52 protein-coding genes and 1 tRNA gene are annotated in these 57,671 nt (G+C 43.1%); 23 read left to right on the plus strand and 30 right to left on the minus strand.

The genetic code is table 11. The features are described 5' to 3' along the window. Positions 1-255: 255 nt before the first annotated feature. Both F6K53_RS20015 and F6K53_RS20020 read right to left on the minus strand, forming a co-directional pair. Positions 256-945, minus strand: a complete 690-nt coding sequence (locus F6K53_RS20015; protein WP_293026250.1) for a Crp/Fnr family transcriptional regulator — start codon at positions 943-945, stop codon at positions 256-258. 1,052 nt (positions 946-1,997) lie between these two features. Further along, entirely contained in the window at positions 1,998-2,309 is a 312-nt protein-coding gene (locus F6K53_RS20020) for a hypothetical protein (protein WP_075902243.1), read from the minus strand. A gap of 278 nt (positions 2,310-2,587) precedes the next feature. Between F6K53_RS20020 and surE the strand changes: the two genes are divergently transcribed. Together surE and F6K53_RS20030 are read left to right on the plus strand one after the other, a co-directional pair. Continuing rightward, the gene (surE, locus tag F6K53_RS20025; RefSeq protein ID WP_075902245.1) at positions 2,588-3,271 is read left to right on the plus strand and encodes a 5'/3'-nucleotidase SurE; all 684 of its coding nucleotides are present in this window, start codon (positions 2,588-2,590) and stop codon (positions 3,269-3,271) included. Positions 3,272-3,456: 185 nt separating this feature from the next. After that, positions 3,457-4,395 carry an NAD-dependent epimerase/dehydratase family protein gene (locus tag F6K53_RS20030; RefSeq protein WP_293067795.1) on the plus strand — a complete coding sequence of 313 codons (939 nt, stop codon included), beginning with the start codon at positions 3,457-3,459 and terminating at the stop codon, positions 4,393-4,395. Here the strand turns inward: F6K53_RS20030 and pgsA are convergent. Together pgsA and F6K53_RS20040 are read right to left on the minus strand one after the other, a co-directional pair. Beyond that, positions 4,341-4,892, minus strand: coding sequence for a CDP-diacylglycerol--glycerol-3-phosphate 3-phosphatidyltransferase (pgsA, locus tag F6K53_RS20035; protein ID WP_075906374.1), 552 nt, complete (start codon positions 4,890-4,892; stop codon positions 4,341-4,343). The two genes, F6K53_RS20030 and pgsA, sit on opposite strands and share 55 nt — an antisense overlap. A gap of 223 nt (positions 4,893-5,115) precedes the next feature. Beyond that, positions 5,116-6,093, minus strand: coding sequence for a hypothetical protein (locus tag F6K53_RS20040; RefSeq protein ID WP_293067793.1), 978 nt, complete (start codon positions 6,091-6,093; stop codon positions 5,116-5,118). Positions 6,094-7,288: 1,195 nt separating this feature from the next. Between F6K53_RS20040 and F6K53_RS20045 the strand changes: the two genes are divergently transcribed. Further along, on the plus strand, positions 7,289-8,458 hold the full coding sequence (locus F6K53_RS20045) for a glycoside hydrolase family 68 protein (RefSeq protein ID WP_293081804.1): 1,170 nt from the start codon (positions 7,289-7,291) through the stop codon (positions 8,456-8,458). 248 nt (positions 8,459-8,706) lie between these two features. Here F6K53_RS20045 and F6K53_RS20050 read toward each other — a convergent pair whose 3' ends face one another. Next, positions 8,707-9,984 carry a serpin family protein gene (locus tag F6K53_RS20050; protein WP_293067789.1) on the minus strand — a complete coding sequence of 426 codons (1,278 nt, stop codon included), beginning with the start codon at positions 9,982-9,984 and terminating at the stop codon, positions 8,707-8,709. 1,078 nt (positions 9,985-11,062) lie between these two features. Beyond that, positions 11,063-11,662, minus strand: coding sequence for a rhomboid family intramembrane serine protease (locus F6K53_RS20055; protein WP_293021159.1), 600 nt, complete (start codon positions 11,660-11,662; stop codon positions 11,063-11,065). Here F6K53_RS20055 and F6K53_RS20060 point away from each other — a divergent pair. Together F6K53_RS20060 and F6K53_RS20065 are read left to right on the plus strand one after the other, a co-directional pair. Next, complete coding sequence (locus F6K53_RS20060; RefSeq protein ID WP_293021157.1) at positions 11,633-11,824, plus strand: hypothetical protein; 192 nt, start codon at positions 11,633-11,635, stop codon at positions 11,822-11,824. The two genes, F6K53_RS20055 and F6K53_RS20060, sit on opposite strands and share 30 nt — an antisense overlap. 56 nt (positions 11,825-11,880) lie before the next feature. After that, entirely contained in the window at positions 11,881-12,537 is a 657-nt protein-coding gene (locus tag F6K53_RS20065; protein ID WP_293081807.1) for a class I SAM-dependent methyltransferase, read from the plus strand. Between the two features lie 252 nt (positions 12,538-12,789). Here F6K53_RS20065 and F6K53_RS20070 read toward each other — a convergent pair whose 3' ends face one another. Beyond that, positions 12,790-13,653, minus strand: a complete 864-nt coding sequence (locus tag F6K53_RS20070; RefSeq protein WP_293021154.1) for an SWIM zinc finger family protein — start codon at positions 13,651-13,653, stop codon at positions 12,790-12,792. A gap of 187 nt (positions 13,654-13,840) precedes the next feature. Here F6K53_RS20070 and F6K53_RS20075 point away from each other — a divergent pair, with 187 nt between their 5' ends. Next, on the plus strand, positions 13,841-14,344 hold the full coding sequence (locus F6K53_RS20075; protein WP_293067778.1) for a type II toxin-antitoxin system Phd/YefM family antitoxin: 504 nt from the start codon (positions 13,841-13,843) through the stop codon (positions 14,342-14,344). Between the two features lie 52 nt (positions 14,345-14,396). Here the strand turns inward: F6K53_RS20075 and F6K53_RS20080 are convergent, their stop codons facing one another. From F6K53_RS20080 to F6K53_RS20095, 4 genes are all read right to left on the minus strand, one after another. Next, positions 14,397-14,768: a DUF5615 family PIN-like protein gene (locus tag F6K53_RS20080; protein ID WP_075902114.1), complete on the minus strand. Its 372-nt coding sequence runs from the start codon at positions 14,766-14,768 to the stop codon at positions 14,397-14,399. Next, the gene (locus F6K53_RS20085) at positions 14,743-15,096 is read right to left on the minus strand and encodes a DUF433 domain-containing protein (protein ID WP_293044716.1); all 354 of its coding nucleotides are present in this window, start codon (positions 15,094-15,096) and stop codon (positions 14,743-14,745) included. Before F6K53_RS20085 ends, F6K53_RS20080 begins: the two co-directional genes overlap by 26 nt. A gap of 365 nt (positions 15,097-15,461) precedes the next feature. Next, entirely contained in the window at positions 15,462-15,659 is a 198-nt protein-coding gene (locus F6K53_RS20090; RefSeq protein WP_070394349.1) for a hypothetical protein, read from the minus strand. A gap of 355 nt (positions 15,660-16,014) precedes the next feature. Continuing rightward, positions 16,015-16,221, minus strand: coding sequence for a hypothetical protein (locus F6K53_RS20095; protein WP_293047973.1), 207 nt, complete (start codon positions 16,219-16,221; stop codon positions 16,015-16,017). 513 nt (positions 16,222-16,734) lie between these two features. On the opposite strand from F6K53_RS20095, the gene F6K53_RS20100 reads away from it, so the two are divergent. Next, positions 16,735-16,959 (plus strand): hypothetical protein, encoded by a 225-nt coding sequence (locus tag F6K53_RS20100; RefSeq protein ID WP_293081810.1) that lies wholly within the window; start codon positions 16,735-16,737, stop codon positions 16,957-16,959. A gap of 54 nt (positions 16,960-17,013) precedes the next feature. Continuing rightward, the gene (locus F6K53_RS20105; protein WP_293067773.1) at positions 17,014-18,549 is read left to right on the plus strand and encodes a P-loop NTPase fold protein; all 1,536 of its coding nucleotides are present in this window, start codon (positions 17,014-17,016) and stop codon (positions 18,547-18,549) included. A gap of 39 nt (positions 18,550-18,588) precedes the next feature. Here the strand turns inward: F6K53_RS20105 and F6K53_RS20110 are convergent, their stop codons facing one another. Then, positions 18,589-18,753, minus strand: a complete 165-nt coding sequence (locus F6K53_RS20110) for a hypothetical protein (protein WP_293067770.1) — start codon at positions 18,751-18,753, stop codon at positions 18,589-18,591. A 37-nt stretch (positions 18,754-18,790) separates the two neighbouring features. On the opposite strand from F6K53_RS20110, the gene F6K53_RS20115 reads away from it, so the two are divergent. The 3 genes from F6K53_RS20115 (at position 18,791) to F6K53_RS20125 (ending at position 21,959) form a co-directional block, all read left to right on the plus strand. Beyond that, complete coding sequence (locus F6K53_RS20115) at positions 18,791-20,848, plus strand: tetratricopeptide repeat protein (RefSeq protein ID WP_293067768.1); 2,058 nt, start codon at positions 18,791-18,793, stop codon at positions 20,846-20,848. A 316-nt stretch (positions 20,849-21,164) separates the two neighbouring features. Then, the gene (locus tag F6K53_RS20120; protein WP_293067765.1) at positions 21,165-21,485 is read left to right on the plus strand and encodes a HigA family addiction module antitoxin; all 321 of its coding nucleotides are present in this window, start codon (positions 21,165-21,167) and stop codon (positions 21,483-21,485) included. Positions 21,486-21,737: 252 nt separating this feature from the next. Next, the gene (locus tag F6K53_RS20125) at positions 21,738-21,959 is read left to right on the plus strand and encodes a hypothetical protein (protein WP_293067762.1); all 222 of its coding nucleotides are present in this window, start codon (positions 21,738-21,740) and stop codon (positions 21,957-21,959) included. Here the strand turns inward: F6K53_RS20125 and F6K53_RS20130 are convergent. Beyond that, complete coding sequence (locus F6K53_RS20130; RefSeq protein WP_293067759.1) at positions 21,852-25,121, minus strand: DEAD/DEAH box helicase; 3,270 nt, start codon at positions 25,119-25,121, stop codon at positions 21,852-21,854. The genes F6K53_RS20125 and F6K53_RS20130 overlap by 108 nt on opposite strands. An 84-nt stretch (positions 25,122-25,205) precedes the next feature. Beyond that, positions 25,206-25,337 carry a hypothetical protein gene (locus tag F6K53_RS20135; RefSeq protein ID WP_293067756.1) on the minus strand — a complete coding sequence of 44 codons (132 nt, stop codon included), beginning with the start codon at positions 25,335-25,337 and terminating at the stop codon, positions 25,206-25,208. Between the two features lie 402 nt (positions 25,338-25,739). On the opposite strand from F6K53_RS20135, the gene F6K53_RS20140 reads away from it, so the two are divergent. From F6K53_RS20140 to folP, 4 genes are all read left to right on the plus strand, one after another. Then, positions 25,740-26,033: a hypothetical protein gene (locus F6K53_RS20140; RefSeq protein WP_293067753.1), complete on the plus strand. Its 294-nt coding sequence runs from the start codon at positions 25,740-25,742 to the stop codon at positions 26,031-26,033. Beyond that, positions 26,002-28,152: a polyribonucleotide nucleotidyltransferase gene (locus F6K53_RS20145; RefSeq protein WP_293067750.1), complete on the plus strand. Its 2,151-nt coding sequence runs from the start codon at positions 26,002-26,004 to the stop codon at positions 28,150-28,152. The genes F6K53_RS20140 and F6K53_RS20145 overlap by 32 nt, the downstream gene beginning before the upstream one ends. Before the next feature lie 259 nt (positions 28,153-28,411). Beyond that, positions 28,412-29,137, plus strand: a complete 726-nt coding sequence (gene tpiA / locus F6K53_RS20150; RefSeq protein WP_293067747.1) for a triose-phosphate isomerase — start codon at positions 28,412-28,414, stop codon at positions 29,135-29,137. Positions 29,138-29,235: 98 nt separating this feature from the next. Next, positions 29,236-30,096 (plus strand): dihydropteroate synthase, encoded by an 861-nt coding sequence (gene folP, locus F6K53_RS20155; RefSeq protein ID WP_293067744.1) that lies wholly within the window; start codon positions 29,236-29,238, stop codon positions 30,094-30,096. A gap of 98 nt (positions 30,097-30,194) precedes the next feature. On the opposite strand, the gene F6K53_RS20160 is transcribed toward folP, so the two are convergent. The 3 genes from F6K53_RS20160 to F6K53_RS20170 form a co-directional block, all read right to left on the minus strand. After that, positions 30,195-30,992: a stomatin-like protein gene (locus F6K53_RS20160; protein WP_293039721.1), complete on the minus strand. Its 798-nt coding sequence runs from the start codon at positions 30,990-30,992 to the stop codon at positions 30,195-30,197. Positions 30,993-31,373: 381 nt separating this feature from the next. Continuing rightward, positions 31,374-32,006, minus strand: coding sequence for a DUF4340 domain-containing protein (locus tag F6K53_RS20165; protein WP_293039727.1), 633 nt, complete (start codon positions 32,004-32,006; stop codon positions 31,374-31,376). 3 nt (positions 32,007-32,009) lie between these two features. Then, positions 32,010-32,180 (minus strand): hypothetical protein, encoded by a 171-nt coding sequence (locus F6K53_RS20170; RefSeq protein ID WP_293067741.1) that lies wholly within the window; start codon positions 32,178-32,180, stop codon positions 32,010-32,012. Positions 32,181-32,524: 344 nt separating this feature from the next. Between F6K53_RS20170 and F6K53_RS20175 the strand changes: the two genes are divergently transcribed. After that, the gene (locus F6K53_RS20175; RefSeq protein ID WP_293067738.1) at positions 32,525-34,204 is read left to right on the plus strand and encodes a S8 family serine peptidase; all 1,680 of its coding nucleotides are present in this window, start codon (positions 32,525-32,527) and stop codon (positions 34,202-34,204) included. A 124-nt stretch (positions 34,205-34,328) separates the two neighbouring features. Continuing rightward, on the plus strand, positions 34,329-35,621 hold the full coding sequence (locus F6K53_RS20180; protein ID WP_293021121.1) for a tetratricopeptide repeat protein: 1,293 nt from the start codon (positions 34,329-34,331) through the stop codon (positions 35,619-35,621). Positions 35,622-35,697: 76 nt separating this feature from the next. Here F6K53_RS20180 and F6K53_RS20185 read toward each other — a convergent pair whose 3' ends face one another. Then, positions 35,698-36,933, minus strand: a complete 1,236-nt coding sequence (locus F6K53_RS20185; protein WP_293081813.1) for a methionine gamma-lyase family protein — start codon at positions 36,931-36,933, stop codon at positions 35,698-35,700. Positions 36,934-37,009: 76 nt separating this feature from the next. On the opposite strand from F6K53_RS20185, the gene F6K53_RS20190 reads away from it, so the two are divergent. Both F6K53_RS20190 and F6K53_RS20195 read left to right on the plus strand, forming a co-directional pair. Continuing rightward, on the plus strand, positions 37,010-37,831 hold the full coding sequence (locus F6K53_RS20190) for a fatty acid desaturase (RefSeq protein ID WP_293021119.1): 822 nt from the start codon (positions 37,010-37,012) through the stop codon (positions 37,829-37,831). 328 nt (positions 37,832-38,159) lie between these two features. Further along, on the plus strand, positions 38,160-38,897 hold the full coding sequence (locus F6K53_RS20195) for a response regulator transcription factor (protein WP_070394338.1): 738 nt from the start codon (positions 38,160-38,162) through the stop codon (positions 38,895-38,897). A gap of 135 nt (positions 38,898-39,032) precedes the next feature. On the opposite strand, the gene chlP is transcribed toward F6K53_RS20195, so the two are convergent. Then, complete coding sequence (chlP, locus tag F6K53_RS20200; RefSeq protein ID WP_075906354.1) at positions 39,033-40,256, minus strand: geranylgeranyl reductase; 1,224 nt, start codon at positions 40,254-40,256, stop codon at positions 39,033-39,035. 391 nt (positions 40,257-40,647) lie between these two features. Next, positions 40,648-42,456: a serine/threonine-protein kinase gene (locus F6K53_RS20205; RefSeq protein WP_075902086.1), complete on the minus strand. Its 1,809-nt coding sequence runs from the start codon at positions 42,454-42,456 to the stop codon at positions 40,648-40,650. 1,015 nt (positions 42,457-43,471) lie between these two features. On the opposite strand from F6K53_RS20205, the gene F6K53_RS20210 reads away from it, so the two are divergent. Then, on the plus strand, positions 43,472-43,636 hold the full coding sequence (locus F6K53_RS20210) for a hypothetical protein (protein WP_158069714.1): 165 nt from the start codon (positions 43,472-43,474) through the stop codon (positions 43,634-43,636). Further along, positions 43,633-44,640, plus strand: a complete 1,008-nt coding sequence (locus tag F6K53_RS20215; protein ID WP_293067726.1) for a glycosyltransferase — start codon at positions 43,633-43,635, stop codon at positions 44,638-44,640. Before F6K53_RS20210 ends, F6K53_RS20215 begins: the two co-directional genes overlap by 4 nt. A gap of 76 nt (positions 44,641-44,716) precedes the next feature. Here F6K53_RS20215 and F6K53_RS20220 read toward each other — a convergent pair whose 3' ends face one another. Further along, positions 44,717-45,955, minus strand: coding sequence for a DUF445 family protein (locus F6K53_RS20220; protein ID WP_293021112.1), 1,239 nt, complete (start codon positions 45,953-45,955; stop codon positions 44,717-44,719). A gap of 488 nt (positions 45,956-46,443) precedes the next feature. Here F6K53_RS20220 and F6K53_RS20225 point away from each other — a divergent pair, with 488 nt between their 5' ends. After that, entirely contained in the window at positions 46,444-47,538 is a 1,095-nt protein-coding gene (locus tag F6K53_RS20225; RefSeq protein WP_293021110.1) for a RuBisCO accumulation factor 1, read from the plus strand. An 85-nt stretch (positions 47,539-47,623) separates the two neighbouring features. On the opposite strand, the gene F6K53_RS20230 is transcribed toward F6K53_RS20225, so the two are convergent. The 9 genes from F6K53_RS20230 to tig form a co-directional block, all read right to left on the minus strand. After that, complete coding sequence (locus F6K53_RS20230; protein ID WP_293021108.1) at positions 47,624-48,271, minus strand: class I SAM-dependent methyltransferase; 648 nt, start codon at positions 48,269-48,271, stop codon at positions 47,624-47,626. Positions 48,272-48,798: 527 nt separating this feature from the next. After that, a tRNA-Leu gene (locus F6K53_RS20235) sits at positions 48,799-48,882 on the minus strand. After that, positions 48,861-49,730, minus strand: a complete 870-nt coding sequence (locus tag F6K53_RS20240; RefSeq protein WP_293067721.1) for a M48 family metallopeptidase — start codon at positions 49,728-49,730, stop codon at positions 48,861-48,863. The genes F6K53_RS20235 and F6K53_RS20240 overlap by 22 nt, the downstream gene beginning before the upstream one ends. A gap of 212 nt (positions 49,731-49,942) precedes the next feature. Next, positions 49,943-50,299 carry an iron-sulfur cluster assembly accessory protein gene (locus F6K53_RS20245; RefSeq protein WP_070394331.1) on the minus strand — a complete coding sequence of 119 codons (357 nt, stop codon included), beginning with the start codon at positions 50,297-50,299 and terminating at the stop codon, positions 49,943-49,945. Between the two features lie 252 nt (positions 50,300-50,551). Continuing rightward, positions 50,552-51,730: a tetratricopeptide repeat protein gene (locus F6K53_RS20250; RefSeq protein WP_293021104.1), complete on the minus strand. Its 1,179-nt coding sequence runs from the start codon at positions 51,728-51,730 to the stop codon at positions 50,552-50,554. A gap of 456 nt (positions 51,731-52,186) precedes the next feature. Then, a complete protein-coding gene (locus F6K53_RS20255) occupies positions 52,187-53,026 on the minus strand; it encodes an alpha/beta hydrolase (protein WP_293021103.1) in 840 nt (279 codons plus the stop codon). A 109-nt stretch (positions 53,027-53,135) separates the two neighbouring features. Further along, positions 53,136-54,482, minus strand: coding sequence for an ATP-dependent protease ATP-binding subunit ClpX (gene clpX / locus F6K53_RS20260; RefSeq protein WP_293021101.1), 1,347 nt, complete (start codon positions 54,480-54,482; stop codon positions 53,136-53,138). A 13-nt stretch (positions 54,483-54,495) separates the two neighbouring features. Beyond that, on the minus strand, positions 54,496-55,188 hold the full coding sequence (gene clpP, locus F6K53_RS20265) for an ATP-dependent Clp endopeptidase proteolytic subunit ClpP (RefSeq protein WP_293021169.1): 693 nt from the start codon (positions 55,186-55,188) through the stop codon (positions 54,496-54,498). A 315-nt stretch (positions 55,189-55,503) separates the two neighbouring features. Then, on the minus strand, positions 55,504-56,937 hold the full coding sequence (gene tig, locus F6K53_RS20270; RefSeq protein ID WP_293071030.1) for a trigger factor: 1,434 nt from the start codon (positions 56,935-56,937) through the stop codon (positions 55,504-55,506). 299 nt (positions 56,938-57,236) lie between these two features. Between tig and F6K53_RS20275 the strand changes: the two genes are divergently transcribed. After that, positions 57,237-57,392 (plus strand): hypothetical protein, encoded by a 156-nt coding sequence (locus tag F6K53_RS20275; RefSeq protein WP_293081817.1) that lies wholly within the window; start codon positions 57,237-57,239, stop codon positions 57,390-57,392. Positions 57,393-57,671: the final 279 nt, after the last annotated feature.

Consider the following 57,671-nt stretch of genomic DNA (forward strand, 5'->3'; position numbering starts at 1 on the left):
GATTCTGCTATCTTACAGAAAGTTTTTAGCTTTTGGGAAGAAGCTAGACGTAATCTATCTACATGCTCCGAGAGTAAGTCTCTACCATACAGGTGTAGATAGGTTAATTAATTTAAGTTTTATTTAACTTTATGAAGAAATATTAGCTTATATTAAGTAATCTATCAAGCTCGATATTGGTAAATTCAGCCAAATCTCCTAACCAAGGCCCACGCCTCCCTGATGGCGCAGGTAGCACCTAGAGCTAATCTTGCCTCATGAGCTACTTCGTCTGACAAGCTGAGTTAGCGGCTTGATATTCATCAAGCGCATAGTCTGCTGCTCCGGGTCAGTCTTAATCCAGCCCTTACTCTCCAGCTTTTCCATAATTTTGGTAGTATCCTCCACACTGATATCTGTGATATCAGCTAAGTCTTGATAGGAAATGTTATATATTTCTGTGCCTTTTTCAGTGATTTCACCGTAATTGTCTGCCAGACCAACTAGAGTATTGACTAAATTAACCGCTGGAGGCTGATAGCGATTTTGCAACCGAACATTGCTCTGACGTAACCGCCGCACCATCAGTTGTAACATGCGATGGTGCAACTGGGGATCTTTAAAGAGAGTTTGAATAAAGCGTTGCGCAGAAATGGTCAGTAGTCGCACGTTCGACATGGCAACGATATCGGTGGAGCGGGGAGATTCATCAAGAATTGCCATTTCACCAAAAAAGTCACCCCGACCCAAAATTGCCAGTGTGACATCGTTTTCACCGCGTAAGTGTCGCACTTTAACCCAGCCGGAGACAATAAAGTAAACAGCATTACCCCAAGCATCCTCCATGATGATAGCTCGGTCGGTCGGGTACTCATGCTCCACCGCAATGGATTCAAACCATTCTAAGGTTTCTGGGCTAGCTGTATTAAATAGTGGGAAAAGCTCACTATAAGCTGTAGTCTGCATTAGGGTTCTTTAAGCTGAGATTGAAGGTAATGATACGCAGTAGTGACGATCTGGGACTGCTTGGACACTTCCTAGCCTAGCAGTGAAGTGATAGTGGTTAACCACATTCTAATGAACCAACTCTAATGAACCAACAAGTAAATAAAGGTGAAGACTGATAATACTGTCAGCTGTGGACTGTTGAGTGTTATCGTTCACCAGTTACGTAGATAATTTAATTCCACCCTCCCCTACTAACCTGTCGCCCATTTAAATTTAATAGTTTAGTGCCTGAACCCCTTTGTTGGTACTGATGCGTGAAAATTAGATGGGAACTTAAATCTTTTAGATGGGAACTTAAATCTTTGATTGTAGCTTTGATTGTACTAGGAGAGTCTTTTTTTCCTAGAGTATGAACCTATTCACTACCAGAAGGTAGTTAGAGCATCCCGAATCTAAAACCCTCTATCAGTTAATTCTGCGACCCAAAAAAATTGACTACATTTAACACTAGCTATTCCCGTTGTTTTAACCCCAGGTTCAATTGGGAATTGCATCTCTATTAGCACCAGCCCATCTCAGACCATAATGAAATAGCCCTGGTATAACGGTTACTTTTTTTTTTCTATCCAGGTTTTAACGTACTTTTTGCCGTTTAATCCTTTTTTTCAAGGATGTTAACCCGTTAATTCAAATTTAAAATAAAGGGTAGTTTTAATTTAAAATTAACTAAAATGGCCAAAGTTTTGAGGAACTTACTGTATTTTTAAATCCTGACTAACCGGATTTTTTGAACTTGTAGATCATAATCTAAATTACAAACACCAGTTCTCAGGGATTTAATAGTCGTCAATTATTTCTTAGTTTTTGTTTTTATAATGGTATCGACCTTACCATTACTCTTTCAATATATCCTTATATCTTCTCTTAGAGAAGATATAAGGATAAAAAATTGTGTCTTGGCTTACTCTTACTAACTATGGATAGAGTAGCATGGTAATGCCCTCCACCACTTCTTGTTAAAGAAGCTGACGGCGAATAAAGTCAGCGCCTTGAGTTTAATAACTGCGGCTCTATTGACAAACAGTTTCCCTGGTTCGAATCTGCCTATTGTGAGCTTGGGCAATTCTCTGTTTCCGATTTTGGGCAATGGCTTTGACTAGTCTAAAAGGATTAATACCGTGTTCGTTAGCATAGCGTAAGATATCTTGCAGCTCTTCTTCGGTAAAATTAACAGTTGGCTGAGAGTGGGTAGATGGCTGATTTTTGCTATTTTGAGTCATAATCCTGGTTTGCCAATAGGTTGAAAGTTGTAGATGTATCCCTGACTTGCCATAACAGTTGCTTGAAAGATTTTGAGCTGAGGTTGTCAGATGGCTGATCATGGGCAGCTATACCCATTGAGCGGTCAGCTTACGGGCTACTTTCCTGGGTAAACAGCTATTAGCTCGCTCTTCTGTACGGAGATCAGAGCTTAAGTTCAATAGCTAAACCAAAAGCTAAGTTTATACCCAAAGGAAGTATAAGGGTGCAAATGCTCAAGCAATTTGAGATGATTGGTTTTAAGTTTCTAATACGGTTTCGATATTCCTTGATAGTTTGGCTTGGATTAGATCGTTTCCCATACTCAGCTGTTAATGATTAACCACTAACGACTAAACTAATGACTATAATCCTAACGAACGACGATGGGATAGATGCTCCCGGAATTAAAGCACTAGAGCAAGCGGTCAACGGTAACGGTAATTTTGTAATTATCGCTCCGAAGGAGCATCATTCAGGCTGTGGCCATCAGGTGACTACATATAAACCGATTCACGTCCAACGTCGGTCAGACTATGAGTATGCAGTCTCTAGTACCCCAGCGGATTGTACTCGCCTTGCAATATCACATATTATACCAGAGGTAAAGTGGGTTCTGTCAGGTATTAATGCTGGCGGTAACTTGGGGGTTGATGTCTACATTTCTGGTACAGTGGCGGCGGTTAGAGAAGCGGCGATACAGGGAATACCAGGTATTGCGATTTCCCACTGGATTAAAAAACCTTGGGTGATTAATTGGGAGGTGGCGAGTCGTTGGACAGCTAGGGTGTTGGCGGATTTGTTGAATCGTCCGATTGCTGCTGGTACTTACTGGAATGTGAATTTACCTCACTTGGAACCGGGGTCACCTGAGCCAGAGGTGGTATTTTGTGAACCGAGTACTCAACCGTTACCGACAAAGTATCGTGTGGAGGGGGATCACTACTATTATGAGGGGGAGTATGACAAACGCGATCGCGCTCCTGGTACTGATGTAGATGTGTGTTTTTCGGGTAATATTGCTGTGACTCAGTTGCGACTTTAAGGTATCAGGACTTACCCAAAACTGGGCACCAAACCCCCTTAGGTAGTAGGGTGCCCCTACTAGTAGAGTAAGTGCCCAAGTCCTGACCATGCTATGGGTGGTTTGGTTTAGAACCACGAAGGCACAAAGTCCGCCCAGAGGTAATTAATAAATCAGTGAATCAAAGTTTTTAGTAATTAGTGACCATGCGAATTTTAATCATGGGTGGTACCCGGTTTGTTGGGGTTTATTTAACCAAGGTTTTGGTGGAGATGGGTCATGAAGTGGTGCTGTTCAATCGGGGTAATAAGCCAGCGCCACTGCCAGGAGTCCAACAGATTCATGGCGATCGCAAGGATCCCAATCAGCTCAAGGAAATGTTATCGTCTCAAGAGTTTGATGGAATTTTCGATAATAATGGTCGGGAGTTGAGTGATACTCAACCGTTAGTGGAAATTTTTAAAGACCAGGTGCAGCATTTTGTGTATATGAGTTCGGCTGGAGTGTACTTGAAGTCAGATCAGTTACCCCATCTCGAAGGAGATCCAGTTGATCCCAATTCTCGCCACAAGGGTAAACATCATACTGAGGCTTACCTACAAGAACTTGGGGTGCCGTTTACAGGGATTCGTCCAACTTATATCTATGGTCCCCAAAATTATAATGATGTGGAGGCTTGGTTTTTTGACCGGATTGTTCGCGATCGCACTATTCCCATCCCTGGTAATGGCATGCACATTACTCAGTTAGGTCATTGTCAGGACTTGGCGAGGGCAATGGCAGCAGTATTGGGGAATAAGGAAGCGATTGGTAAAATTTACAATGTGTCCGGGGAACGCTATGTCACCTTTGATGGTTTAGCACGAACCTGTGCTATGGCCTGTGGTAAGTCGGCTTCAGAGGTCAAGCTCGTGCATTATGACCCGAAGCAGTTTGATTTTGGTAAGCGCAAGGCTTTCCCATTTCGATTACAGCACTTTTTTGCTGATATCCATAAGGCTAAGACGGAACTTAACTGGCAACCGGAGTATGATTTGCTTTCCGGACTGAAGGATTCCTTCGAGAATGATTATCTCGCTTCAGGTCGGGATCAAGCTGACGTGGATTTTGCCGTTGATGACCAGATATTAGCAGGTAACAGGTAAACTAAACCAGAGATTAAGGTTAGGACCACCGATAGCCAGAAAAGGACTAGGGATGGGATGATCCAGGTGTCGGGAGTTGGAGCAATTAAAAGTGCGATCGCACTAATTTGACTGACGGTTTTGAGTTTACCCCAGATATTGGCTCCCTGTATGCTAGTGCTACCGGATAACTTGGGGTTAACTCGCCAACCTGCGATCGTTAACTCCCGTGCCAAAATCAAACAGACTCCCCAAGCGGGGACCTGACCTAGCTCAATTAATGCTAGTAGGGGCGCGAGTACCAAAAATTTATCGACTAATGGGTCAAGGAATTTGCCTAAATCAGTAATTTGGTTCAGTTTACGAGCTAGATAACCATCTAACCAATCCGTTCCAGCAGCAAGGAGAAAGATCCCGAAACCGATCCAGCGGCTTTGGTCAGTTGGGTGATTCAGGAAGTATAGGATAAAGGGCAACCCCAGTAAGCGAGAAAAGGTAATCCAGTTAGGCAAAGTCATTCTGGTAATCGGTAATGGGTAATGGGTAATCGGTAATTGGTAATTGGTTACTGACCATATTAATTTTAGGGGCACAGGCCGTGCCCCCTTAAGCATTTCGTCTATGGAAGTGAGAACCGACAGAGGAGAGGGAATAAATTTAGTATGTACCTCATCAAACTGAGAACCCCTATCATTCCTCTTCCTCGTTTCCGATTGCCTATTGCTGAATTCCCGAAGACGTCTAATGAACCATTGCTGGTTCAAGCACTATCAAATTGCCCTCCTCATCAACTGTGATCGGCAGAGGTTCGCTGATATCGCCGAGAAAGCTCCCGTCTAGAGCGAAATTACGCCATGACATAAAGTACCAGATCTGATCAGGACCTTGTACCAGTTTCCCGGAATAGAGCCGCTTCACTGAATCAGCCCAGAGCGCCCTTGGAGCAGAAAATGGTCCTAAAGGATTATCAGCAACCATGTAGAACGTTCCCGTGAGGTTACTATCAACAAACTCTCCTGGGGGGATCGAGAAGAGCAGATAGTAGCGCCCCTTGATAAGAACCACTTGCGGACATTCCATAGTCCCGAACGTCATAGGCTCAGTTAATGGTGGTAATACTTGCCAATCAATCAGGTTTTGTGAAGTGGCATGAGCAATCACGCCCCGACTTTCAGCAGGACCATAGTTAACCCGACCAGTAATTAAAGCATGAAATTCCCCTGTTTCTGGATCCTGAAACACCCAAGGATCGCGCCAGGCTTCATCGAACCAAAGGTTTTTCTCAGGGTGCTCGAGATCATACTTCTCGTAGTAGCGACTATCAGCCTCGATCACCGGGTTTTTCGGATGTTTTTCCCAGTGGATTAAATCTTTGGAGGTCGCAAGGCTGATGCGTTGGATTTTTCCTTGCTCTTTGCGATCAGTGCTGGTGTATGGGAGATACCACAGGCCATCATGACGAATTACGCAGCCAGTCCAATTAGTGTACTCATCCACGTCACCATAAGCTTCAGGCTTCATAGCATCTGGTAGAATCTCCCAGTGCCGTAAATCCTGAGAAACAGCGTGACCAAATGAAACATGCCAATGTCGGTCTTCTGGATCCGGTAAATCCTTAGAAGCTTGCAAGTAAAATAAGTGATAGTCGGAAATATCTTGAGCTAGCCAGAAGTCCCAGATCCATTTATCTGGGATTTGTAAACTGTGATTAGGAAGCATGAGTTACCTGCTTTTGTGTAAGAGTATTAGTTAGTGAATAACTGTGACTAACTCCCTAGAACAGTTAGCCTCTTTACTAAGGCGTCAACTAGAGAGTATAAAGTAATAATTCGGTAGTAGGGTAAGGTAAGTAAAATTCCTTACCGCTTAATTAAATCCTATCTAACTAATTATTGTGTAATTTATAGAAGCAACGCCTAATGATTAAACAATAGTCTATGTATCCAAGCCAATTTTTTTTCCTGAATACATTAAACTAGTGAGGAATTACGTACTGATAGGAGTGAAAACTATATCTATACTTTGGACGGGCATAAAGTTTGAGTTTGATTTAGCTATCAGCAAATACCATCACTGTTGACCGCTCAAAGCATAGTAAAGCATAGTGTTTTAATTGCTAAATTACCCTCTAATCAGATAATCAGAGAGTTACTACGTAATTCCTAATATTGATTCAGAATAGGTTAAGGCTATACCATTTAAGCGAGGTCTGTACTCGCTTTTTTACCTATCACTACCAAACTTATTCCAAGATAACAAATAGTGTTGGGAAAATGTCACTAGCCAAATTGCTGATTGATTGCGATCAAAATCAAATCTTTAACTTGTGAAGACATAGACGAAGATTTAACTAAGGTGAGATTACTAGGATGTAAGCATTTAGCTATCAGCTCTCAGCTCTCAGCTCTCAGTTCTCAGCTCTCAGCTTTTTAATAAAACAGGTAAGCATTGCTTTAATTTCTGTTAAGTTAGCTGACCGCTGACCGCTGACCACTGACCACTGACCACTGACCGCTGAATGCTTACACTAGGACTTACGCAGCTGAAAGGAAAACCCGAAGCCAAACTCGAAGCCAAACTCGAAGCCAAACTCGAAGCCAAACTCGAAGCCAAACCCTAATTTTAGGGTTCTAAGGCTTGCAGCCTCTAGATAAGATCTCAGCCTATACCTTGATGCTTACCATTAGCAAGCCTACCGATAAGAGCCTAGATCGCGTAATCTTAATGTAGCATTAAGTATTATATGTGGAGCAGATTTGGCGATCCCAAATCCTTGGGAAATTCTCAGTATTTATACTGAGATTGTGCCCCATATCCCTGCAATTTGATGGATCCCCTTGTCAAAAAAATAATAGATTGATTTAATAAAGTAATATTTCCTTAACAAAACTAAAAATATCTTAAGCAGAAGCTGATGATACAACAACTCGATCACGGCAGGAGCGACGCTGCGACCTTAGAGCAACTGTTCAACCATGATATCAGCATCCAGACAACGCCTCATCAACCTGCTCCAAGTAAAACAGCTCTCTCAAAATATCTCCTGCTTTACCTTCAAGGAGGAAAGGATTTAGAGGGAGTGCCTTGGCAGAGAGGGGAAATGGGTGGGGCTATTCTTAGTGAAGATTTGTCTGTAATTAAGCACTTAGGTCCTGTGTTTCAGCCAGACCGGGATGACTACTGGCGAAGCTCTCGCCTTCTAGCAGGAAGCTTACGGTTGGTAAACGAAAATTCCCTGTATTTCTTTTACGGTGGATCTCCAGACCGTCCTAATTTGCTTCATGAGTATATTGGCTTCTGTAAGGGAATCATTAGGGATAATCACGAGATTGATTGGCAAGCTCCCCAACTGATCGAATTTCTTGATTGGGAGAAATACTACGATTACTCCGACCATCCATTGATGCCAGACCAACGTCACCGCCAGTTGCGGGATCCTTTCCCCATCTTTCACGAAGGCAAGTATTGGATGTTTCTATCTGCTGCTGCCAAGACAAATTCCCAACCCAAGAAAGGCTGTATTGGTCTAGCAGTAGCAGATCAACTCGAAGGACCCTATACACTCTTGCCACCAGCCCTGTTTCCTCATTTCATGACCGATGAAGGTGAGCAAGGTCTCTTTTACGAGTGTGAACGAAGCCACGTTTACTATAAAGGAGGAATGTGGCACATGTTCTTCTCTGTGATGAAGCAACATGTGGATCCCCGTTGGCTTGAGCAACTTGGTGATGACGCTGCCTCGATTACTGACTCCAGCCTGTACCATTTTGTCTCGCCACAGATCAACGGTCCCTATCAGCCAGCAGGGGTGGTACCGGTGGTGAAAGGATCCTCCGAGTCTAACTTGTATGCGATCAACTTCGAGCACAATAACCAACAAGAACTGATCGCTTATGGATTAAATTTAGGAATGGAAGAACTCGATGTTTCTGGTCAGTGGAAAGTGTTGTGGGACAACGATTATCCAGAAATGAAGAAAGTAAGTCCTTCTGGTCAGCAGAGTGTTGCTGATCCCTCGTCACTATTATATGGACGTGAGGGATACTTTATTTGGGATGCAATTCTATTCAAGCTACCTGCCTAAGGTTAACTAGGTTACCAGGTTAAAGGTTATCTTTTGAAGCTTTAACGTAAGCATATGCGCTACCTCACAGGCTAGAAGCCTGTGCCACGCAAGCTACTTGAGGTGCAGTCAGCGGTCAGCGGTCAGCGGTCAGCTTATTTTATTCAAAAGCACCGATGACGCTACGCTGTTCGCTGATAGCTGCATGCTTACCCTTTAACTTTCAACCTTTAACTTTCAACCTTCACACTAATTCAATAGCTAATAGCTTACGGTTCCACAATCGAACCCATGAACAAAATTGCTCCAGTTTTATTGTCCCGAACAGTACAGAAAAAAGGACGGTTAACCACTAGATTGAATGGTTGATCTATACTAATGGAAGTAGTAACAATACCGATAGAAGTAGCAGCCGCTGCTTCTGTGCCTTCTTCATTAACTTCTACAAAGGTTTTGTGCTTGACTTGACTAATCGCTGCTGATTCAGAGGTCAGATTAGAAAAATCCGCCTTATCGGTAAACGCTACATCCATCCCCAAAGCTTTTAGGGAATCGTTGAGTTTAATATCGTATTCAAATTTAAAGCGGGGTAGCCGAATTGACCCATCCCGAGACCTAAACTCTTTCATCCATTGTAGCCAGTTTTCCGCTGTGAGTTGTTGTTGAAATTCTGCCAAGCTGCTCCCTTCACGGGGTAAGAAAACATACAAACTCAGCCGTTCTTTACCGTAGGGAATACTTACAGCTTGAAAGGCATCATTTTCATAGTACTTATACTTCCCATACTGATACATCATTGGGTGTTGCTTTTGGTTTGAATCAGAGATATAAAAAGCTTGATCAGACGTTTGACTTTTATCGAATTCTCTGGTCCAGCTGCCTTTGAAATAGATGGCATTGATTAAGAAGAGTAAATCATCCGCTTGAGTGCGTTCGACAATCGTTTTAATTTTGCCGTTTGTGTTATTTTTGACCCAACGGTTAATTTTTTTGGCAGCCTTGGCACTACTAAAATCAAGTTCTGTGACCTCTGCTTCGTAGAATTTCTGGTTGTTTTTAATAAATTTGGGGTTGATGTCAATGCCTTGGTTAGCCCACAGGGAGTTGGCAATGGACAGCTGAACATCAGGGTCAGCATTTTCCAAGCTAGCCTTTAAGGCGTTATTTCCCTGGTTGAGTTGATCTAGACTTAATCCCTCTAATTCTAGGACTTTTGCCATCGCCTCTTGAGTCTCGCCGCTGGCACCGTTGTAAGCCATGTCTAGGGCAATGGCGATGCTGGTGGGAGAGACAAAAATATTCTTGTTAGTGTCCTGCTTGAGAATTTCTGAGAATAGCTTGAAGCCAAATTTAGTATTAGCGTCTACAAGATTGGTATCTACGTCTAGAGTTGGTTGCTGGTCAGCTGAAATTGATTCTTTCCTTGGTTCGGAGTTAGGCATAGGGTCAAGGGCATTGGTTTTTTCCGACACACACCCCAATATACCTGTAAGCAGGATGCTGACTGCCATAACAGTGGCTATACGACTAAGCATTTGATGGTTCATTTGATCGTCTCCGTTGCTAATACCCTGTTCTAATATGACCATTACAGGATAATTCGGTTCCTTTAGTTACGGTTTTTGCTACCGGGAATGGGTAATCGGTAATGGGGAATGACGATCTATAGCAGAAGTCAGAAGTCAGAAGTCAGAAGTCAGAAGTCAGAAGTCAAACTCTTGCGCTTACTTAGGTTTGAGACTTTTGTAATGTCCGCGCCTGCCCTGGCGACTGCTATAATCCTGGTGTTCACCAGTCTAAATAACCTAATTTACACATAACCAACGTTATCCAAGAGTCATGATTTCATAAATTGTGAAGGTTTTAAGCGCTACACTTCTGGACTTTTCGGTATTTTTTTTGTCCCTTACATATCTGTAGTCTTTTAAGTTGGCTTTTCTGTTATCCATAGCCAGAAAGCGCTGCACAAAAGGCTAGTTGTATCATAGGTAATTATAGTCAAGTTTAGGCAAATATTACCATAAATTACTGATCGTCCAGATTTTTTGCCCTTGACAGCCACAATTTTTATGCTATTATATTAAAATTTGATTAAAAACTATACTCCAGATTCTGCTGAGCAACAACCTAAATCAAATACAAAACCATACATTCAGCAAACCAGATCACAAACATCGCATATCTACAATGAAGTTGACGAATAACACACCCTGCCTCCACTAGTATCAGGCTAGTGGAGTTTTTTGCGCTTAGATCACTTGATGCTCAGATTGACTAGATCGACCAAAACAAGCAAGTTTATAAAAATTTATATGAAATCACACCAAAAATTGACATTAGGCCAACACCAAATCATACATGATTAGCCAATAATAATAATTGAGAACACAAAGAGAAAAGCACACCCCGTTAGTCTGGCCGCTAGCGGGGATTTTTTTTACCGGACCTACGGCCAGGAGCCAGACCATTTGACCAGTAAGGCTCAAAACTGGGTAAATTGATGATGGGCAGAATTTAAAAATTCTCTCTTCAAACACCGCCGGGCAGACGGTGTAAACTTTCCGAGGGTAAGTTCGTTGGAACCCCTATGAAGAAAGAATCCCCGTCCTTCAAGGACGGGGAGTGTCAAAGAAACATATTCCGAAACGTGTCCAGATAGCTGGCTGCAAGCATACCTGCCAGGAAGCCAAATAAATGTCCTTGCCAGGAGATCCCTGTTTCACCAGGAAATAAACCTCTGAGTGTAAAACCATAGAGACCACCGATAGCGCTAGAACCTATGACTAACAGGGGCTTACCTTCTAAATACCCCTGTGCGATCAGAAAAGCTACATACCCAAAAACTACACCGCTTGCGCCATAAGAGACAGTGTTAGGTGAACCAACTAGCCATTCAGCCAAACCACCAATCAAGACTATCGCCAAGGTCACGACCCAGAAATCATCGGTTCCTCGTAACAATACCCAACAGCCAAGGATCGCAAACGGAATAGTGTTTCCGATTAAGTGTTTCCAGTCTTTGTGCAAGAAGGGTGAAAACAAAATACCAACTAGCCCGAGCCAGGTGCGGGGTTGGATACCAAATTTTTCGTTGAGTGCTCCCCCGCATAAGACTAAATTGACAAAACTTATCATCCAGGCGTAAAGAACCAAATCACCCACTGCCTGGAAGTTGTCACCCCAAGCATTTCGGAATTGATTAATCCAATCAAATATAGTTGTCATACTTCACCCGGTAGCCTGCACGCTCATATTTATGTTTACTACTATAATTTATATAGGGTTTCTCATAGTAATAAGGTACACATAATTTTTTCATTATTCCCTATTCCCTATTCCCTACTCCCTACTCCCTACTCCCTACTCCCTACTCCCTACTCCCATTAACCCAGGATTTTGTCCCTCACCTAATTAAGAATTGCTCTCTATATATATAATTGATCATGAGTGCCAATTCAAGGTTATCCCAAGGTAATTGGAGCATGAGTTTATATTCAGAGTTAATTTTTCCCCGATTTCTGGACTGGGTTATGTCTGACCCGGTCTTAACCAAGTATCGTCAAGAGGTTTTATCTCAGGTGTCTGGGCAAGTATTTGAAATTGGCTTTGGCACAGGATTAAATTTAAGTTATTACCCCAAGCACCTGCAAAAACTTACAACTATTGATGTTAATCCTGGGATGGATTCCGTAGCAAAAAAACGTATTGATGAATCGGAAATTAATGTTGATTTTCGGGTACTGAATGGGGAAAATTTACCGATGGCTGACCATAGCTTTGATAGTGTAGTTAGCACCTGGACATTGTGCAGTATTACTAAGGTTAATCAGGCTATACAGGAAATTTATCGGGTGCTAAAACCAGGGGGAAAGTTCTTTTTTATTGAGCATGGCATGAGTGATGAGTCTAAGGTTCAGGTTTGGCAAAATCGCTTGACTCCTGTACAAAAGATTATTGCGGATGGCTGTCATCTAAATCGTAATATCAAGCAGCTGGTTGAAAACCATTTCCAGATTCTGACATTAGAAGAGTTTTATGAACCAAAATTTCCTAAGATTATGGGCTATATGTATAAGGGGGTGGCTCAGAAGTCTTGTTAGCATTAAGCGGTCAGCGGTCAGTGGTCAGTGGTCAGTGGTCAGTGGTCAGTGGTCAGTGGTCAGCCGAATGCTTCAAATAAACTTCATTTGGGATAATTTAATAGTTCGAGATTTTACAGAATTAAAAGTCTGGGGAAAAGCGCATCATAAGCATATGCTGAACGCTGATAGCTGATAGCTGATAGCTGATAGCTGATAGCTGATAGCTTAAATAGGCACATTAGTTCCAACAGGAACTAAATTATTACCCTATTAACTATCTCGATTTAATGCTGAAATTACCGCCTGCTGGCTGACTATCTGATAAATTCCTTTGAGATACTGCATCACACGAGGGTCAGCTGCTCCTAGAGGAATTGTTCCTAAGACATCGAGGACGGTTCCACTATCTGTTGGTGGTGCAATTACCACGAGGGAAGAATCGAGGGGCTGATCGTATTGCCAAAATTGCTGAATATTGACTGAGGTTTCAGGATCGCCGATTGCTGATTCCCCCTCTTCCCTGTTTGGATCAGGGTTTTGATCACCGGAAGTGAGATTTGGAATTGACGATGGCTGCTCTGTGGTGGAAGTTTCCCCTGCTTGACCACTGCGTAATTTACGCAAGGCATCAAGGATTTGTTCTTTGGTGCTTCCCCGCAACTGGAACAAAACAAAGGGGTCTTCGCTGAAGCGATCGCCTAATTCATAGTATACTGCTGCGATATGCTTACAAGGATTTTTGGGATCGGGGCAATTGCACTGGGAACGAACGTCGGAGAGGGTGAAGGGAAATAAACTTAAACCATTGGCAGTAAAGACTTCTTCGATATTATGGGGCATTTCTCCTGCTAATAACTGAGCTGAGTAAATTGCTTTACTTGCTAGGGTTTGCACCACATAATTCCAGTCTTCCTCGGTAAAGGGTTCGATGGAAATGGTTAATTCATAGGGCTCCGGAGCAGTTCCTTGAACTTTGGCGACTACTTGTGGTCCTAGAAAGTCAATACTGAGAATATTGCCTTCTTTGGCATAGATACGTCCCCGTTCCAAACGCTTTTTGAAGCGATAGGAATTGAGTAAGTCATTCCAACGTTCTACCCACCATTCTTGGGTTTCGATTTCGTAGTTTGTCATTTATATAGCAAAGAAAACAGGGAGTAGGGAGTAGGGAGTAGGGAGTAGGGAGTAGGCAACAAATGCTTATATTAGCACTATAGCTGTTTCTAGTCTAATCAGGTAAGCACTATTTTTTCGCTCTTCCCTGTTCCGAAGTCCCTGCTCCGAACGCGCCCCGCGTTCGGAGCAGGGAGCAGACCGATTTTTGGCAACTTTACACAAGTTAATACAGCGATGCAGCTTCGGAACAGGGGGTTTCCCCCACTCGCGCTTTGCATCAAGAAGTGAGGTTTATTTTTGTCCAGGTACATATTTATGGTTTTTTAGGGAACAGGGAACAGGGAATAGGGAACAGGGAAGAGGTAAAAAATCCTGTGTAGCTGATAGCTATGAAAAACCATGTAAATGTGATATAATTTTAGTGTTACCTAACTCCGTTACTAGTTTCATAATGAAAACAATTTCAAAAAGTATACTGAAAAGCAAACTGCTGGAGTTATTGCAGCTTGTAGAGTCAGAAGGGGAAGAAATTGTAGTCACTGATCGGGGCAAACCAGTGGTGATAATTTCTAAATACGGTAATTTATCCTCAACAGAACAGTTATTTGGAAAAATGCGCGGTAAAGTCAAGTATTTTGAGGATTTAACAACTCCTACAATAGAAGAATGGGGAGAAGTGTTAAAATTGTTCTCGATACTTGCGCTTTGATTTGGTGGAGTCTATATCCAGATAAGCTTTCTCAATCGGCGAAAGACCTTTGCTAAACGCTATAACTGTGTGGAAGATAAATAATTTGGTCTTGATATTCGTTTTCAAAAGATGCCTCAGCTAGAAAAACCAGCTCATCAATATTTTCTCCCATACTTAACTTGGTGTTGAGAATAAAGATTCCTGGTATGTGATTCCCTTCTGCAATATAATCAGCTAAATGGGTAGGCATAGATTTACGATTATTTGTTACCAGCACAAAACCATACTCGTCACACCATTTCAGAATTTGGGGGTCTAACGTTCCTCTTGCAGGAGTATTCGGTTCACCAACAATCCACATCACCAAATCAGGAGAATTCCGGGTCAATTGGATTTTGTAAGCAGGATTGACATTTTCATCCAATAGATAGTTGAGAGTCATCAGCTTTTTTGATTACTTTTCGTTCTGCTCTCAACTTCCGCAATCGCAGGGCAGAGGTCGAGGGGTTTATTTGCTGTGCTTTCAGTTGCTGGTGACTCCACTCTAACCAGTCAGCAACATATTGGCTGACCATTTCTTTATTGTGTAGATAATAAAGAATAGTAGCATAAACCTGTTCTAGATTTAGGGATGGATAGGTTTCGGCAATTTCTTCAGGAGTGCGGGCACGATGGATATAATCATAGAGAATAGTTTCTATTCCTATTCTTGTGCCTTTTATACGAATATCGTCCACACTGAGGAAGTCAAAATAGTCTTCTAGTTGCATTTTTTTATAGCAAAGGGAACAGGGAGTAGGGAGTAGGGAGTAGGGAGCAGGCAAGAGGTAAAAAATCCTGTATACCTGATAGCTATGAAACACCATTTATTAATTTTATCATACTTTGATGATGTTGGAGTACAGGCTTACTGAACCACCAGTATTGGATTCCCGATTCCCAATTCTCTATTCTAAATTCTCTATTCTAAATTCTCTATTCTAAATTCTCTATATATTCCAAAACAAAAAAAAATAGCCGCAGAAATACTATCCACGGCTATTTCAATCACCTATGTCAGAAGTTTCCAAACCAATCCGGATGTGATCCGATGGGATTGGCCAAGGGGGGGAAACCCCCCCAGAAATTTAAGGTGTTATGGCAACAACAAGTACTTGGTCATGATAGTAATGAATTCCCCTGGAACCTCAGTGGGCTGCAGAGGACTCCACTCGGAAATTTCCGCATAGCGCAGACCATAAAGGGCGTACATCGTGTTGAGTACTGCTTTACGAGAACCCTTCAAGATGTGCTTAACGGGTTGTTTGTTGGAGTTTGGAGTAAATTCTGACATAGGTCAAAGATTCAATTTGTTGACAAGTATTATTGTAATGATTATACAAATATTTGTCAAGGGTTTTTAAAGGTTTTTTTTTGAGTATTTTAAAGTTAATAAAAAAAGCAATACTATAACGTTATCGTTAGCTTTTAAATAAACAAATGCCCTAAAATAGACTTACATTGCTATCAATATTTATCCATACTTAAATCCATCAATACCTACAAATTGTCTTTGTAAATAAATGTAAAAAACTAAATTAATACTTGCATTTTTTACAGGATTTATCTATACTATAGATATTGAGACTGAGACTAATAACCGCGCTGGTTCAAACCATTAACCGACGCCAGCGCGGTTTTCCTCCCACCTAAATAGGAGTTACTTCCATGATGGCAAAAATATCACAATTATCAATACAGCGGTTTGCAATTGCTGTTAGGTACAACGTCTGGGCTTTTAGGGAGCAGGGAGTAAGCAATAGGCAATAGGCAATAGGCAATAGGCAATAGGCAATAGGCAATAGGCTTAACAATAGACCAGACCAGGTAATCACTTTTAACACACCAGTACCCATTTATTCCTAACGAGTACTATTTTCTCACACACCAATACTATTTTCTTGTAAACGAGTACTGCTGTGTAACAAATGGGTACCCGTTTCTTCCTAACGAGTACTAGTTTCTCATTAACTAGTACTTGTTGCTAATAAACTAGCCAGTCAGCAAAGCTTGTAGGGTGGGCAAAAACCCTTTGGTTCTTTGAACAATTCTAGATACTATCATTTTGCCCACCCTACGCAACTAATAAACTAGCCAGTCAGCAAAGCTTGTAGGGTGGGCAAAAAGCCGTTGATTCTTTGTAAGTAGGGTGGGCAAAAACCCTTTGGTTCTTTGAACAATTCTAGATACTATCATTTTGCCCACCCTACGCAACTTCTTTTAGGGTGGGCAAAAAGCCGTTGATTATTTGTAAGTAGGGTGGGCAAAAAGCCTTTGGTTCTTTGAACAATTCTAGATACTATCATTTTGCCCACCCTACGCAACTTCTTTTAGGGTGGGCAAAAAGCCGTTGATTATTTGTAAGTAGGGTGGGCAAAAACTCTTTGGTTCTTTTAAAAATTCTAGATAATATCATTTTGCCCACCCTACGAACTGTTCCCTGTTCCCGTCTTGATGCAGTCGCTCATGGGGGAAACCCCCAAGACCGCTTAGGTGCGCTTTCCGTTGGCGAATTAAATTCGCCACGGGTCGCACCTCTGCATCGCTATTCCCTGTTTCCTAAAATCCCTAAATTGTATACCTCACCTAATTAAAAACCGCAATATATTATTTTATAATAGGATCATTACCAGGCAGCCATAGGGCAATTGCCATTTAATTGTTTCCATCTTCCCTACTCCCTACTCCCTACTCCCTACTCCCTACTCCCTACTCCCTACTCCCTGCTCCCTACTCCCTACTCCCTACTCCCTGCTCCCTGCTCCCTGCTCCCTAAAAAAATTATCAGCCCTTTATACACATCACCCCCCATGAGCTTAATCAAAAAAATCTACAATAAATTTCAACCATTTTATCCCTTACCAGCCAACGATCCAGCTTATGTAAACTGTAGTGAAGTCAGGGGAGATGACAATATTTTTCGGGAAATTGGTAAAACTATCCTCTTTTCAGACCAAGCGACTTGTCAACTTTATACTGGACATCGGGGTGTGGGGAAATCAACGGAGTTATTGCGTCTGGAAGATTATTTGCAGAAGAATGGCTGCTTTGTGGTTTATTTTCCAGCAACGGAAGGAGATATTGATGAAATCGATGCTCAATATACAGATATCCTGTTAGCTTGTACTCGTAATATTTTAGATAAACTTAAAGAGTATGCTGCTCCAAATCCGTTATTAAATTGGTTAGAGTCTCGGTGGACTGAATTAAAGGATTTGGCGTTATCCGAGGTGGAATTTGACAAATTAACGGTTGAAGCTCAAATTCAGATTTTTAGTAAATTGACCACAACCTTAAGACGAAATCCTAGTAGCCGTGAAACCATTAGAAAACAGGTTGATAATTATAGTGTATCGTTGATTACAGCGTTAAATGAATTTATTAAAGATGCTCAACATAGATTACCTGAGGAAAAATCCAACATAGTTGTGATCGCGGATAACTTAGATAGAATCATCCCCCTGGAAAAAGGCAATGACAGAACAAGTCACGAGGAAATATTTCTTGATTATAGCAGTCAGTTAACAGCGTTGAATTGTCACGTAGTTTATACAGTACCAATTTCCTTAGCCTATTCCAGTCAAGCTACTGAATTAAGAAATATTTATGATACTCCTCAAGTGTTACCAATGATTATGGTAAAAAACCGTCAGAATGAATCCTATTCACAAGGATTAGATAAATTAAAAGAAGTTATTGAAAAAAGGATTCACTTAGTTGACTCTACGATTGATATTGATACACAAATCTTTGATAGTCAAGATACTCGCATTGAGCTTTGTGCTATGACTGGTGGTCATGTGCGAGAGTTGATGCTATTAATGCAGTCAGTAATGCGTTATATTGATGATTTTCCGATTACTACAAAAATAGTGAGACGGGCGGTTAGTGATGCCAGAGATAGCACCTATCGTAATGCGGTTAGTTCTGAAGAATGGCAAAAATTAGCTGAAGTTTCTGTTTCTAAGTCTATCCCTAATGATGAAGACTATCGTAGTTTGCTATTCCGTCGTTGTGTGTTGGAATATCGAGAGTTTGATGCAGACGGTAATCCTGTGCGTTGGTATGATGTTCACCCTTTAATTGAAGGGACATCTGAATTTAAATCTGCTCTTCGTGATTTAACTAATAGTGAGCATTCAGCAGTCAGCGGTCAGCAGTCAGCTTTCCATAACTCCGATTAAACGAATGCTTACTTGTTTTATTCATAATAAGCACATAAATTAGCGTTGCCATAGCCAACCGATAGCTGTTCGCGTAGCGTGTGCGTAGCACATAAACTGATAACTGTTCGCGTAGCGTGTGCGTAGCACATAAACTGATAACTGATAGCTGATAGCTGATAGCTGATAGCTGATAGCTGATAGCTGATAGCTGATAGCTGACAACTGATAGCTGATAGCTGATAGCTAATAAATGAGTACAATGTCGAGATCAAAGTCACAAAAATTTAAATCAGATGAACAAGAATCCTATCTGAGGTTAAAACGCGATTTATCTTGGCGTGAAGGCTTTGGAATTTTATTTGTGCGGTGTACTCCTGTACAAGAAAAAAGAATTATTGAAGAAATTAAACAAGATATTATTGATAAAACAGTTGAGGTTTTAAAGCTAGACCATTCTATTTATAATTTATATGATTTGATTGAGGAAAAGGTTAACGACAATCCCATTGATATTTTATTTGTTAGTGGCCTTGAAAAGTCTTTAGCCTTAGACGATTATATTAAACGTACCCTTGAAAACCCTAAAAAAGCGTATCAAAGAGAGGCTTTAGCCAGCTTATTAGGTCATCTAAATTGGCAACGGGAAAGATTTAGAGATGATTTTAATTGCTGCTTAGTGTTTACCGTCAGAAAATATACCTTAAAGTATTTAGTCCGTCGTGCTCCTGATTTTTTTGATTGGCGTTCTGGAGTAATCGAGTTTCCTGTAGATAAAGATATTGATTTGCTTCAATATTATACTCCCTTTCAAGCTAATATTGAGCAGCAAAAACCACAGGAGGTATCTCAAGATATAGTTCATAGTACTGACGAGTATTATGATTTGTTGAAAAAGCTACTCTTACTAGAGTATGAAAATGATGGTGATTTACAAGCTATTCATGATGTTGTTGAATCTAATTATGATAAATTAAATAACTCTTTTGCAAAAATTTTAGAACAGTGGCTCCTTAAGACTTGTGCGGAACTAAATCCTGAAGAAAAAGAAGCAATTGCCGGAATCGTAGAAAGCCTTTGTATTGATATTGTTCAATATAATTTAGGAAAAAGTGCCAATAATTTAGAAATAGCTATTACTGGATTAGAAACTGTTTTACAATTACGTCCCCGGGAAACTCTATCCCAAGAATGGGCGCAAACTATATATTATATTGGTGCTGTTTATAGTAATCGTATTGTTGGGGACAAAGCTGAAAATTTAGAAAAAGCGATCGCTTGTTATCAACAGGCTCTTACGGTCAGAAAGTTTGACGCTTTTCCCGAAGATTGGGCAATCACACAAAATAATCTCGGTTTTGCTTACTATTACAGAATCAAAGGTGAGAAATCACAGAATATAGAAGAAGCGATCGCTTGTTACCAACAGGCTCTTACCGTTTATACCTTTGAGGCATTTCCTGAAGATTGGGCAAGGACAGAATATAATCTGGGTATTGCTTACTCTGACCGAATCAAAGGTCCCAAAGCACAGAATATAGAAGAAGCGATCACTTGTTACCAACAGGCTCTTACCGTCATAACCTTTGAGGCATTTCCCGAAGATTGGGCAAGAACCCAAAATAATATCGCTATTGCTTACCTTTTGCGAATCAAAGGTGAGAAAGCACAGAATATAGAAGAAGCTATCACTTGTTATCAAGAAGCTCTTACCGTTTATACCTTTGAGGCTTTTACCGAAGATTGGGCAATGATGCAAACTACTCTCGGTAATGCTTACTATTACCGAATCAAAGGTGAGAAAGCACAGAATATAGAAGAAGCGATCGCTTGTTACCAACAGGCTCTTACCGTTTATACCTTTAACGCATTTCCCGAAAAATGGGCAATGACACAAAATAATCTCGGTAATGCTTACTATTACCGAATCAAAGGTGAGAAAGCACAGAATATAGAAAAAGCGATCGCTTGTTACCAAGAAGCTCTTACCGTTTATACCTTTAACGCATTTCCCGAATATTGGGCAGATACACAAAATAATCTCAGTATTGCTTACCGTAACCGAATCAAAGGTCAGAAATCACAGAATATAGAAAAAGCGATCGCTTATTACCAAGAAGCTCTTACCGTTTATACCTTTAACGCATTTCCCGAATATTGGACAGATACACAAAATAATCTCAGTATTGCTTACCGTAACCGAATCAAAGGTCAGAAAGCACAGAATATAGAAAAAGTTATCACTTGTTACCAAGAAGCTCTTACCGTTTATACCTTTAAGGCTTTTATACCAAATCCGTTTGTCAAAACCCCTTTATAAAAATAGACCAAATCTTTGTATGCCAGTAATCTATGACTATGGGGATAAGGGGGGTATGGGAACAGGATTTGGTATTAATTGCTTACTATCACCGAATCAAAGGTCAGAAATTACAGAATAGTAAACTTGTATTTTTTTATGTACAAGAAGCTCTTACCGTTTATACTTTTTACGAATTCAATTAAGATTACTTCAGGGTAAAACAATTAAAAAATAAATTAAAACTTAGATATATAATATCAATATTGTTATCAAAACGATTATTTTAAGAATTATAGATAATAGTAATTTACCCACTCTAGGCAACTAAACACTAATGACTACCAAATTTCCCCCTATTACTCCCGGTGACATTCTTCTAGAAGAATTTATCAAACCATTCGGCATCAGCCAGAATCAACTGGCTAAGGATATCCATGTACCCATAACACAGATCAATGCCATCGTAAACGGCAAAAAAACCATTACTACCGATACAGCCCTGAGGCTAGCCAGATACTTCGGTACTACTCCCCACTTTTGGTTGAACCTCCAACAACATTATGAGCTTGAACTAGCCGAAGCAACCCTGGGTGATCAGATTTTGAAAACGATCAAGCCCCTTGCTTCTATTGCGGCAAATGACCATGAAGGGTAAGCAAATTATAGGGCTGCGCCAAGGGAACAGGGAACAGGGAACAGGGAACAGGGAGTAGGGAGTAGAAAGGGAGTATGTCAGTTTTCTTCATTCCTGATTCTGATTCCCTGTTGGTTCCCCTTAATAAGGATTCAGATCCCCCTAAATCCCCCTTAATAAGGATTCAGATCCCCCTAAATCCCCCTTAATAAGGGGGACTTTTGAAGACTTATACTGATACTTTGACCAGTACAAAAAAACTTTGTAACGGCAGTGATAACAATCAATTTAAGCACTAAAATAGTCAAATATTATCACTGTTCCCTGTTCCCTGTTCCCTGTTCCCTATTCCCTACTCCCTACTCCCTACTCCCTACTCCCTACTTCCTAATCATCAATAACCGCACTCCGGTCAAGCAAAACCAAATCCCGCAATTGTTCCGTATTCATTTCCGTCAACCAATCTTCTCCAGCATCAACAGTTTGTTCCGCTAACTGTTTCTTACTTTCAATAATGTCATTAATCTTTTCTTCTACAGTGCCAGTACAGATAAACTTATGGACTTGAACATTGCGTTTTTGACCAATCCGAAAGACGCGGTCAGTGGCTTGATTTTCCACGGCTGGATTCCACCAGCGGTCCACATGAAACACATGATTAGCTCTCGTTAAATTCAATCCAGTGCCACCCGCTTTCAGAGACAGAATAAATATGGATGGACCATCGGGGTCATTCTGGAAGCGATCAATCATTTCCTCCCGTTGTTTCTTACGAGTTGCGCCATAGAGGAATAACACTTCCTTGCCAAATTTTTCCTCTAAATAGGGTTTCAGCAATTTCCCCCATTCCGAAAATTGGGTAAAAATTAAGCCACGGTCTCCCTCAGAAATCGCCTCTTCTAACATTTCTTCCAACCGTCGTAACTTACCCGACTGCTGGCTAGACATCAACGAATTATCTCCCGTTTTCCCTTTCGTCTTTTTCCCTTTACTCTCCAACAGAGCAGGATGATTACACAGTTGCTTGAGTCTCAACAACAAGGTCAAAATCATGCCCTTGCGCTTAATCCCCTCAGCCTCTTCAATTTGTGCTAAAGAATCATCCACCAACTGTTGATAAACCGTAGCTTGGGCTGCGGAAAGACCACAAAAAACATTCATTTCCTGCTTTTCGGGCAAATCTTGAATAATAGACTTATCGGTTTTGAGGCGACGGAGGATAAAGGGTTGCACTAGCGATCGCATGGTCTGCAAGGAATCCCGGTCGCCAAACTTCTCAATGGGTACAGCAAATCGACGTTGGAAAAATTGGCGATCGCCTAAATACCCAGGATTGAGAAAATCGATAATTGACCACAATTCCGACAACCGATTTTCCACGGGAGTACCGGTTAAGGCAATCCGAAAGCTAGTGGAAAGTTGCTTCACCGCTTGGGATTGCTTAGCGCTAGGATTCTTAATATTCTGAGCTTCATCCAGCACCACCCCCTGCCATTCCACCCCATCCAGGGTAGTGGCATCCCGATGTACTAAGGAATAACTAGTAATGATCACCTGCTTAGTCTTAACTGCCTTAGCAAAGGTTTTCCCTTTCGAGCGTTTATCCCCGTGATGGACAATAGTTTTCAGGGATGGCGCAAATTTCTTTACTTCCCGTTCCCAGTTTCCTAGCACAGAGGTCGGACATACCACTAAGCAGGGTCCATTGAGGGTACCTTCTTCCTGAAGATGCAACAGAAACGCAATCAGTTGTGCCGTCTTACCAAGGCCCATATCATCCGCCAGACAAGCACCCAAACCCCAACGTTCCAGAAACGCCAGCCAGCCCATACCTCTAGCTTGATAGGGTCGCAATTGCCCCTGAAAACTAGCAGGTTGAGGAATCGGCTCCAGGGATTGATTCCCCTGTAAGTTAGTAATTAACTCTTGCAACGCTCCCGATGCTTCAAACTTTACTACCGGTAGTTTTGCCAAGGTATTATTATCACCAGTAGTGATCCGCAAAGCATCCTCTACCGACAGAGTCATGTTATCTGTCGAACCCTTAAACATCTCTTGAGCTGCACGGACATCAGACGGTTGTAACGCCATCCATTCCCCATCCACCTCCACTAGCGGTGATTTCAGTGCCATCAAGCGATTAAACTCCCGCTTCGAGATGGTTTTATCTCCAATCGCCAGTTGCCACTTAAACTTCAGTAAGCTTTGGAGTCCTAACCGTTGATTCTTCTTTTGTGGTGGCACTTCCGCCACAAGACTAATCCCCAAGCGTTTGGCTCCCGTGCCTGGTTTCAATCCTGGGGGTAGCACAATACCCAAGCCATTGTTTTGCAACCGCCATGCACTAGCCCTAATGAACTCATACACATCTACTATGGTTAGCTCACAAAACTCAGGACGGGGTTGGTGTAGGCTAGGTTCAATGGGAGGATAGAGTCGAGTCGCTAATCCTAACCCTTTCAGGAACGTTTCCTGAGGTTGTTCAATGCTTCGCTGGTTAATCTCCAATCGCTCTCCGGAGTAATTCCAGATCGTCTCAGCATCCACCACCAGGTCTGGGTCATCAACCGCTTGTAAGCCATAGGCCAAGCTCCAATTCTCTTGATCAGAGGTAGGAGGTTTCAGGATAAAACAAGTACGAAACAGATTTTGCCTCAACCTCTTGGACGTCGGTGTCACTAAATTCTGTTGCACCGGAGTGTTCCAAGTAGACAGTGCTGCCGCTAATCGACCTAGGGTTGTTGACTCTAGGGCTAGGGTTTCTGAATTATCTGAATTAGAAGACAAATTAGAAGAAAGCGATCGCAACCATTCCACCATCGGAGAATCTACTACTGGCACCGACTCACCCTTGACAAAATTCCGCACCTGTGTATTAACCACACTACTCAAGAATCCCAGTAGCAATTCCTGAGCCTTAACCAAATCGGTTGCAGGTTGAAGGGTCAACTGTGGAGAACTAACCTCTTGTGAATAAGCACAGCAAGCCGAGGGCATGAGCTTGATATAGGTTTCTAGACGGACTTGATCGGTAGTACTATCAAGCAGAGGTTGCCAGCAAGCCCTTACCTTACCATCAGGCAATCGGTACACTCCTGGTAAAAACTTACCCCGACTCAGCAGATCCAAGCTCCAGCGCATCACCTGAGACCAAAAACGCAACTCCCCTCCCAGGTAGCCGTCTGAGACTTCAAAGGAGCCCAGGGGTAAAGCTTGGAGAAATCTTACCGCTGCCATCGGTTCCAGACTTACCCCTTGCACTTGCCATGGTTGCAATTCCCACTGGGCAGCCTCTGCACTATCGTCTGCACTATCTAAAAACACTTTGCTAGACAGCACTGGATAACCTGGCTCACCTTTGGATGATGCTTCAGTAGGTAACAGAACAATTTGAGACTGCCAGGGATGGTGATCCTGTTTAGCGCCACGCTTACGACTACCTGAACGAGCCTGCTCAGACACCTCTAAAAATTGACCGATGGACAGACGATGAGACTCTAAAAAAGACGTCAATTCTTCCTCAGTCATGGCAAACGGGTGACATGACATCTCATTGGCAGTAGTTAATATCTGCGCCTTCGTGCGCCAGGTTTCTCCCCAAATAAATAGATGACCATTAGTTTCCCTAGATATCCAACTGCCATGTAACGTTGCCATAATAATTTTTGTGTCTTTTTCTGTTATCTAGTCCAGGTTTTGTCGATCAAATTTGCTGAATTTATCCCTTAGGATTAACAGCTATCATATCTGATTAATAGATTTTATAACAAAGGGAGTAGGGAGTAGGGAGTAGGGAGTAGGGAGCAGGGAGTAGGGAGTAGGGAGTAGGGAGTAGGGAGTAGGGAGTAGGGAGTAGGGAACAGAAATTCTCACAATTCATTTAGGCTATCTATAGGTAATTGAGGTTATTATAATGAAGTAAGCCAAATTATTAGTTTAGCTTATTAGGCAAAATTAGCTCTAGATAATTCACCGATCAATTAAGATTTCTTCGCTTATCAAAAAAAACTGGATATATCCGATTTTTAGTTACTATTTTTTAGGACATTAAACGATAAATAATTTGGAGATATAACTAAAAAAAAGGGTTATTTATGAATTAAACTCTATGGCTATTAGTGATAGTCTTCAGTAATATTTAAAGTCTCAAAAAAACCTTGAGGTAAATCCACAATAAAACTGGCCACTTTCAAAAAGAAAGCAACCGTAGGCGTAAAGGAGTTGATCCATTAGCCAAACACCATCAAAAAGTATAGCGTTTCCTAGTCTAATCAGGTGCATCATATAAATTTTTTCATTGCTCCCTGTTCCCGACTCCCGACTCCCGACTCCCGACTCCCGACTCCCGACTCCCGACTCCCGACTCCCGACTCCCGACTCCCGACTCCCGACTCCCGACTCCCTACTCCCTACTCCCCACTCCCTACTCCCCACTCCCTACTCCCTACTCCCTACTTAACACCCCCCCCGAGTGATAAATGCTACGATTGCGACAGAACGAGAACAGTGATCAAACAAAGAAGGAAAAAGTACCGAAATGGTAGAGATAGACAAGTCAATATCCTTTGATGGACGGGATATTAGACTCAAAGTAGGTCTACTTGCCCCTCAGTCTGGTGGTTCAGTAATGATACAGTCGGGGGATACAGCAGTTTTAGTGACAGCAACTCGTGCCCCTGGTCGAGAAGGGGTCGATTTTCTGCCCTTGGTAGTTGACTACGAAGAAAGACTCTACGCAGCAGGTCGGATTCCAGGTGGTTTCCTCAGGCGGGAAGGCCGTCCTCCAGAAAAAGTTATCCTAACTAGCCGTCTCATTGACCGTCCCTTGCGTCCGTTATTTCCCAGTTGGCTACGAGATGATATACAGATTGTAGCAACTACCCTGTCTATGGATGAACAAGTACCGCCAGATGTTTTGGCAGTTACTGGTGCGTCGATTGCTGTGTTGCAGGGCAGCATTCCCTTCTATGGACCAATGGCAGCTGTACGGGTAGGGTTACTCGGGGATGATTTTATGATTAATCCCACCTACAAAGAAATCGAAAACGGCGACTTGGACTTAGTCGTAGCTGGTTCCCCACAAGGGGTAATTATGGTAGAAGCCGGTGCCAATCAATTACCGGAACAAGATATAATCGAAGCCATCGACTTCGGCTACGAAGCGGTACAAGACTTGATCAAAGCCCAGCAAGACCTGCTTGAGGAGTTGGGAATTGACATAGTGATTGGCGAACCCCCAGCCGTAGACTCGAATCTAGAAGAATTTATCCGCGATCGCGCCACTGACAAAATTAAAGCTGTCCTCTCCCAATTTGACCTGGACAAAAACGGTCGGGATGTTGCCTTAGATGAGGTTAAGGACAGTGCTGTCAAAGCAGAAATTGCCCAACTCACAGAAGATGACCCAATCCGTGTAGCGGTTACGGAAAATAGCGCATTAGTCGATAAGCTGTTCAAAAGCCTCACCAAAAAACTGATGCGTACTCAGATTGTGGAAGAGGGAGTGCGCGTAGATGGTCGCAAGCTAGACCAAGTGCGTCCTGTCTCTTGTCAAATCAGTCTATTACCTCAGCGAGTTCATGGTAGCGCTTTGTTCAACCGAGGACTAACCCAAGTCCTATCCACAGTTACCTTGGGAACACCTGGAGATGCCCAAACTCTAGATGACCTTAACCCAGAAGATGAGAAGCGCTATCTGCACCACTACAATTTCCCACCCTTTTCTGTAGGGGAAGTCAAGCCATTGCGATCGCCCGGACGGCGTGAAATTGGTCACGGAGCCTTAGCTGAACGAGCATTAGTGCCAGTGTTGCCCCCTCAACACGAGTTTCCCTATGTGATCCGAGTGGTATCGGAAGTGCTCTCCTCCAATGGTTCCACCTCCATGGGCTCAGTTTGTGGTTCAACTCTGGCCTTGATGGATTCAGGTGTACCCATTACCAAACCCGTTAGTGGTGCAGCCATGGGTTTGATCAAAGAAGGAGAGGAAGTCCGCATTCTCACCGATATTCAAGGTATTGAAGACTTTTTGGGTGACATGGACTTCAAAGTCGCTGGTACCGATACTGGCATCACGGCTTTGCAAATGGACATGAAAATAACTGGTCTGTCCATGGATACGGTAGCCCAGGCCATTGAGCAAGCCAAACCTGCCAGACTGCATATCCTAGAAAAGATGCTGGCGGTGATTGACACACCCTCCACAGACATGTCACCCTTTGCTCCTCGCCTCTTAACCATGAGGATTGATCCAGAGTTCATTGGTACCGTGATTGGTCCAGGGGGTAAGACAATTAAAGGAATTACCGAGCAAACTGGGGCAAAAATCGATATTGAAGATGACGGTACAGTTACCGTATCTGCTATGGATGGGGACAGAGCCACAAAAGCGATCAATATCATCCAAGGCTTAACCCGCAAGCTGCATGAAGGGGATGTCTATGTTGGTCGTGTCACCCGGATTATTCCCATTGGTGCCTTTGTGGAAATACTTCCTGGCAAAGAAGGTATGATTCACATTTCCCAACTAGCTGACTATCGAGTTGGCAAAGTGGAAGATGAGTTAGCGGTAGGAGATGAGGTAGTTGTCAAAATACGGGAAATTGACAACAAGGGTCGTCTTAATTTAACCCGTTTGAACATTCATCCCGACGAAGCTGCGGCAGCACGGGAAGCAGCAGCGTTATAACCTAGCTAGGCTAGCTAGATGATGGTGAAGCGTCAGGAGCAGGGAAGCTTCTCAAGACTGTAGAGAACAGATGTAAGAAGCGTCTGGGGAGTTGGGGGAATAAATTGACCTTACTCTTATGATGCTTCCCTGAACTTACCCTAGGAGTATCGTCTGATCAGCTCAGTGAACAGCAAAAGTTAAACATTTCTGATATTGGCGTAAGTAAAAGCTTTACACTAAATAATGCATTATGGTTTAGAGATGATTTAGTTAAGCTGTGCGCAAAATTGTTATAGCTGGTAATTGGAAAATGAACAAAACTCAAGCGGAAACCGCTGAGTTTTTAAAGGGATTTTTGCCTGAGCTGGAGCAAACTCCCATAGAACGGGAGGTTGTTCTGTGTGCTCCCTTCACCGACTTGGGTGTGATGTCTGAGCATGTACAAAATACTCCTGTACAGATCGGGGCTCAGAATATCCACTGGGAAAATGCTGGAGCCTACACTGGTGAAATTGCTGGTGCAATGCTCAAGGAAATTCGTGTGCGCTATGTCATTGTTGGTCATAGTGAACGGCGTCAATACTTCGGCGAAACTGACGAAACCGTTAATAAACGCCTTCACGCTGCTCAGCGTCACAGTTTGATTCCGATTCTGTGTGTTGGGGAAACTAAAGCACAACGGGATGCTGGTGAAACAGAAGAAATTATTACCAAGCAGTTGGAAAAAGACCTAGTCAACGTTGACCAGCAAAATTTAGTGATTGCTTACGAACCGATCTGGGCAATTGGTACTGGAGACACTTGTGATGCATCAGAAGCGAATCGAATCATTGGATTGATTCGCTCTAAGCTAAAGGAAGCTAATGTCCCAATTCAATATGGTGGCTCCGTCAAACCCAAGAATATTGATGAAATTATGGCTCAATCAGAAATTGATGGAGTACTGGTGGGCGGAGGAAGCTTGGAACCTGCGAGCTTTGCCAGGATTGTCAATTATCAGTAGTTGTAATTAGTCATTGGCTAATTGTTAATTGTTAATTGTTAATTGTTAGTTAGTTAATTGGTTAATTGCAATGGGCAATTTTCAATTCGCAATTAGCCATGATCTATATAGTGATGGATAAAGAAAAATTAACCATCCAGAACTATTCTTTTGAGTGGGGCAAACGAACCTATATCATGGGTATCTTGAACGTTACCCCCGATAGTTTTAGTGATGGCGGAGTATATTACACCCCAGAAGCTGCCTTAAGGCAAGCTCAGGCTCTAGTAGATGCTGGTGCTGATATTATCGATATTGGTGGTCAATCGACTCGACCTGGTGCCGAGCAAATTTCCCTAGGGGAGGAACTCAAACGAGTCGTGCCTGTGGTAGAGGCAATGCGTTCAGTGGTGAAGATACCGATTTCTGTCGATACCACTAGAGCATCTGTGGCTAAGGCTGCGGTAGAAGCTGGTGCGGATATGGTCAATGATATTTCCGGTGGCACATTTGACCCAGACATGTTGCCAGTCGTAGCCCAGTTGGGGGTACCCATTGTGTTAATGCATATCCGAGGCACCCCCGTTTCCATGCAAAAACTAACTGACTATAAAGACTTAATTGGGGAAATCTATAGCTTCCTGGAGGAGCAGGTCAATGCCGCAATCGCAGAAGGAATTAAGCGATCGCATATTATTATTGACCCAGGCATTGGTTTTGCCAAAACCGCTGAGCAAAGTGTAGAGATTCTGCGGCAACTCCCTAGGTTTGATGCCCTTGGTGTACCGATGTTAGTAGGAGTATCTCGCAAAAGCTTTATTGGACGCATCATCAATCAACCAGACCCCAATGGTCGAATTTGGGGAACTGCTGCGGCTTGTTGCAGTGCCATTGCCGGTTCAGCAGACATCCTGCGGGTACACGATGTTAGCGAGCTCCTCGATGTCTGCCGTGTTGCTGATGCGATTTGGCGTGTGTAATGATTCAGCCGTCAGCTATCAGCTATCAGCGTGTCGCGTATCAGCTAATGGGCATAGCGCATATGCTTTGATGGGCTTTTCCCGAGAGTTTCAATGCCCTAATTACTATGACCCACAGATTCAGTTTGAAGCAAATCAGTCATAGCTTCGCTCAGTGCTTTTGGATCCATAAAGACGACTTTAGAATTGCTGCTTTCACCTAATTTTTCATTGGCTTCTACATAGCGTTGAGCGATCAAGAACTGTAGGACTTTCTGAGTATTAGCTTCCTCTTCAAGAGCTTTGGAGATCATTTGGATCGACTCCACTGTACCTTCAGCCTGTAAAATTTTGGCTTGTTTCTCACTCTTAGCAGCTCGCTCCTTCTCTAGGGCATCGATAATGGTCTGGGGTGGTTTAATCTCTTGCACCTCAACCCGCATGACCTTGACGCCCCAATCAGCAGAGGCATCATCTAGTTGTTGTAGTAAGGTCTGATTGATTCTGTCTCGAGAGGCATAAGTCTCGTCTAGTTCCAACTGACCAATGGTAGAACGCAGGGTAGTCATAACTAAATTTTCAATTGCCTCATGAACATTGTCTACAGCATAATAAGCTTTGTACATATCTAAAATTTGCCAATACACGATGGCATCGACTTCTACCTGCACGTTATCTTTGGTGATTGCCTGCTGGGGTTCAATGTCTAAAATCTGCTCACGGGTACTATCTTCTACGGCAATCTTGTCTATAAATGGAACTACATTGAAGTTAAGACCAGGCTCTAGTTTTTTACGATACTTACCAAAGCGTTCTACTAGAGCTTCATTTCCCTCTTGGACAACTTTTGTCGTACCGACGCTGTATCCAAAAGCTACTAAAACAATTGGGGCGAGTATGCTAAGAAGGATATCCATAGTGTTTAAGATCCTTTTAGGAGAATAATCAATTTGATGTTGCGGCTAGCATTTGCTAGAACTAACTTTATCAATAGAAGAGCACAAAATGTGTGTATAGATAACTTTCACTCTAGCGACCCCTCGGTTGACTGTCAAAGCTGTTATCAAAACTACGGAGAACCTAACTTCTGTGGATGAGGGGTATTACCCTCACCATTACCCTCACCTATAGTTAGAAACTGATAAGACAACAAAGGGAAGATCCGCAAGAACTAAAAAATTAGGTTATCAAAGTCGATTTGGTGTAACCATTCAGCCGTGAGCCAAGGCCAAAGGCTGATAGATGATAACTGATAGCTGATAGCTGATAGCTGATTGCTGAATGCTTACGATTTGGTACTAGTCAGTTTTTTCAGCAGCAGATGGCTTGTCTTCTTCAGCCTTGTCCTGATTAACCAGCCATTCTGAGAGGGGGCGTGAGACCGCATACTGAAAGTCCACTGGTACTAACAGCACCTCCGACTGCTCAGATTTGGAATCCAGTGGTAAGACTTGAGCATATAGGAAACTGCGAGTAAAGTCCAAGTTGCCTAAGATCAGCCTCGGACTGTCCTGATTTTTCAGTTTCACTGTTATAGTTGCTGAGGGCTTGTCCAATCCATACTCTGGAAGTTGGTCAGGGCTAACCGTCAGAATGCGATCGCTTTTCCCCTGAGCCAGCAAGTTCAACAAAAAGGAAACAACCGCATCACTAGCTGTCGCCTCTTTGGGCTTTTTCATCCGCCAACCCGATTCTGGCTCACTGGCTCGCTCAAATACTAACGTCTTGTCATCACTATTAACAGTAAACGATTGAATCTCGTCTTGAGTGAAATTAAATATAGGTTTTTTAGGGGTTTTAGCAGCTTCTCGCTTTTGAGAACCCTGAATTTCATAAATATATACACCTCCCCCCAGGAGGATGGCAGAAATGACTAAAATCAGAGTTGTCCGTTGTAGTTTCATGGGAGTGAACTGCATCGATCTAAACACAGCTTAATACTTTATAGGGATTCTCAATTGGGTGAGGTACCCCTCCCTTGGGGGTGCGCGGCAGTAGGGAGTAGGGAGTAGGGAGTAGGGAGTAGGGAGTAGGGAGTAGGGAGTAGGGAGTAGGGAGTAGGGAGTAGGGAACAGGGAACAGGAACCCACCCCTAACCCCCTCATAAGGGTAGGTTTTTTACAAAGGGGCGAGTAGGTACTTTGATTACGTAGAAATTCCTCAAAATATGTATCAAACTACACAATAGTTTCCGGGAGAATTCTCCCCATTTCCCGCTTTTCCCGATTCCCGACTCCCGATTCCCGACTCCCGATTCCCGACTCCCGACCCAAATGTAAAAAACCTACCCCTGTGAGCCCCTAACCCCTCCCAGGAGGGGAAAAGAGGGAACAGGGAGAAAATCCTGTTTACCTCACAAATATGAGAAACGCTATAGCTAGATCTAGCGAAGTGTCTGGGAAATTGCTAAGTAGTGGGACATCAATCAACGCGCTCTGTGTAAACAATTATGAAAACTCCGATCCAAAAAACACTGGTATGGCTATTGGGTGGTATAAGTATCTCAGCGGTAATCGCGCCAGCCTTGGGATTAGATACATCAATCTCAGAAGCTGGTATTAATGTCTATCGGTTACACCAACCTCCCTATAATTTAACCGGTCGCAAAATTGCCATTGGGCAAGTGGAAATTGGTAGACCTGGGTTATTTGGTAAGGATAAGGCCGCTATCAAGAATCGGACAGTAACTCCTGCGGGAGTATTTTATCGCAACACCCCCGCAAAACCTAATACCCATGTTGATGAACATGCGGCTATGGTAGCAGCTGTGATGGTTAGTCGAGACAAAGCTTTGCGGGGAGTAGCACCTGATGCAAAACTCTACGCTTCAGCAGTTGGCTCCCTGTCTAGGAGTGGACAACCAGAAGAGTGCCTGGCGGCTCAGCATATTGCTCAGCAAAATGGCTCAGATGTGCGGGCAATTAATTTTAGTTTTGGTGAATCCCTACAGCGGGACCCGAGGGAGGAAGCGGTGCTGGATGGCAATGCGCTGTTAACTCTATGTATCGATTGGTCAGCTAGGGTGCATGATGTCTTGTATGTGATTGCTGGCAACCAAGGGAAAGGGGGCATTCCGATCCCAACAGATAATTTTAATGGTATCAATGCAGCATACACAGCCAAGCGTCAGGGAGTTTTTAATAAGGTAGACTTTGCTAACTTGAGTGCTTTACCAGTTGGCATTGGTCGTCGTCTGATTCGGCAAGAAATTAATGTTGGTTCCCGCCGCTCGATTAATTTGGTAGCTCCTGGCAACAAGATATCGTTGTATGACCTCAAAGGTAAAGTGACTCAGGTCAGTGGTACCAGTTTTGCTGCTCCCCATATCACTGGTGCTGTAGCATTGCTACAGGAATTTGGTGATTCCGCTTTGCGCAAGCTGCGCTCAAGACAACAAAAACTATTCTTGATGCAGTCCCTCAGGGCGGAAACCCCCAATACCGGGCTGCATCGCTTGTGGATGAATTGGAGTACAGATTCCCGACGCCATGAAGTGATGAAGGCAGTGTTGCTTAATTCTGCTGACAAAATCCAAGATCTCGGTGATGGGATGCTACTAGGGATGAGTCGGACGATTCGCGCAAAGGATAATCACCACTGGTTAGAGTCTGATGCTTACCAAGACCCTAAAATTCCTCTGGATATGCAGATGGGGACAGGACATCTAAATGGGTTTCGAGCTTACCAGCAATTTAAACTAGGCCAATGGAGTCCCAGTGGCATTGGAGTGCCACCAGTGGGTTGGGATTACCGTGCTGTGGAGAAATCATCTTATCGGGACTATGTGTTGACAAAACCCCTAGCAGAAGGAAGTTTTATCTCCTTGACTCTGGCTTGGGACCGTTTGGTGGAGTTAGAGGATGAGAATAATAATGATGCTTATGATTTTGGGGAGAGTTTTCGCGATCGCGGTTTGAATAATCTTGACCTCTATTTAATGCCAGTGGGAGAAGAGGACATTACCAAAAGTGTCTGTGCTTCTATCAGTGAAGCGGATGCTGTGGAACATATTTTCTGCCAAGTCCCTGCTCAGGGTCGCTACAAAATTCGGGTTCAGTATCAACAACAGGTTAATCAGCCGTCTCAAGCTTATGCTTTGGCTTGGTGGACAGTTCCAGATCCCCAATGAGAAGCAAGATGGAGAAGATAGGGAAAGTTGGAAACTTTACTCACATCCGGGAAACTCATGAATTTTCTCAAATTTTACTCATCAACATTACAAAAAAAACAATAATAAACCAACTAAAGTAGGAATGGTAGTTGATTCAGAGTCAGAAGCAATGGAAGCAGAGTTTTACTACCGAGGAATAGATAAAATTCGTCAAGGAGACTTGAACGAAGCAATTGAGGAATTTGACAAAGCCTTAGAGATTAATCCGAACTTCGCCGAAGCCTACTATAAACGAGCTATGGCTCGCTTTGACTTAGGGGATAAACAAGGGGCGATCGCTGATTATACTAAGGCTTTACAAATCAATTCTGAAAGTATTGAAGTTTATTTCGGGCGAGGTTTGGCTCGATTGGCACTCGGAGATGCCACTGGAGCAATAGAAGATGCCAATCAAATACTTAAAATTAATCCTAACCAGCCTGCTGCTTGTAAGCTTCAAGGTAGTGCCTACCGTAAGTTAGGAGATAATCAGGCTGCGATCGCATCATTTAAACAAGCAGCTCAGCTCTACCTAGATCAAAAGGATAAATTAAATTGTCGTCGTTGTCTTGATAGTATCAATCAAATTCAACAACAGCAAATACTAGCTTTGGGTGGAGCGCAGACTAAAGATTTCTGTCATCAAGCAATAAATAAAGTTAACACAGGCAAATACCGAGAAGCCTTGGAGGATTTCAACTGGCTGCTTGAGGTTGACCCAAAAAATGCTCAAGCTTATTGCTATCGAGGTATTGTTCACTGCAAACTCCGTGATTACAGGAGAGCCATTCAAGACCTTGGTCAAGCTATGGAACTAAATCCCCAAGATGCTCAGGTCCGTTACCATCGAGGATTAGTCCGCATTGAACTGGGAGATTACCGGGGAGCTATTGATGACTTGACCAAGTTACTACAAAGCAATCCGGAAAATCGGGATGTCTTGATTCATCGGGGTAATGCCTATATCCAGATGGGAGACTATCGGCAAGCCATCGAAGATTATTCCCGAGTTATTACTCTTAAACCCAATGATGCTCAATCATATCGTTATCGGGCAACCGCTCGTGAAAAGTTTGAGGATCTACGGGGAGCATTTGAAGATTATCAACAAGCGGCAAACCTGTATTTCGATCAACAAGACTGGACTAATTATCGGAAACTGCTCGATAAACTCAAACAGCTACAGCCATTACAACTGACCGAGGGGTCGAGGAATCGAGAATCACAAGTACCATCAAATACTAAACCTAGTAGGGAGTTGCAACAAAGATTACTGAGACTGGTAGGAGGACAATCGGATATCGCAACACGCCTACTTGACTTGGCTAAAGGAAAATACCCAGGAATGCCAGAAAAGTGGTATTGGGAGAAAGTGATCAAGGATTTAGAACGATAGTGCTATAGTAATTTAACTATGGATAAGACTAGCGACAAGAATCATATGCGCTACGTGCAGGCTACGCCAACAGCTATCAGCTATCAGCTATTCCGATTGCTTCAATGGCAGCTTCTAATGCGATCGCAATATGAGTCCAATGGGTTCCGCCCTGACAAAACACAATATAAGGCTCCTTTAAAGGACCATCTGCAGAAAATTCTGAAGTACTGCCATCAATAAAAGTCCCCCCAGCCATAACTAACTGACTCTCATAACCCGGCATTGCTGCTGGCACAGGGTCGAGGTAGGAACCTATCGGGGAATGCCGTTGTATCCCTCGACAGAAAGCAATTAATTTTTCCGGTGAACCCAACTCAACTGCTTGAATCACATCCCGACGGGGTACCATCGGTGGGGGATTGACAGGATAACCCAGTTCTGAAAGAGTATGAGCGATTAAATGACTCCCTTTGAGGGCTTCACCAACCATTTGGGGAGCTAGGAATAATCCTTGAAACAGCAATCGATTCTGATCGAAAGTCGCCCCACCTGAACTACCAATCCCTGGAGCAGTCAGACGACAGGTCGCCGCTTCAACTAAGTCAGCTTTTCCAGCGACATAGCCTCCAGCAGTAGCAATCGTTCCCCCAGGATTTTTAATCAAGGAACCCGCCATCAAATCTGCTCCTACTGCTGTTGGTTCTCGCTCTTCTACAAATTCCCCGTAACAGTTATCGACAAAACAGATAGTATCAGGATTTTGTTGTTTGACAAGCTTGACAATTTTTTCGATTTCTGATATTGAAAGACTCTTTCGCCAAGAATACCCACAGGAACGCTGAATGAAAACCAGGCGGGTATTCTCTCCTACCGCTGTTGCCAAGGCTGACCAATCTAAACTTCCCTCACTAGTTAGGGACAACTGGCGGTAACGAATCCCAAATTCTAGTAGGGAACCTTGACCATCACCTCGTAAACCAATCACCTCTTCCAAGGTATCGTAAGGGGCACCGGCAATCGCTAGCATTTCATCACCAGGACGCAATACCCCAAACAGGCAAGATGCGATCGCATGGGTTCCGGATACAAATTGTACGCGAACAGCCGCAGATTCAGCTCCCATGACATCAGCAAATACCTGATCGAGAGTTTTCCGTCCTAAATCATCATGTCCATAGCCTGAAACACTAGCAAAGTGATGCACTCCTACACGATGTGCTCGAAAAGAATTCAGTACCTTTTTGAGATTTTGCTTGACGGCGGTGTCAATACCATAAAAGATCGGAAATAGTGCTTTTTCTGCTGCTTGCAGCCTTTGAGAGCTGTTCATTCCCAAAATTCGCGCCTCGAAATTTTAGATCAAAGAGAGCGGGTTATTACAATTTGTATCCTATTAGACTTACTGCATGACAATTGCTACTTCAGATAATCATCGTTTAGATTGGGTCGTTATTACCTATATGGCCTTTATTCACCTAACAGCGCTGTTTGCCTTACTTCCGAGCAACTTTAACTGGACAGCAGTAGGCTTAATGATCTTTTTCCACTGGGTGACAGGGGGCTTGGGGGTAACTCTGGGATGGCATCGCTTAGTGACCCACCGCAGTTTTCAGACACCCAAGTGGTTAGAATACTTCCTAGTTTTCTGTGGTACCATTTCCTGTCAAGGAGGAGTGATCCATTGGGTAGGACTACATCGCATCCATCATTTGCACTCTGACACCCAACCGGATCCTCATGACTCCCATCAAGGCTTTTGGTGGAGTCACATGGCTTGGATGTTGCATAAAATTCCTGCTGATGAGCAAATTTCTAAATTCACTAAAGATATTTCTGGAGATCGGGTTTATCAGTTTTTGGACAAGTATTTTGTGCTTGTTCAAGTGGTTCTAGGACTGTTGCTCTATGCCATCGGTGGTTGGCCATTTGTAGTGTGGGGGATTTTTGTGCGGCTAGTACTGGTGTTTCACTGTACCTGGTTTGTCAACAGTGCTACTCACAAATTTGGTTATCGCACCTATGAGTCTAATGATTGCTCAAAAAACTGCTGGTGGGTAGCCCTACTAACCTATGGCGAAGGCTGGCACAACAATCACCATGCCTATCAGTATTCTGCAAGGCATGGGATGAAATGGTGGGAAATTGACCTGACTTGGATGACGATTCAGTTCCTACAACAGCTGGGTTTAGCCAAAAACGTGAAACTGATTAGTCCTGAACAGACCTAAGTTTCCCTAGGGTGGTACCTTGAGTGCTACCCTACTAGTTCCCAAGCTAAACAGTTATGAGGGCTGAGTGCTCAACCCTCCTGACTAGCAGAGTATAGCCAAGTTTCAACAGTGCAAGCACCAGGAATTTATCCTTTCTAGTCAGGACTCATGACTCTAGCACTCAGATCCAGGTAGTTTCTCGGAAAATTAGTAAATCTTAAAATTTATTAGCTTTTGTTTACAACAAACGTAAAGTCTGCCTTTATAATCGTATAAGTATTGTTACTATTCTAAAATAGTTCTTATCGAACGTTAACGGATACACCTTAGCAACAACTCCTTAGTGATGCCCCGGATACTGGTCATCGATGACGACCCCGCAATTTCAGAATTAGTCACCATCAATTTGGAGATGGCTGGCTACGATGTTAGTCAAGCAATGGATGGCATCAAGGGTCAGGCTCTAGCTCTGCAACTGCAGCCAGACCTGATTATGCTAGACTTGATGCTACCCAAGGTAGATGGTTTCACCGTCTGCCAACGATTACGTCGGGATGAACGCACTTCCGATATTCCAGTATTGATGTTGACTGCCCTAGGTCAAACCCAAGATAAGGTAGAAGGCTTTAATGCTGGTGCCGATGATTATCTCACCAAACCCTTTGAACTCGAAGAAATGCTGGCGCGAGTGCGAGCATTACTACGGCGCACAGACCGAATTCCCCAAGCTGCTAAGCATACAGAAATCCTGAACTATGGTCCTTTGACCCTGGTTCCAGAAAGGTTTGAGGCGATTTGGTTTGATAAAACCGTGAAACTGACCCATCTGGAGTTTGAACTACTGCACTGTTTACTGCAGCGGCATGGTCAAACTGTTTCTCCCAGCGAAATCCTTAAAGAGGTTTGGGGGTATGACCCTGACGATGATATCGAAACAATTCGAGTGCATATTCGTCACCTGAGAACCAAGCTAGAACCTGATCCCCGCCATCCTAAGTACATCAAAACGGTTTATGGAGCAGGTTATTGCTTAGAGTTACCTAATACAGAAAAGACCCTAGAAGTGAATTCGGCGACTGCCTAGGATGAACTTGGTGATGTCAGAGCTACTACAAATCTATTTTCTGAAGCTAGAGGGGAAAGCCCCCGCCCTTAAGGCGGGGGTAAGCTTTATCGCCGTTAGTCAGTTGGCTACATCTCATCAAAAATTAATCAACTTCTAGGGAGCCAAGGCATTGCCCCGCAACAAGCTACCAATTGTCTTCGCTGTAATCTTCATTTGGATAAGAGGATTAGCAGGTACAACGGTTTTGTAGAGATAGCTATCGAAGGTCAGCCGCTGCACATCCTTGTCAGCGCACATCTCTACAAAGGCTTCCCGGCTAGCATCGGAGTTATAGAAAACTCGTTGTAGAATATCTAGGACTTTGTAGGTCATGCCGTATTTCTTATCCCAGCGCTTCAGGTAAAGCTTGAGGTCATTCTCTGTGGGGATACGGCTACCGCTGTTAGAGGTTTCCACAATGGTTTCAGCACACATGCGAGCTGATTTAGCCGCAAAGTAAATGCCTTCCCCAGAGGATTTAGTGACTGTTCCAGCAGCATCACCTACCAAAGCTACCCGACCAACTACACGTCTAGGTCTAGGATGCTCAGGAATCGGATGGGCTTCCACTTTGATAATTTTCCCACCCACAAGTTTCTTAGCCGCACGGGCACGAATCCCTGCTTGTAGCTTTTTGATCAGGGCTTGGTTGACCCTCATAGTGCCGGTACCAACAGCAACGTGGTCGTATTTAGGGAAGACCCAGGCGTAGAAATCAGGAGAGACATCATTACCCACATACATTTCTGCCAGGTCTTGGTAGTAATTCATCATGTTATCTGGCAGACTGATTCGCTCTTGGAACGCGATCGCATAATTGTAATCCCCAGCATCAATTGCTTTGGCAACCCGGGAATTTGCCCCATCAGCTCCAATTACCACATCTACTTTCAAGGTTTTGTGGGTTCCCTTGACACTGCCATCAGAATGGTCAGAATAATAGATGGTATAGGGTTGAGAGTTACTGGTGGGAATATCGAGTTTATAAACGGTGCCATTAATTAAGTTAGCCCCCAACTCAGCCGCACGATTGCGCATGAACCCATCAAGCACCTCGCGACGGCACATTCCAATATATTCGTTTTGCTTTTCTATATGGATATCAACTTCAATATCAGACGGTGAGATCATCTTCATGTTTCTCACTTGCCGGTCAATAATTTCTGGTGGCAGGTCAAACTCACTCACCATACATAGTGGAATCGCACCACCACAGGGCTTAGCATTGTCCAGCTTACGCTCAAACAAATAGGTTTCGATTCCTGCTTTAGCTAACGTCTCGGCAGCAGAAGAGCCTGCTGGTCCCGAACCAACTACTGCAACCCTTAGTGCTGGCATGTTTTCTCCCATGGTTTTTTAAGCTACGGAATGAATCCTATCACGGACTTTCCTGTCATCTGAACCTTCCCTAATATTTGGGGTCAAGTTGCAATACACCTTAACAAAAGTCCGTAACATTACTTAACAAGTCCTGCTGTGATTGGTCATTTTCATCGTTACTGGTTAATTGTTAAGGTTAATTATTAATTGTTAATTATTGTGCAATTGTTAGGAATTGTTATTGTTAATGGTTAATTCTTAATTATTAGACCTTTATTAAACTTGTTGGAAAAACAAATCTTAAGAGAAAATATCGATAGTGTAGGCAACTCGGTAAAGTAATACCAATTCGTAAAAGTAGGACTACAGATGCAGATGGTCCGAGAGTCGAGTTTTGGAACTACTGAATTTAGCGTTTCAGTTTCTTCCGTGCCTGCTGACGTAGCTTCAGGGCATTCCGGTGGTTAGGTTCAATCTGGAGTGCCTTATTTAAAGAAGTGATTGCCTGATTAAAGCGTCCTAGTGTTATCTGAGCTTCCCCCTTAATCATCCAAGCCTCTGCCAAATCTCGTTGAAGTGCGATCGCTTTCTCCAAAGCCGTAATCGCCTCAACAGAACGACCCAACTTTTGGAGGGTTATTCCCTGTGAAAGCCAAGCTTCCGTTAAATCTGGCTTAAGGGTAAGGGCTTGGTTATAGAGTCTGAGGGCTTCTACAGACCGTTGCTGTTGGTCAAGGGCTTGACCAAGGCTCCACACAGCTTCTGGGTAGTTAGGTTTGAAATATAAGGCATCATTACAAGCAACAACTGCCATCTCCGGCTGTTGGAGTTTATTCAGACTGTAGCATCTGCCCCAATAGGCTTCCGCAAAATCTGCTTTTTTAGCGATCGCTTGGTCGTATAGTTTTAGAGCTTCCTGGTACTGTCGAGATTTCCGCAATTGGTCAGCTTCGTCTAAAAGTTGCTCCGCTGTGACCTTAGCCTCAGTACTATAGTCAGTCTTATATTCAGTGATATAGTCAGCCTTATAGTCAGTATTTTCACCAGTTGCTTGGGCAGATAGAAAAGTTTTCAACAGCACCAAGCCCACCCCCAAGATAGTTATCGATACAGTAATTAAGCCCAACTTCACCAATCGTTGCGGAATAGATAGTGTTGTCCGGTTAGTTGCTGAACCTCTCGAATGTTCGGTGATGTCAAGTTGAGGCGTAGTTCTACTTTGACTCCTGGTGATCATTGACGAGGGGACTGTAGTGTTTGCTAGCTTCCTAATGTCGGGAATTGGGAGTTCCATCCCAGACTGGCTTTCACCGGTAATTTCCTGAGTAGGGATTTCTTCCTCAGCTAATGACAACAGTTGCTGTCTTGGTAAACTAGCCAGTACCTCTAGAGCCTCAGCTGCTGTCTGATAGCGGTCACGGAAATCATAGCGCACCATAATGTCAAGAATATGGGCCAACTCTGGGCTAACCTGCTTTGCGTAGTGTTGCCAATCAATTTCACTAGTTGTGGGATTTTCCTTCAAGTTTTTGGGATGAACCCCAGTTAATGCCTGGATACCAACCATCCCGACAGCATAGATATCACTGCTAAAGCGGGGCCTTCCTGCCAATTGCTCATGGGGCATATAGCCCTGGGTGCCTATAGAAACCGTTAAATGAGTTTCCCCAGTTTCAGGATTAATGTTTTGGCTACTGACTTGCTTAACAGCACCAAAGTCAATCAGCACGATTTTGTCGTCCCCTTGGCGGCGGATCAGGTTAGAGGGCTTAATATCCCGGTGGATAATCTGTTGTTGATGGACAAAGGCCAATACCTGTAGAATATCTATTAATAAAGCAATCACTCGCTCTTGTGAACACGGATGACCCTTGACAAGTTCTCGATTCAAAGGTTGTCCTTCAATCAATTCCTGAACCAGATAAAACTGCTGATCTTCCTCAAAATGCGCCAGTAGGCGGGGGATCTGGTCATGATTACCTAGCTGGTAGAGAAATCGAGCTTCTCTATCGAAAAGGCGTCTTGCCATTTGCAGCGTTGCCGTCTGTTCGGTTTGGGGCAAAAGATGTTTAACCACACATTGGGGTTGATTTGGCAAATGTATATCTTGTGCCAGGAAAGTTCGACCAAACCCACCAGCTCCCAGTTGGTTGATAATTTTGTAGCGTCCGCCTACTAGGGCTTTTGCGGGTTTTGTCTCTCCAGATAAGGGGCTCATCGAGGGGTTAGTGATGACTACCTAATTATGATTCCAAATTTAGCTAATATACCATTGATTTGGATCCTAGAGCTAGTTAGATCACAAAGAAAGTTAACATTACCGATTGTTGAATTCGCCCTCAACTTCCTCAACGTTAACTTTTTCCTTGACTATCGGACATTAATAGACTTGTCCCTTAATAAGGGAAAGTAAGGATAAGTGACTCAAATGAGGGAGTAAGCTGTCACCCATTTAAATTGTGAATGGGGGCTGATGGGGGGATGGTCAGATGGGGAGATGGTCAGAGGGTAGACCGGCTTTTGCACAAGTGGCTCCATGGGAAATTTCAATAGAGCTCTGCGGAAAATACTCAATACCTCTGTGCAACTAGCTCTAAAAACGCGATCGCCAATTTCAATTACCAGTCAGTTTCTAGCTAAAAATAGGTACTTGAGCTAATTGATGTTAATAAATCAGCCTTTTTTTTTAAGAGGGTTATACTCATTGTTTATTTCGACAAAAAAAGCAATCAATTATTATAACGCCATTATATTGGGGGTATTAGTGCCCCAAATCTTAATCTCACTAACCAAAAAATACTGCTAATTATCTGTTCATACTTCCTGGGATTCTTTATCGATGATGTTTTGACAAACATCAGATGCACCCATCACCAACCAAGATGCGCTGCTCTACATGGATTTGAAATTGACCATAGCTGAACAAAATCCCATCAGAGTGCATAATACCCCATAAGACCAGTATTAAACCAGCCTTAAAACCCCCTACCCCCTTTTAAAATTACCAGTTCGTCGAGTATGCTATGGCTATAGCCTTTTGCCAGGAAAGTAGCTTGGTCGCAAGACAAGCGGTTGCTGAGGTCTACTTTCTGAGATCTTCTTCTAAAAGTCGTGCAAGCGATGCAGCGCGGTCTTGAGGGTTTCCCCAATGAGCGACTGCATCAAGACAAAGCGTAAAAAGTACGGCTGGCGATCGCCTTTTAGCTCTTAGCTCAGAGATTACCTCTGGGAGGATGTATGTCAGTCGATCAAATCATTACCTGAAACCAGTATTTCCCGACCAGACGTTTATAGAAGCAAACGTTTATAACTTAATCCAAGACTACCAACCGGATAATGCCAGCAAACTTTGGTCATTACTAGATTTCCATCTATGGTATAAAGAATTTATTTCATGAATACATCTGTCTCAGTAGTTATCACCACCTTTAATAAAGCCCAGTACCTCGAACAATCAGTAAAGAGTGTACTAGCGCAAACATTTTACCAGATTGAATGCATTATTGTAGATGATGGCTCTACCGATAATACCCGCAAAGTTGCTGATCAGTTAGTCCACTACCACCCACAGATACAGTACTTTTATAAAGACAATGGAGGTATATCATCTGCTCGTAATTTTGGCGCTGATAAAGCCACTGGAGAATGGATTCAATTCTTAGATGCTGATGATTGGATTCATGAAGATAAGATCAGATTCCAATTGAGCTGTTTAGAGGGAACTGGTGATAATGGTGATAATATAGTATTTTACTCAGACTATGAACGGGTCTATGTTGATCAAAACGAAAACATTATTGAAACCAAGCCTAATCCTGTTGGTTCTATCACCAAAGAACAGCTAATCCAACGACTACTAATCTGTCCAGATTTTCTGGCAGACTCTCCTTTTCCCTTGTTACAGCAATCGATGCTGTTCAAGAAAAAACTCTTAGACCAGAGGAATTTTGATACTCGCTTGAAAGCCTGTGAGGATCGAGAATGGGTATTAGAACTTCTGCAACGGAACGTCAGATTTATCCATACTCCAATCATCGGAGCCTATTATAGAAAACACCGCTTCAATCTCACCGATAATAGCTCACTGATGCGGGAGTCTTACATTAAGTATTTTGAAATTGTCTTGACAAATCACCAAAAATTAGTTAGCTTATGCCAGAAAAGTATTAAGTATTTGATAGAAAAAAGTTTTGAGGAAAAAGACCAGGAAAGTTTTCCCAGATTAGCTAAATTAGTGGAATTACCAGTGTATCTGCTCAATGGCAAAATTAAAGTTAATCATCGTTGGTTATTAAATTTACTTTATTGGCTCAGAACGATGATACCAAACTTTTTACTATACGAAAGATACCGAGGGCCCCGTTCTCGTAAACTTTTATCCATCATTAGCCGTCGGTCTTAGCATATGGGATAAACCTCCCGTTGCGTAGAATCAGGCTCAGGATAAATCCTAGAGAGCATCCTGATTAAATTCCTGATTAAATTCCTCCTGTCAACAGCAGCAAGACTGTTTGAAATAGCCCCACCATCACTCCTAAAATACCCCCTAAATTCACAATAGCTTGTAATTCACTTTTCACTAAAGTCTGAATCGTGATTTCCATATCTTTTGGAGAAGTAGCGTTTACCCGTTCAACAATCACCTCATCAATAGATAAAATCGGAATCACTTCAGTCATAATTTTTTCCAAATCCTCCTCCAGGTAGCGCTCTATAACCAAGGCGAGTTCCTTGCTAATCATTGCCAAGGATGTAGTCATAATTGCTGACTCTCGGAGCCGATTAACAATTAACACAGACACCTTTTCCCAGTCAATAGATTGATTTAATCCTTGTATAAATCCAGCACCCCCCTCTTGAATATAAGCACGCACCGAATCCCGCAGAGTTTTCCGTAACTGTCTCACTGTTGACAAAGGCAGATTTTGCAATGAGACATTTTGCAACCATTCCCGCAAGCGATCGCGAGTTCCTAGAGCCACAATTAACTCTTCGATGCGAGCATTAGTCGCTTCTTTCTCGTCAAGGCAAAAGCTTCGCAGGCGGATCAAAGCATTGCGCAGACCAAATAAATTTGCCACCACCCAGTATGTCCCACTAGACTTTTCCCGAAAGTCTTCATCAATGATTTGAATGTTGCGGTCAGTTAGGAAATCAATAACTGCCTGTCGCAAAATATCTGGAGGGAGTACTACTTTTAAGATCCACTCAGAAAGCTTCCGAGCTTGTTCTTGATCCAGTTTAAACTCCAATAAAATCTGGTCAAAAACATGGTTAAGTTGGGCTTCTAGGAAATCCTTACGACGAGCTAAGACTTTGAGCATACGTGGCAACGATTCCCCGATCAAGTCTCGGAGAATCCCAGCAAGAATATGAGCTGTTTTCTGTTGCTTATCCGACCGGACTTGATCTAGCGCTAAGTTTAATAGCCACAAGATCGCTGCTTCCACACGTTCAGTATGCAGCAGACGCTTTGCCAGACGCTGTAACTCTGTTGGCGTCAGCAGAGACCCCATAATAGTGTCAGCCACTCGCTTAGCCAGCCGTTCCTGGTTGCGGGGAATTAAACCTGGTGTAAAAGGTAGCTGACGCTTACCGATGTAAATTGGTCTGTAGGGACGGAACAACATTTTGATGGCTAAATCATTGGTGAAATAGCCAATAATTCCCCCAGCTATAGGAGGAACAAACAACAAGAACAAGTTAAACAGATCCAAAACAAAAATCGAGTTGTGTAGAACTTAAAAAGCAGGTAATCTGCAAGTTTAAAGTATGATGGATAAAGTCAGAAGTGTACAATAGTTATAGCATTTCTTAAATAGGTGAGGTACCCCGCCCTTGGGGGAGTAGGGAATAGGGAATAGGGAATAGGGAATAGGGAACAGCGAATATGGAATAGGGAATAGGGAACAGCGAATATGGAAAAAATCCTGTCTACCTCATTACTATAAAAACCGCTATATATGGCTGCGGTTCCTTAACAATTAGTAGGTTTGAGGATTAATTTAAAGATGCACCATCCCTCACCTTTATCCTTGCTGCCTTTACACTTACTATCTTCATCTTTTATACTTCAAGAATTGATTTCATGCCCAATATCTATTGTAGGCTTTTTCCAAAAGTGACATCCTCCCACACTAAACCCTAACGGGATATAATACACATTGCCGTTGATGGCACGGTTCGTTTTCTTTTTGTTTAAACCATGACTGAAGTACCACCAGGCTCTCCTGAAAGTCACCCTCAAACCAATTCAGAACAGATAAATGCTGAAGATTTATTAAACTTACTGCGGCGCAAAGAACGCAACTGGGTGGAGTGGGGTAAAGCCTGTCAGCAGCTACAAAAAGCTGGCTACAGTTCTCAGGTAATTTTTGAAGAAACTGGGTTTGAGCCAATTCAACAGAATCAAGTGATGGTGGCATCTCAGGTTTACACAAGTTTGATTACAGTGGGGGTGTCCGATGAAGTGCGATCGCGTTTTGAGACTAGCGGTAGCGATTCCCTGTACGAGTTGCGGATTCTCACCCAAGAAGAACGAGCTGCTGCTGCTGAATTTCTCGTTGCTAGAAACTTGAACTCCGAAGGAGCCCATGAAGTTGCCAAAGCAATCAAGACCTTTTCCCGCAGAAGCCGTCCACCGGAGGGATTCACCAATCATCCTGGTGATGCTGTTGCCTATCAGTATTGGAAACTTGCCAAACAACACAATGATTTGCAAGAACGTTCTCGTTTGATTGCTCGAGGCTTGATGTTTGCTCATACTCAACAAGCCCGGCAACAAATCGAAGAATTACTCACAGGAATCTTTGGTAGCACTCAGCGTCCAGCTCCCAGATTACCCATATACCGCCTCGAAGCTGAAGAAGATTTACCCCGCTTGCTTCCCGTAGTAGGATCCTTACCCCTGACAATAGCTGATCTCAACCAGGTTCCTAAAACTGACTATACCGGTGCTTTCAGTATAGTTAAAGGGCTTCGAGAGCAGACCTTCGTCGCAATACCCGGCTGGCAGGTAGTTTTGAAGGCACAAGATCCAGTAGTGATTTTGTGTAACAGTAATCAGCTCCCTATTCAACAGAATAACAAACCTGAAGAGATTTTGCTTATTATTGACCGCTCACAGCAGCAGTGGGATGGGGACAGCTACTTTTTGGTTGAAGAATCAGGACAGTTGGAGATTAAGTGGTTTCCAGATTCTCCTGATATTAGTTTTTTGGGACGCCTCATCCTAGTATTACGACCGAAAAAAATTCTGGATGAAGCCTTGAGTCAAGATGTCTGGCAAATTGATGAGTAATTAGTCATTAGTTATTAAGTTAGTTAATTTCTGTTTTGTTGACTGTTAAAAATTACCATCAACAAAACCCTTTTTATCAAAAGGCTCAGGTAGTTCGATTAGCCAGTACTGCATAGAATGGATCGCCTATAGTGATCCCAAGCTGTAGCAGAAAAGTAGGAAGCGGCGATGGTCGAGCAACAACCTCAGGCGAACTAAATCCAGGAATAGACTCGTAATAGCTTTTCACTAACTCCACTCGACTTTTCTCGGTCCCATCTCGCCAGGACTGAATCGCCTTTTGAAAAAACATTCGGTTAGAAAAGCTAATAATTGCTATTCCCCCTGGTTTTAAGACACGATGAATCTCAGCAAAAACTTTTTCGGGGTACTGAAGATACTGAACTGAAACAGCAATCAGGACAGCATCAAAGTCTTGGTCAGGCAATGGCAATTGCTGGTTTTGATTCAGGTCTTGGATAAAGTAGTGATTAAGTCTAGGATTTTTGACCAATTCTTCCAGATTCATCCCATGCCCCTCTACATGAGCAAACTCCATATCTTCTGGGAAGTGAGAAACCCAACTGCTCATGAGATCCAGGATTCGCGTGTTGGGTTGTAGTCGTTCCCGGTATAGGTTTACCAGCTGATCGATAAAGCCCTCATCGACATGAGTCACAAACCTTGGAAATGAATAGAATAGAGCATCATCGCTCTCATCCAATTTACTGCGTTGAAGGCGCTGGTCAATCATTGTATGAGCTAATATCTATCTTGTTAAGCTTGTTAAGAATATTATAAAGATTTATTAAGCTTATGGTAAGTATTTCATAGTTTGGTTTAGGACAAAGAATATTTTGAGCCGGTTAGACAGGGTTCTAAAAAAAAAATAGGGAAGAGCATTGATATCTCTTCCCCCTTGTTGATTTTGGTATTGATTTTTGTTGTCTTGATTTTGGTTTTGGAGTGCTTTCCGACTTTCCGATACTTTTTAGCTACCAAAATCTACTTTGCAGATTTTAGCCCACTAATGCAAGCTGCTCTCGCAGCCAGGGGGTATCTCCCAAGGCCAAGATCGGTTTTGTTCCGCTCAAGGCGCATAAATCTGTGTTTAATAGAAAACGCAACCACTATCATTAAAGCTTTGGTTTTCGGCTTCAATTCAAGGAACCAGAATGTTTTCTTTGACACTAGATTCCTAATCAAAGTCTAACATATTTTTGTAGATACTGCAAGATATTTGTAGAAAATCGTCAACAGTTGCTAGCCCCTTAGTTACAGTGGGCGGGGAGAGACTCGAACTCTCATGACCATAAGGCCGCCACATTTTGAGTGTGGTGCGTCTACCAATTTCGCCACCCGCCCGTTTGGGCATCTCCATTATTATAACTAATTAGCTGCTGATTTAACAAGGACTGATAAGATTGAGAACTTGCCCACCGGTCAATTTCTCGCGCCCGTAGTACAGGTAAGGGATGGCTCAGTTGAGAGATCTGCAATTGTTGGAGTACTTGACCCACCTCAGTATCACCCACGCTGTCGTAAGCCCTAGCTTGAGCGATAAACGCATCTAGGTTCAGTTGTGGTGCCAGAGTTGGGGAACCACCAGCCAGTTTCATCAATACAGACATGACCACTCTCGGATTTTGAGTAGCCAGTAAAGCAGCGCGATCGCAACTAAATTCCGCACATCGTAGCCACTCTAACATCTTCTCCTGTATGCTTTGAGCAATGAGCATCCCCCAATTCGGAATTAAACTAGCAGCTAATACCATGATATTGAGCGGTGTCAGGTACACCCCATGTTCACATTTGAGATGACCCAGTTCATGGGCAATAACCGCCTGAATTTCCTCTGGTGTCAGCAGATCAATTAAAGAGGTGTGCAAGACAATGAAAGGCTGCTTACCCCGCATAGCGAAGGTATAGGCATTGGGAGCAGGATTTTGCTGCACATAAAGCTGAGGCGGCTCTAAATCTAAAGTTGTGCAGGCATCTTCGAGTAGTTTATGAAGATGGGGCAGTTGATTTTGCCCCACCAAGACACTAGCAGCGATATTGTTCAGGTAAAAAAACTGTTCCGCCACAGGACCTAGTAAATTTCGCACCACCAAGTCTATCCCTGGCAACTGTTTCAGGGCTGTGGTTGCTTCCAAATCTAGGGGATGACGAAAATGATCTGCCTTCAGACCAAATAGTGATGTTTTAGTCATTAGCTGTTAGTCGTTAGTCATTAGTCATTACTTATTAGTCTAGGACTTACCCAAAATCTCTGGCTCAAGCCTAATCTATTGTAGGGTTACAAGCCTTGCGCCCTAACTAGATATAGCGCTACCTATAAGCGCGAACCTATATAGCGCAACTGCCTAATTCCTCTAGTCCTTGGTGGTGGTCTTGAACTGACAGACTTTCAACTAACAATCCCCTAAACGCTAAACGACTTACCACAGCCACAGCTTTGATTGGCATTGGGGTTGGTGAATTGGAAGCCACCACCAATCATAGCATCGCTGTAATCCAGTACCAGACCGTAGAGATAAAGCAGACTTTTTGGATCACAGATTATTTTGAAGCCATCGTAGTCAAAGATTTCATCATTCTCCCGAATGTTACTAGGTTCTTCAAAATCCATCATGTAAGACAGTCCTGAACAGCCTCCCTGGCGAACACCAACTCGCAGGTAAAGGTCTTTTCCTTGGCTTTGTTGCAGGGCTAAAACATGCTTTAGGGCTTTATCTGTCAGTTGAATACCTTTTTGCTGTGACTCAGTTGCTTGTGCCATTGCTTACGTTTGACTCCTAATTTTGCTTGGTGTTAAGTTGTTGTGCATCGTCAAGAAAGATAATTATCAGGCTGTAACCCAAGATTTAGCTTAGAGTGTCTCATAAACTAGATGCTTTACAGCTTATAGGTAAATCGGCTCTGCCAGTTCACAGTTTTGCTGTTTATCGATAATTATCTAATTGTCGTTAAATGGAAATTATTGGGGGTTTGAATCTTTATTGTAACGAGTCTTTAGGCTACCAGGCATTAATCATTCTACGTTATGGTTTATCGTTCCACCGTGACTAAGATACTGGCTAATCTCTTCTTCACTAACTCGGTAACCACAGTTAATGATCATCTTGTGTACTTGTTGGCTGCACTGCACCCCTTGCTCAGATATACCCAGACAGTTATAAACTGTCCTGAGTTGAGAAAATTCAGCCTTTTCATGGAACAAGCTCTCCCCCTCCCCAGGATGGGCGATTTCTTGCCAAAGTCTTAAGGCTTGTAAGTGATACGCTAAGGCATGGGGGTAATTTCCCAAGTGGTAGTGAACCGCTCCGATATAATCCAAGCTTCTGGTGTTACCATGAAGTGATTTACTCAGTTGCTGACCAATCTCCAAAGCTTGATGATAGAAATCCAATGCCCGTAGTTCCTCACCTAGTCGGAAGTAAACTGTGCCAATCCTCTCAAGAGTAGTTAACTTGCGACTAGAGTAACGAGAGGATGTTTTTTTTTCGTGAATGGTTAGGGCTTGCTCCAAGACAGCAAGAGCTTGACGGTATCTTCCAAGCTGGGTATAAGCTTCCCCTATATTTTCCAGTGCTCTGCCTTCGCCCTCAACTGAATTGCCTAAGTTTTGAAAAATCTTCATGGCTTGGCGAAAGCATCTCAGAGCCAGCACTGGTTGATGCCAGCTATTGTGAATTTCCCCTAGGTGATTAAGTATTTTAGCAATTTCTGAGTGATCTTGAGTTTTTTGGAAAATCCTCAATGCTTTTAGATAAACCTTAAATGCCTTATCATCCTGGTTAGTCTTGCAATAAGCCATTCCGAGATGATGAAGAATGACCCCTACACTCTTGGGCGAACCAACATCATTGGCCATTTGTAAACTTTGCTGGAGACACTTGATGCCCCAGGCATACTCTCCCAAACGGCAATGAACTAACCCAATGCGTTTGAGAGTATCCACTTGACCAGTCAAATCTTCGTTAGTTTGACAAATTGCTAAGGTGTTTTGCAGTGTTTTTAGTATATTTTTTAACTTACTTTGGCGATACTTACAAGCTTGAGGCTGGAAAGGGTCATCTCCTGCAGTCTTGTTTTGGTGTTGCTTGACTTCCGTTTCAACTAGATTCTGAACCAGATCTGCCATATTAATATTGCTCCCTGATGTAGATGGGGGAGGGATGATGGAGCCAAATAAACTTGAGTAGCCCATCTCCCTTGCTCATTTTCAGCAGTTATGTCTCTGTTCTAACTCGGTTACCAGAGATAATATTACTCACAACTTGCTGTAAATTCCTAAATATATTTTTCAGTAAGTTAAGGAAATTACTGAGCTATTAATAAAAATTAACATCAGTAGCCTGGGCACACTAATCTGGAAAGACCTAGTTGCCGTCATACATACTAGCTTATTTCCCCATCTCCCCGTCAGCCCATTGCCGATGATAGCCCATTGCCGATGATACTATCTTGAAGCGAACTCACTATCAAAATCTTTCCGGAGAAGGGTCACACCTAATCGAATAAGGAAGTAGTAGATGCACCCTGATCACCGCCCCCAGCTTTTACAGGTTGGGGGTTTCCTGATTTTTTAACCTATTCCTGTGGTGTTGAGTATTCTGAGCACTAACCACTTATTTCACCCGAAGAGTACTAATTTCTTTAAGCCTCAGCTCACACAAATAAACTCCAGTACCTGCTCTAGATAAACCCCTGGAGCCTCCAACATCGGAAAGTGAGCTGTATCAGGAATTTCAACATACTTGACGTTTTGACTTAATTGTGATGCTCTACGCCCTAGTGCTGAAGGAATAATTTTGTCGTATTCACCAGAAACTAGCAGGGTTGGCACCTTTAACTGAGCGAACTTATTAGGCATTACCTCAGCCGCATACTTACTAACCGCAGTCAGCATTGTTCCCAAAGCTGCTTCATAATCAGCCATTAGGTAATCTGCCAAAAAAACCCGGCTCACTGCCCTAGGTAGGGGATGGTGCAAAAATCGCATCATGAACACGGTACCGGCTAAGGGAATATTTAACAACCAACCGGGGCGGAACTTAACTACTAACTCACCAACTTTGTGAAAAGCGGTGAAGGATTTCTCGTCATAATCAAAAATACCGCTATTATTCAAAATTGCCTGTTCAACCCGCCCAGGATAACGATTGAGAAACATTGTAGCAGCAGATGCCCCTAGGGAGTGGGCATTGATATAGATACGATCAAGTCCCAGGGTATCTAACAACACCACTAAATCTTCAGCATAGTCCTCCATCTCATAGGTCAAGTTTGTCCCCTGTTGGGGCAATTTTGACCGACCAAACCCCCTTAGGTCATATAGGAGGCAGTCAAAAGTATTGGATAGAGCTTTAGCGGTACTTTCCCAGTAGCGAGACGAGCCACACCAGCCATGGATAAAGACCATCACAGGTTTATTTCCACAAGGTGTTGACTTCTTTACCCATTCATAGTAGTGTTCTACACCCCGAATTTGAATGTAAGGCATTTTGTGATCTTTGTCCTTTGTTAATTGAAAATCAACAATCAACAATTAACAATTAACAATTAACAATTAACAACCGATAAATTTGGTTTTGGCCAATGATAAATTACTACTATGCTGATTCTGGCTTTGGCAATGAAGAAGGATGAACCAATAGTTCAGCAGTTGAGCGCTTCTCTACCATTTCCCTAGTGATTGTACAGCGAGTGACATCCTTACGAGAAGGCAACTCGTACATCACTTCCAGCATCAATTCTTCCACAATGCCCCTTAACGCCCTAGCACCGGTTTTACGACGGTAAGCTTCCTGGGCCAGCGCTCGAATTGCATCTGGCATAAACTCCAAGTTGACATTGTCCATCTTCAGCAGCTTTATATACTGTTTTACCAGTGCATTCTTGGGTTCTGTCAAAATTGCCATCAGGGCTTCCTCATCCAGGGGTTCAATGACCGCTACCATTGGTATACGACCAATGAACTCGGGAATCATGCCGAATTTAACCAAGTCATCTGGCTGCAAGTGTCGCAGAATATCTGCTGTTCGCTTTTCCTTCGAGTTATGCTCTCCAGGCTGAATAAATCCCATGGAACGCTTGCCTAGGCGTTGCTCGACCACCTTCTCCAGACCAACAAACGCGCCACCGCAAATAAACAGAATATTGCTGGTGTCAATCTGAATACAGTCTTGATAAGGATGTTTGCGTCCACCTTGAGGGGGCACATTAGCAATGGTTCCTTCTAGCATTTTCAGTAATGCTTGCTGGACTCCTTCCCCAGAAACATCCCTGGTAATAGAGGGATTTTCACTCTTGCGGGCTACCTTATCGATTTCATCGATATAGATAATCCCCCGCTGGGCTTCCTCTACATCCAGATCTGCCACTTGCAATAGTCGCAGTAAGATGTTTTCTACATCTTCCCCAACATAACCAGCTTCTGTCAGGGTTGTGGCATCTGCCACAGCAAAAGGCACATCTAATATTTTGGCTAAGGTTTGGGCGAGTAATGTTTTACCACAACCAGTAGGACCAATTAGAAGAATGTTGGACTTTTGTAGCTCTATGCCATCATCCATTATTCCCTGACCCTGACCCTGAGCTTTAGATTGGAGCAAGCTTAGGCGCTTGTAGTGGTTGTACACAGCAACTGACAGAACTTTTTTGGCTTCCTCCTGACCAATCACATGGTCATCTAGATACCGTTTAATTTCCCTGGGTTTGGGAATCTGATTCATAGAAATGCGGTTAGCACGGGGACGACGTTTCTTGGCAGGTTCTGGTCGAGGAGCAGGCTGGGGAGCAGGCGCACCGGAATCGAGTAACTCCTCATCTAAAATTTCATTACATAAATCAACACACTCATCACAAATATAGACTCCGGGGCCAGCAATTAATTTGCGTACTTGCTCTTGAGACTTACCGCAGAAGGAACATTTTAGATGGGAGTCGTATTTAGACATAAGAAGCCTCTTTCTACATAGAAGCGACAGCTGCTTCCTGGTTAGGAAGATTCTGCCGGGAGATCACCTGGTCAATTAAACCATAGTCTTTAGCTTGCGCCGCTGACATGAAAAAGTCGCGTTCGGTATCTTCGGCAATTTGAGCCACTGGTTTACGGGTGTGATTAGCCAGTAATTCGTTAAGGGTTTGCTTGTGGTATAGAATTTCCTTAGCTTGAATTTCTATATCCACCGCTTGTCCCTGAGCACCGCCAAGGGGCTGGTGAATCATAATCCGAGAATTGGGCAATGCCATCCGTTTACCAGCAGCTCCCCCTGCTAGGAGAAATGCGCCCATACTAGCAGCTAAGCCATAGCATATGGTAACCACATCAGGGCGCACTTGCTGCATCGTATCATATATTGCCATCCCTGCAGTTACCGAGCCACCTGGGGAGTTGATATACAATTGGATATCCTTTTCCTGGTCTTCAGCTTCTAGGTATAACAGTTGGGCAACAATTGAGTCAGCTACCACATCATCGACCTGGGTTCCCAAAAACACAATGCGTTCTCGCAGCAGCCGCGAATAAATGTCAAATGCTCGTTCTCCCATTCCAGACTGCTCTACCACCATTGGTACAACAGTACTACTGGAGGTGATTTGGTATTGGTCTAGAGAACTTAAGCTGGTGATTGAGGAATGAGGGGACACAGATTGCAGCATAGGATACAATTCGTCAAGACCTCTGGATTTACTAATAAAGGTGCTATCTAACAAGGGCACGAATAGGCATAAAGTCAAAGTCTCTATAGAAACTATTATGCCTTAACTGTTTGCTTGTTGGTGCAACAGTTGACGGTTATAGAGTTGAGGCTTATCTATAAGCCTAAGCTGTTGAGCTAAGGCGTGTTTCTTCTAAGGGATCTAAGCTGAGCCTTGGGTTTCAGTCTCAGAATTATACAAAGTTAAATGCACAACACCTTAGCAACTCGCTACCTTCTACCCTGGGCAGATCACCAACAAGGCCAACGCTACGATTTACTCAGAAACAGGTTCAGCTGGTACTTCAATAGTCTGGGAAGCCGCATCCGTTGTTTCTAGCTCGGTTACTGTAACGGCCGTGTCTTCTGCTTCAGTTTCTTCTTCGGTGATGGTTCCTTTGGGAACCAGCTCTATAGTAGCGTGATCTTCTAACCATTTAATGGCTTTGAGTTTGAGCAAATCGGACTCGACGAATTCCCGCAGCCGATCCGGATCTACCTCTTGACCAGCCAACTCCTTCATCAATTCTTTACTTTTCCCTTGTATTTCGGAATCTTCAACGGTTAGGGATTCACGTGTAGCTATTTCCTTAAGGGCTAGGGATTGTCGGAGGCTTTGGATGGCATCAGGACGTGATCTTTCTCGCAGCTGTGGTAGATTCTCTTCGGTAAACAGCCTTTTGACATCCATGCCCAACTGTTGCATCTGGATGGCTGTTTGGGTCAAAATTGTTTGGAGTTCCTGGTCAATTAGCGTTTCAGGCAAGTCAACTTCAACGTTTTCCAGCAGAGCGTTGATTAAAGCCTCCTCCTTGCTGGCTTGGGTTTCTTGATCAGCTTTTTCCTGAAACTCCTGCTGTAAATATTCCCGTAACTCTGCCAAGGTTTCTTTATCACTAACTTCTTGAGCGAAGTCGTCATCTAACTCTGGCAGCTCTTTTTCCTTGATTTCTTTTAGGGTGATGCTAAAGACCGATGACTTGCCAGCTAAATCTTCTAGGGGGTAATCTTCAGGAAAATTCACTGGTACTTCTTTAATCTGATCAGGATTCATACCAACGATGCCTTGAAGAATGTCCTCTAGGAACTTGCCTTCCCCAAGTTCAATTTCAAAATCCTTAGCCTCACCGTTAGGTATTACTGAGCCTTCATCCTCTTCGCTATCACCAGTAAATCGACCGACGTAATCCACCACGACCACATCTCCCATCTGGGCTGGGCGTGATTCGACTGGTACTAAGGTAGCCTGCTCAACACGCCGTTGTTCGAGAAAATTACCGACGGCATCCGGTTCAACCTTAGTTTCCTCAGCTTTCACACTTAAGCCATTGTATTCCCCTAAATTGACCACTGGTGGCACATCCACCGATGCGCTGAAGGTTAGGGGTTCTCCAGGTTTGAACTGGCTGAGCAAATCTTCTAAGGTAGAGGTTAAATTATAGTTCCCTAGTGCCTCAATTTGGGCTTGCTCAATCGCCTGCTTTAGACTACTATCGAGCAAATCTTCGATGGCAGCAGCTTTTACCTGTTGGGCACCAAGACGTTGTAGCAAAACCTGACGGGGTACCTTCCCTTGGCGAAACCCAGGAATTTTGACTGTACGGGAAAGGTTCTGTAAAACCTTTTCATAGGCTTGTTTGGTCGTTTCAGCTGGAATTTCAATTTCCAGACCAACCTGGCTAGCGGGAAGTTTTTCCTGAGTTACTTTCATTGACGCTTGGGTGTGAAGAGTTAATTGTTTAATGAGTCGGGACAATGGATAGTCAACCTGGCTGAATCAAAGATTCGACCTGGGGACTCCTATATTACTTTAGGTGTTGCCTGCTTCGACCAACAAAATTCACCAAAAAGATTTACATTGTGTCAGCCAAGGTATTTATCCACATGCACTAGTTGCCCTAGTCGGCGGTGGTTCTCATCAAAGGGTTTGGCAACAAAGTCGCAAGGGACGAATTTCTCAAGGGGTTTGAGTCAAAACGCCGATCTCCAAAGGAGTAGAGGTGAAAATTAATGGTTATCGAGTATCGATACAGATGGACAATTTCTACCTCGGATGGAACTAGACGGGAGAATCCAAAGCAATTATGGTATGCTGATTCTAACAACCAGTTAAGCGTTAAGCACATCTACCAGTTCTTTTACGGCAGTAGAGAATACTATCTATAGGTGGTTACTACAGCCTTTAAGCAAGCTCTTAGTCGATCAGAGCTTTTTAAGTGTACCTAACACGCCAGTCGATGACTCTGGCCTGAGCTTAATAGGGCAGTGTGAGGGATTAAACTCGCGCTAATTGATAAGTTTATTAATATTTGGGCATTCCAGGCATTTTATTAAGACGCCAATGGGCTATAGCGAACAGGGTAAGGGAAAGAATCAATAAGGAGGCATTATTTACAACAATATTGATAAAAAAGTGCAATAGTCCTGAAAATCAAGGCTTAAGAG

Source organism: Moorena sp. SIO4A1 (assembly GCF_010672065.1).
Taxonomy (GTDB): domain Bacteria; phylum Cyanobacteriota; class Cyanobacteriia; order Cyanobacteriales; family Coleofasciculaceae; genus Moorena.

What these genes read in the sequence shown, in the direction of transcription:
- F6K53_RS20040 (WP_293067793.1), bottom strand. Translation starts at nt 6,093, where the DNA reads ATGCTTCCTAATCACAGTTTACAAATCCCAGATAAATGGATCTGGGAC.
- F6K53_RS20215 (WP_293067726.1), top strand. Translation starts at nt 43,633, where the DNA reads ATGAATACATCTGTCTCAGTAGTTATCACCACCTTTAATAAAGCCCAG.
- F6K53_RS20195 (WP_070394338.1), top strand. Translation starts at nt 38,160, where the DNA reads ATGCCCCGGATACTGGTCATCGATGACGACCCCGCAATTTCAGAATTA.
- F6K53_RS20205 (WP_075902086.1), bottom strand. Translation starts at nt 42,456, where the DNA reads ATGAGCCCCTTATCTGGAGAGACAAAACCCGCAAAAGCCCTAGTAGGC.
- F6K53_RS20130 (WP_293067759.1), bottom strand. Translation starts at nt 25,121, where the DNA reads ATGGCAACGTTACATGGCAGTTGGATATCTAGGGAAACTAATGGTCAT.
- F6K53_RS20210 (WP_158069714.1), top strand. Translation starts at nt 43,472, where the DNA reads ATGTATGTCAGTCGATCAAATCATTACCTGAAACCAGTATTTCCCGAC.
- F6K53_RS20045 (WP_293081804.1), top strand. Translation starts at nt 7,289, where the DNA reads ATGATACAACAACTCGATCACGGCAGGAGCGACGCTGCGACCTTAGAG.
- F6K53_RS20050 (WP_293067789.1), bottom strand. Translation starts at nt 9,984, where the DNA reads ATGAACCATCAAATGCTTAGTCGTATAGCCACTGTTATGGCAGTCAGC.
- F6K53_RS20250 (WP_293021104.1), bottom strand. Translation starts at nt 51,730, where the DNA reads ATGGGCTACTCAAGTTTATTTGGCTCCATCATCCCTCCCCCATCTACA.
- F6K53_RS20020 (WP_075902243.1), bottom strand. Translation starts at nt 2,309, where the DNA reads ATGATCAGCCATCTGACAACCTCAGCTCAAAATCTTTCAAGCAACTGT.
- F6K53_RS20085 (WP_293044716.1), bottom strand. Translation starts at nt 15,096, where the DNA reads ATGCAACTAGAAGACTATTTTGACTTCCTCAGTGTGGACGATATTCGT.
- clpP (WP_293021169.1), bottom strand. Translation starts at nt 55,188, where the DNA reads ATGCTGCAATCTGTGTCCCCTCATTCCTCAATCACCAGCTTAAGTTCT.
- F6K53_RS20080 (WP_075902114.1), bottom strand. Translation starts at nt 14,768, where the DNA reads ATGACTCTCAACTATCTATTGGATGAAAATGTCAATCCTGCTTACAAA.
- F6K53_RS20175 (WP_293067738.1), top strand. Translation starts at nt 32,525, where the DNA reads ATGAAAACTCCGATCCAAAAAACACTGGTATGGCTATTGGGTGGTATA.
- F6K53_RS20170 (WP_293067741.1), bottom strand. Translation starts at nt 32,180, where the DNA reads ATGAGGGGGTTAGGGGTGGGTTCCTGTTCCCTGTTCCCTACTCCCTAC.
- F6K53_RS20230 (WP_293021108.1), bottom strand. Translation starts at nt 48,271, where the DNA reads ATGATTGACCAGCGCCTTCAACGCAGTAAATTGGATGAGAGCGATGAT.
- folP (WP_293067744.1), top strand. Translation starts at nt 29,236, where the DNA reads ATGATCTATATAGTGATGGATAAAGAAAAATTAACCATCCAGAACTAT.
- F6K53_RS20240 (WP_293067721.1), bottom strand. Translation starts at nt 49,730, where the DNA reads ATGACTAAAACATCACTATTTGGTCTGAAGGCAGATCATTTTCGTCAT.
- F6K53_RS20015 (WP_293026250.1), bottom strand. Translation starts at nt 945, where the DNA reads ATGCAGACTACAGCTTATAGTGAGCTTTTCCCACTATTTAATACAGCT.
- F6K53_RS20120 (WP_293067765.1), top strand. Translation starts at nt 21,165, where the DNA reads ATGACTACCAAATTTCCCCCTATTACTCCCGGTGACATTCTTCTAGAA.
- F6K53_RS20065 (WP_293081807.1), top strand. Translation starts at nt 11,881, where the DNA reads ATGAGTGCCAATTCAAGGTTATCCCAAGGTAATTGGAGCATGAGTTTA.
- surE (WP_075902245.1), top strand. Translation starts at nt 2,588, where the DNA reads ATGACTATAATCCTAACGAACGACGATGGGATAGATGCTCCCGGAATT.
- F6K53_RS20190 (WP_293021119.1), top strand. Translation starts at nt 37,010, where the DNA reads ATGACAATTGCTACTTCAGATAATCATCGTTTAGATTGGGTCGTTATT.
- F6K53_RS20055 (WP_293021159.1), bottom strand. Translation starts at nt 11,662, where the DNA reads ATGACAACTATATTTGATTGGATTAATCAATTCCGAAATGCTTGGGGT.
- F6K53_RS20180 (WP_293021121.1), top strand. Translation starts at nt 34,329, where the DNA reads ATGGTAGTTGATTCAGAGTCAGAAGCAATGGAAGCAGAGTTTTACTAC.
- F6K53_RS20115 (WP_293067768.1), top strand. Translation starts at nt 18,791, where the DNA reads ATGTCGAGATCAAAGTCACAAAAATTTAAATCAGATGAACAAGAATCC.
- F6K53_RS20095 (WP_293047973.1), bottom strand. Translation starts at nt 16,221, where the DNA reads ATGGGTACTGGTGTGTTAAAAGTGATTACCTGGTCTGGTCTATTGTTA.
- F6K53_RS20070 (WP_293021154.1), bottom strand. Translation starts at nt 13,653, where the DNA reads ATGACAAACTACGAAATCGAAACCCAAGAATGGTGGGTAGAACGTTGG.
- chlP (WP_075906354.1), bottom strand. Translation starts at nt 40,256, where the DNA reads ATGCCAGCACTAAGGGTTGCAGTAGTTGGTTCGGGACCAGCAGGCTCT.
- clpX (WP_293021101.1), bottom strand. Translation starts at nt 54,482, where the DNA reads ATGTCTAAATACGACTCCCATCTAAAATGTTCCTTCTGCGGTAAGTCT.
- F6K53_RS20225 (WP_293021110.1), top strand. Translation starts at nt 46,444, where the DNA reads ATGACTGAAGTACCACCAGGCTCTCCTGAAAGTCACCCTCAAACCAAT.
- F6K53_RS20160 (WP_293039721.1), bottom strand. Translation starts at nt 30,992, where the DNA reads ATGGATATCCTTCTTAGCATACTCGCCCCAATTGTTTTAGTAGCTTTT.
- F6K53_RS20245 (WP_070394331.1), bottom strand. Translation starts at nt 50,299, where the DNA reads ATGGCACAAGCAACTGAGTCACAGCAAAAAGGTATTCAACTGACAGAT.
- F6K53_RS20145 (WP_293067750.1), top strand. Translation starts at nt 26,002, where the DNA reads ATGGTAGAGATAGACAAGTCAATATCCTTTGATGGACGGGATATTAGA.
- F6K53_RS20185 (WP_293081813.1), bottom strand. Translation starts at nt 36,933, where the DNA reads ATGAACAGCTCTCAAAGGCTGCAAGCAGCAGAAAAAGCACTATTTCCG.
- pgsA (WP_075906374.1), bottom strand. Translation starts at nt 4,892, where the DNA reads ATGACTTTGCCTAACTGGATTACCTTTTCTCGCTTACTGGGGTTGCCC.
- F6K53_RS20030 (WP_293067795.1), top strand. Translation starts at nt 3,457, where the DNA reads ATGCGAATTTTAATCATGGGTGGTACCCGGTTTGTTGGGGTTTATTTA.
- F6K53_RS20090 (WP_070394349.1), bottom strand. Translation starts at nt 15,659, where the DNA reads ATGTCAGAATTTACTCCAAACTCCAACAAACAACCCGTTAAGCACATC.
- F6K53_RS20255 (WP_293021103.1), bottom strand. Translation starts at nt 53,026, where the DNA reads ATGCCTTACATTCAAATTCGGGGTGTAGAACACTACTATGAATGGGTA.
- F6K53_RS20275 (WP_293081817.1), top strand. Translation starts at nt 57,237, where the DNA reads ATGGTTATCGAGTATCGATACAGATGGACAATTTCTACCTCGGATGGA.
- tig (WP_293071030.1), bottom strand. Translation starts at nt 56,937, where the DNA reads ATGAAAGTAACTCAGGAAAAACTTCCCGCTAGCCAGGTTGGTCTGGAA.